Raw genomic sequence first — 56310 nt, forward strand, 5'->3', positions numbered from 1 at the left:
CTGGCGACCACGACGGCGCCGGGCGTCGGCTCGCCCACGCCGCCGCCGCCCTCGGCCTCGAAACCGCTGCCCGCCGAAACCCCGGCCCCGCTGGCCGCGGCACCGGCCGTCCCCAAGACCGAGAGCGGCAAGACCATCGCGCCCGACCTCAGCGCGGAGCAGAGCGCCCCGACCGGCAAGCTGGGATATCCGGTGCAGGGCCGCATCATCCGCGAATATGAAAAGGGCAAGAGCGACGGCATCGACCTGGCAGCTGATCCCGGCGTGCCGGTCAAGGCCGCCGGATCGGGCACCGTGGCCGCCATCATCCAGGACACCGACAACCGCAGTGTCATCGTCATCAAACACGACGACAACCTTCTGACGCTCTATTCCAACGTCGAAGGCATCACGGCGAAAAAGGGCGATACGGTGGAGCGTGGTCAGCAGATCGCCAAGATCGCCACGGACGGCACGCCCTACCTGCATTTCGAAGTGCGCAAGGGCCTCGATACCGTCGACCCGATGTCCTATCTGAAATGATCCGCCGGGGGTGCGGTCTCTGCCAAGGCAGAGCACGCCGCGCCCTCGGGGCCCAGGTTGCGGATCGTCGGGCACCGAGGCGATTTCCGGGCAGAGAGTTCGGCGCGGAGATCCTGAGGCCACGGTGACCTGACGCGGGCGTCGGTGACAATAGGGCTGAGCAGCGGTCTGGCGCTGCGTTTCCCTGTCGGCGTACCCCTGTCTGCATTTGCGTCTTTGGGCAGGAGGGCTTTGCCCTCTTGAGGCCTTTGGCCTCAATTCACCCGAGGGTATTTTCGGCCAGATGACAGGGAGCGCGTGGCGCCTGTCCAGGTGTCTGGCACCCGAATTCAGGTACCCAGATTCAGGCGACCGGATTCAGGCGACCTGGATACCGTGGCGTCCGGCGAGATCCGTGAAGAACTGCCAGGCGACGCGCCCCGAGCGGCCGCCGCGCGTGGCCTGCCATTCGATCGCCTCGGCGCGCAGCGTTTCCGCCGGTACGCGCAGGCCGTGCGCGGCGCAATAGCCGTCGATCATCGCCAGGTAATCGTCCTGGCTGCAGGGGTGGAAGCCGAGCCAGAGGCCGAAGCGGTCGGACAGGGAGACCTTTTCCTCGACCGCCTCGGAGGGGTTGATGCTGCTGGAGCGCTCGTTCTCGATCATGTCGCGGGGCATCAGGTGGCGGCGGTTCGACGTCGCATAGAAGAGCACGTTTTCCGGGCGACCCGAGATACCGCCATCCAGCACGGCCTTGAGGGATTTATAGTGCTGGTCGTCGTGGCTGAAGCTGAGATCGTCGCAGAACAGCAAGAAGCGGTGGCGGCTGCTGCCCAGGAGGTGCATCAGGCGGGACACGGTCGGCAGATCTTCGCGTTGCAGCTCGACGATCTTGAGCGGGTGCCCCTGACGCAGGACATCGGCGTGCACCGCCTTGACCAGGCTGGATTTGCCCATGCCGCGTGCGCCCCAGAGCAGCGCGTTGTTGGCGCCATACCCGCGGGCGAATTGCAGCGTGTTGGCCAGCAGCGTATCGCGTGCGCGTTCGACGCCGATCAGCAGCGACAGGTCGACGCGAGAGATCCTGGTCACCGGCTCGAGGTATTCGGGGTCGGTCTGCCAGACAAAGGCATCGGCGCCGTCGAAATCAGGTGCCTCAAGCGGCGCCGGAGACATGCGTTCCAGCGCTGCGGCGATACGCTCCATCGGGTCTGTCATGACGGCCCTCACTCCTTGCGGTCGGGATCGTCCGGCAGGTCTTCTTCGTCGTCGAAGTAGCCCTCGGCGCGCAGCCGTGCATCGCGGCGGCGTTCGACACGGCGAACCAGGAAGATCGAGATTTCGTAGAGGCCGTAGACCACGACGAACAGGATGATCTGGGTGATCACGTCCGGCGGTGTCACCACGGCGGCCAGCACCAGGATACCGACGACGGCGTATTTGCGCATGCCGCCCAGGCCGACCGCGGAAACCAGCCCCGCCTGCCCCATCAGCGTCAGAAGCACCGGCAGCTGAAAGCAGATGCCGAACGCCACGATGAACTTGATCGTGAGCTTGAGGTATTCCTGCGCCGAGCCCTGGAAGGCGATGCCGGCGACGGTCTGCCCCACCTCGGTGTCGCCCGTCAGCGTGCCGGGTTGCTGGAAACCGAGGAAGAAGTCGAAGGCCATCGGCGTGACGACGTAAAACGCAAAGGCCGCGCCGAGGAAGAACATGAACGGCGAGGCGATCAGGAACGGCAGGAAGGCGCCCTGTTCGCTCTTGTACAGGCCCGGCGCCACGAAACGCCACATCTGGTAGGAAATGTAGGGAAAGCTGAGCATCAGCCCACCCAGAAGCGAGATCGAGACCGCGACGAAGAAACCTTCCTGCAACTTGATCATGATCAGACCGCAGTCATCGCCCATGGCGTCGCGGGCCTGGCACAGCGGTTGCGTCAGAAAGTTGAAGATCGGGTTCCAGACGGTAAAGCAGATCGCCATGCCGACGATGAACGCGATCAGGGAATGAATCAGGCGCGTGCGCAGCTCGGCGAGATGTTCGATCAGCGGTGCGGAGCTGTCTTCCAGCTCATCCGTATCGCTCATGCTCAACCTTTCTTGGTGGGAGCAGGTTTCGCCTTGCGCGTTTGCGCCGGGGCGGCCTTGCGGACGGGACGGTTGATGGGTTTGGCGGTGCGGCGTGTCTGCGCGGGGGGCTGCTGTCGCGGCGCCGGCAACACGTCGGGAGGTGTCGGTTTCGGGTTGGCGATCGGGGCGACCTCGGGCACGGCCAGCGCGCTGTCGGAGGCCGCTGCGCGGGCTTGTTCATCCAGTCGTTTCTGCGCCGCATTCGCCGTCGCGGAATGGATCTTCTTGGCTGCGGCCGCACGTTCCTCGGCCAGCTTTCCGGTGTTGCTGTCCGGGGTCCACTTGGCGAAATCCGTCGCCTCCTTGACCTTGTCCAGCCCGTAGCGTTTCGGATTGGACAGCCCCTTGAGGACGTTCGAGGCGTCCTTCATGCCGGATTGATCGGCCGCATCTTCCATGGCGCGGGAAAACTCACGCGCCATGCCTCGTGCACGGCCCACGAACTGGCCGATATTGCGGAAAAGCCCCGGCAGCTCTTTCGGGCCAACCACGATCAAGGCGACGACCCCGATGAGCATAAGCTCGGTCCATCCCATTCCGAACATGGGGGATCAGACCTTGTCTTTCGACTCTTCCGGAGTCACGTCGCGCGCCGTGTCGGCATTTTCCCGTTCGATTTCCTCGGTGCCGTCGGTGACGCCGCGCTTGAAGGCGGTGATGCCTTTGCCGACTTCCCCCATCAGCGACGAAATCTTGCCACGGCCAAACAGGACCAGCACAACCACGGCGATCAGAAGAAGGCCCGGCAGGCCAATGTTATTAAGCATATCAGCTCTCCCTTGCACGGACGGATCCCCGCCGCCCGGTGTCTCAGGACACTTAATGTTTTCAAGGCGAGGATGAAAGAACCAAAGCACCGCACCCACGCTTTTTTGCGCAAACGTGCGCTTTGTGGCCGAGGAATGCCCCGATGGCGACGCCCGGCTGCGCAGCGGTGCGCGCCCTGCCCCGCCCACCACTAGGCAACCCCCGTGGCGGCGCGCGATCACGCCCGTTTCGGGCGCGAAATCGCCTTAGCGCACGGGAAACACAAAGCAGCGGTCGCGCCGGATCGTCAGCCACAGCGGCTTGCCCGGCTTGGGCAGGAACACATTCGGGACCGTCGCCTTCAGAATCGAGCCGTCGTGATCCATGCGGAATTCGACCAGGCTCTCATTGCCCATGAAACGGGCACGTTCGACCACGCCACGGGCGGGCGTTCCGTGTTCCGGGGTGGGCAGCGGGCCGGCGCCGTTCCGGTCGAAATCTATGCGCAGGTGCTGGGGCCGGATGATGATCTCGACCTCGCCGCCCTCGGGCACGCCCGGCGTCAGGAACTGACCGAACGGCGTCTGTGTCAGGGCCCCGCTGACCCGCCCCCGGATCACGTTGATATCGCTAAAGAAAGCAACCGCGTCGCGGTCTCGGGGCGCGTTGTAGATGTTGTAGGGCGCGCCCTGTTGCACGATCTTGCCGCCGCGCATCAGCGCAATCTCGTCCGCCATGCGCATGGCTTCTTCGGGTTCGTGCGTCACCAGCAGGACGGCAGCGTCCTCGGCCTTCAGCACCGCAAGGGTCTGGTCGCGAATCTCGTCGCGCAACCGGTTGTCCAGGCCCGAGAACGGCTCGTCCATCAGCATTACGCGCGGCCGTGGCGCCAGTGCACGCGCCAGGGCGACGCGCTGCTGTTCGCCCCCCGACAGGCCGTGCGGGTAGTCGTCGATATGGCGCAGCATGTCGACGCGCGCCAGCAGCTCCTCGACCCGCGCGCGCTGCTCGGCCTTGCCGGTGGACAATCCGAAGGCGACGTTCTGCGCCACGGTCAGGTGCGGGAACAGCGCGAAATCCTGAAACATCAATCCGATGTGGCGACGTTCCGGCGGGATGCGAAACACCGTGTCACAGATCAGCTGGCCATCGGTATAGATCGCCCCGGCATCCTGCATCTCGACGCCCGCGATCATCCGCAAGGTGGTGGACTTGCCGCAGCCAGACGGCCCCAGCAGGCAGGTCACCTGCCCCGGCATCACCGTCAGGCTGACATCATCGACCACGGTCAGATCGCCGTACCGGCGCGTCAGGTTGCGAATTTCCAGGCGGGGGGCGGGCTGGCTCAAGGTCTTGCTGTCCGATCGAAGGGGATAGGTCCCTGCGCATCCCCGGGCCGCACGGCGCGGCCCGGGGATGTCGGCAGGTCAAACGGTATCGGTATGATCCGCTCAGAAGGTCGAGTTGAAGGCGCCACCGTCCAGCAGAACGTTCTGCCCGATCATGAACGCCGCATGTTGAGAGCACATGAAAGCGCAGGTCTGGCCGAATCCGCTGGCCGACCCGTAGGTCTGCGCCGGAATCGTCGCCATGCGGGCCGCGCGGGCCTCCTCCAGCGTGATGCCCTTGGCCTTGACCACCCCGCCGTCCAGCGATGCCGCCCGGTCGGTGTCGTGAATGCCCGGCAGCAGGTTGTTGATATTGACACCATGCCCCGCCACCTGGCGTGCGGTGCCCGCGACATACCCGGTCAGACCGGCGCGCGCCGAATTCGACAGACCCAGCTGGCCGATGGGCGATTTCACCGATTGCGACGTGATGTTGACGATTCGGCCCCAGCCGGCCTCGATCATGCCGGGCAGCTGCGCCTTGATCAGCGCGATCGGCGTCAGCATGTTGGCATCCAGCGCCGCGATGAAATCGTCCCGGTCCCAGTCGGTCCACATGCCCGGGGGCGGTCCACCGGCGTTGGTCACCAGAATGTCGACCTGCCCCGCGGCATCCAGCACCTCTGCCCGACCGGATTCGCTGACGATATCGGCAGCAACCGCCGTCACGTTCACGCCATACAGGTCGCGAATCTCCTGCGCCGTCGCCTCCAGCGCCTCGGCGCCCCGCGCGTTCAGCACCAGGTCGACACCCGCCTCGGCCAGCGCCATGGCACATCCGCGCCCCAGCCCTTTTGAGGACGCCGTCACCAATGCGCGCTTTCCCTTGATCCCAAGATCCATGATACTCTCCTTCCGGGCGACGTTTCCGTCGCCGCCTCATCCGCAGCGATATCGCCTCAAATGCGTATATCGCGTAACTTGAACGTAACCTGCCATAGTTAGGCAACAGATCACCAGCGAGTCTTCTTGCCAGAGGTAGCCCAGGCGCTGTCATGACAACAGCCAGCCCGCAGACAATCACTGCCATTCCGGTCTATCTATCCGGCGTGATGCAGGTCGTCCATGGCGTGAACGAAGGGGATGGCCTCTCCTTCGCCGAGGAACTGGTGCCCGATGACATCTACTGGTTCGCCCCCGCAGCGACGCAGGTGCGCCTGTCCATCGAATCGCGCGACGATGGCACCACAACCGTCAGCGCACAGACAGGACATGGCACGCCCGGCGCGCGTCTCGTCCTCGACAGCTGCCTGACCTTCATGTCTCCCGATGGCGCCACCAGCGATGTTCTGGTGATCGTCGAGGTCGGGCAGGACGGCGCGGTCAACGATGTCTACGCCCTGCCCCTTGCGCCGATGATCCCGCGCACCGATTACCAGCTGGTCGGCATCGACACCCGCACCGCGCATCGCAAGCTGGCCGATGTCGCCTGCGTCTCGTTCACGCGCGGCACGCTGATCACGCTGGCCAGCGGGCGCCAGTGCCCGATCGAGGATCTTTCCGTCGGGGATCGCGTCCTGACACGCGACGACGGCGCGCAGCAGATCCGCTGGATCGGCACGTCGATCGTGCGGGCGACTGGCGCGTTTGCCCCTATCGTCATTCGCGCCGGGGCGCTGGCCAATGCCAATGACCTCGTCGTCAGCCCCGACCATCGCCTGTTCATCTACCAGCGCGTCGATGCCCTCGATGTCGGTCGAAAGGAGGTGCTGGTGCGCGCGCGCCACCTGATCAACGACGATACCGTGTTCCGACAAGAAGGCGGCTTTGTCGAATACTTCCAGCTTCTGTTCGACACGCACCAGATCATCTACGCCGAAGGGATCGCCGCCGAAACGCTGCTGCTCGATGACAACACCCGCACCGCGCTCGGCCCCCAGCTTCCCGGTGCGTTCCTCGGGCCGATGTCCGGTCACTCGGACCGCCCGCACCTCGAATACGAACTCAGCGCCGCTACCCTGCGCCGCCCCGATGCGCTCGAGATACTGCGCGGCGTCTCCCGTCGTCCGCCGCCGTCGCGCGACTGACCGCCGCATCGCGCCACCGCCCGCCCCACCTCGCACCGCCCCACCTTGCACCGCCCCACCTCGCACCGCCCGACCTCGCACCGCCGTGTCGCGCAACGCGACGCGCCGCTCCCCTTTACCGGCCAAATCGGTCGTCATTCTGCGGCGCGGGCACCCCTCTGGCCGGCCGACTGCACCTGCAACCTCTCTAGGGCGCGCCGCCACATCCACCGCTCACATACCGCTTTGATACCGACACAAATACCGACGTTGCGATTTGGGGCGCGCCGCCGCTCTCGGCCCGGCCCCGGGTGCAGCCCATGCTTGCCCTTTTTCCGATCCCTGATATATGCCGCGACATGCTGGACACCCCTTCAACCCGCCCCCAACTCCCCGCAGAAATCGCGCGCAGGCGCACTTTCGCGATCATCTCGCACCCCGATGCGGGCAAAACCACCCTGACCGAGAAGTTTCTTCTCTATGGTGGCGCCATTCAGATGGCCGGTCAGGTGCGCGCCAAGGGCGAGGCGCGGCGCACGCGCTCGGACTTCATGCAGATGGAAAAGGATCGCGGGATTTCCGTCTCCGCCTCTGCAATGTCGTTTGATTTCAAGACGTTCAGGTTCAATCTTGTCGACACGCCCGGCCACTCGGATTTCTCCGAAGACACCTATCGCACCCTGACCGCAGTCGACGCCGCCGTCATGGTGATCGACGGGGCCAAGGGGGTCGAAAGCCAGACGCAAAAGCTTTTCGAGGTTTGCCGCCTGCGGGATCTGCCGATTCTGACCTTCTGTAACAAGATGGACCGCGAGAGCCGCGAGACGTTTGATATCATTGATGAAATTCAGGAAAATCTGGCAATCGACGTGACCCCGGCCTCTTGGCCGATCGGCGTCGGGCGCGACTTTCTGGGTTGCTATGACATGCTCAATGACCGGCTTGAGCTGATGGACCGCGCCGACCGCAACAAGGTCGGTGAATCCATTGAGATCAAGGGTTTGAACGACCCCAAGCTGGATGAACTGATCCCCGCCGACCTGTTGGAAAAGCTGCGGGAGGAGGTCGAGATGGCGCGCGAATTGCTGCCGCCCTTCGATCAGCAAGCACTGCTGGACGGCACGCTGACCCCGATCTGGTTCGGCTCTGCCATCAACTCGTTCGGCGTCAAGGAACTGATGGACGGCATCGGCACCTATGGCCCAGAACCGCAGATTCAATCGGCAGAACCACGCAAGATTTTGCCAGAAGAAACAAAGGTTTCCGGCTTTGTCTTCAAGGTGCAGGCGAATATGGACCCCAAGCACCGCGACCGCGTGGCCTTCATCCGCCTTGCCTCAGGCCACTTCAAACGCGGCATGAAACTGACCCATGTGCGGTCGAAAAAACCGATGTCCATCACCAACCCTGTGCTCTTCCTTGCCTCGGATCGCGAGCTGGCCGAGGAAGCCTGGGCAGGCGATATCATCGGCATCCCCAACCACGGCCAATTGCGCATCGGGGACACGTTAACCGAAGGCGAAGCAATTCGTGTTACCGGTATCCCCTCGTTTGCACCGGAATTGCTGCAAAGCGTCCGTTCGACCGACCCGATGAAGGGCAAGCATCTTGAAAAGGCGCTGATGCAATTCGCCGAGGAAGGCGCCGCCAAGGTGTTCAAGCCGGCCATCGGGTCCGGCTTCATCGTCGGTGTCGTTGGCGCGCTTCAGTTCGAAGTGCTCGCCAGCCGGATCGAGCTGGAATATGGCATTCCCGTGCGTTTTGAACCCTCGCAGTTCACTTCGGCCCGCTGGGTCAACGGTGAGCGCCAAGCCATTGATAAGTTTGTGAATGTGAACAAGCAGCATATCTCCTACGACCATGACGGCGACACGGTTTACCTGACCCGCCTGCAATGGGACATCGATCGTGTCGTGCGGGATTATCCCGACATCACGCTGACCGCGACGAAAGAGATGATGGCCTGACGCTTGCGCGGGATCTCCCGCGCGGGCAAGCTCCCGTCATGGACAGGTCATCGACATACGGCGGTTTCGACCGGGTTCTTGCCCAGATGGAGGGCCGCCGTGACCCCTTGACCTTCGCCCCCGGCGAGGCGCTGCCCGACCTGCACATCGACCTTGCACCGCTCCGGCAGCGCAGGGTCGGCGAAGGCCCGGACACACACCAGAAATCGGCCTCAACATACTCCTATAAATACCTGGAATTGAAAGAAGAGTTCTTGGGGCAGCCCGAACTCCTCTGGCTGCATGGACTGCTTGTCGCGGCCCTGCGACGCCGCGCCCAGCCCGCCCAGGCCGCCCCGCTGTTCCTGCGCATCTGGCGGGAAGAGGCCCCGTTTTTGCTGACGCACCTCGGCCCCCGTTGGCTGGTGTCCGCGGCGACAACCTTTGCCGACCACGGCACAACCGAGGCGCAGAGGCGTGTCGGTCACAGCCTGGCGGTTCTCTTCGCCACCATGAAGCTGTACGAGACCGAGCGCCTGCATGTTCCCGCCAGCCCGAAGCAACCCTTTGACGGACCTCGCAAATCCGGGCCCCTCGCCTTGGATATGGACGCCTATGCCATCGTCAACGGCGGCCTTGACGTCAACATGCTGGGACGCCTCTGGCAAGATGCCGGGGGGGATGACACGATCCGCCCGCTGGCGCGTCATCTTCTGGGCCTCCTCGACACTGACGACCGCACTGTCTTTCGCCGTTTGCGCCTGATGAGAGAGGCGCGCGAAAACCGTCAGGAAAAGGTTGGGGAGCTGTTCTCCTTTGCTCCGCTGCACGACAAATCCAACGTGGCGCCCGCCCCTGCACAGCTGGCCAGTCTCACAGCCGGACCGCTGCGTTGGGGGGTCGTCTCCACCGTGCAGGCGCCATTGCCGCAGATCGCGCGCTTCGCCGCCTATCACCTGTCCGAAGGCGCCGCCCGCATTCAGCTTTACCTGGATACGCCAGACGCCGAAACGGCCGCATTTTTCAGCGGCGACAGTCGCGTCAGGGTCATTCAATGCACTCAGGCCTACTGGGATCGGCACCGCGCAGGGCGCCCCGAGACGCACCAGGGGCGGCAGATGCGCAACGCGACACATGCCTACCGCCGCAGCGATCTCGACTGGCTGGCGCATCTTGACGTGGACGAGGTGCTGATGCCACCGATCCCGATGTCGGATCTGCTGGTCCAGGTGCCTGCCGATACCGCCGTCGTCCATGTGCGTCCGGCCGAAATGCTGGCTGGCGGCACGCAGGACAGTGCCGCGTTCAAGTTGACCCCACGCTTTGCGGGCACGGACAAGGCTGCGCTGCAACAGATCTATCCCACCTTCGGCGCGCACCTGCGGGGCGGGTACATCAGCCATCTGGAAGGCAAGGCCGTCGTGCGCGTCGGAATCCCTGAATGTCGCCTTGGCATTCATGCACTTCTGTACAGGGGCGAACCCGCTGCCAATCGCGCCGAACTGCGAAACGGCTGGGTCGGACATGCCCATGTCCGCGACTGGCAGGATTTCCGCGATCGCCTTGATTTTCGGATGAAAAAAGGCTCCTACCAACGGCGCGGCACGACATTCGGACTGTACGACGTGCTTGAATTCCTCAAGGAAAACGAAGGTGAGGATGGCCTGAGGCAGTTCTACGACGAGGTCTGCGCCGATACGCCCGCCCTGCGTCAGGCCCTGGACGACCACCAGATGCTGCTCACCCGCCACCTCGACCTCGATGAACGGTGCCGCCAGGTTTTCGGGCGCGTGCCACCGGTCACTGGCACATGAACAGCCCGGCCTGGGGCATCGTCTCGACCATCAGGGCGCCGGCCCGGGACGTGCTGAATTTTGCCGCCTGGCACCTCGATCTGGGCGCGACCCGGCTGATGCTGCATTTCGACGACCCCGACGCCCCGGTCCCGGAGGCTTTGCGCAACCACCCCCAAATCGACGTCGTGGTCGCCGACCAGGCCTACTGGCAGCGCATTGGTCGGCGGCGTCCGACCCGTCATCAGCCCCGCCAGACCCTAAATGCCACCCGCGCCTATGCGGCCAACACAGCTTGCGACTGGCTGGCGCATATCGATGTCGATGAATTTTTGCTCTGCGACGGTCCGGTTGCGGGGCACCTGGCCCGCCTTGCACCCGAATGCCAAACCGCACGCCTTCGCCCGATCGAAGCGCTGGCCGCAGATGCTCTGCCGACCGAACCACCCGACACCCGAGTCAATTTCAAGGCATTCACCCTGCAAACGCCATTGCGACACAGGCAGACCGCGCGGATATTTCCCACCTATGGTGGATGGCTGAATGGCGGGATGCTCAGCCATGCGGCGGGAAAGCTCTTTGTCCGCAAAGGCTTGCCCGAGGCCGAATTTCGCATCCACAACGTTCTGTCGCGGGGAGAGCAAAATCCCGGCCAGGTGGAACTGAGCGATATTTCCCTGGCGCATTTTCACGCGGGACCGTGGGAGGACTGGCTGAAACACTACCGCTTTCGGCTGGAAAGCGGGGCCTATCGCGCCGGCCTACGCCCCGCCCAGGGCGCGACAGCCCCCCTGCATGATCTGCTGCGCGACCTCGAAAACCGGCGCGGCCTGGCGGGCCTGCGCCACTTTCACCAAGAGGTCTGCTGCGACACGCCCGACCTGCGCGCGCGCCTCGGGGCCGAGGGCCTGTTGCGCACTGCCGAGTTCGACTTTGCCACCCTGCGCCGCCGACACTTTGCAGATGCCACCACCTGAAAAGCGCAGTGAAAGGCCGCTGCCGTTAACACCCGGTTGCAAAGGCCCGTCGCGATTGACGTTTTGCCATTTATGCTGTATTTCGCGGGCACCATGGGGCGCGGCCGATCTGCGCTCCGGGGGCCATGAAGGCCCCCTATCTTTTCAGACGCTACGGGCCGAGATGTGTCCGTAAACACCGGATACATATGACCAAGTTTTCTGATCTGAACCTGGACCCCAAGGTCCTGAAAGCCATTGAAGAAGCCGGCTACGAGACGCCGACGCCCATCCAGGCGGGTGCGATTCCCCATGCGCTGGCTGGCAAGGACGTGCTGGGCATCGCCCAGACCGGCACCGGCAAGACGGCCAGCTTCGTGCTGCCCATGATCACGCTGCTGGCCAAGGGCCGCGCACGGGCCCGTATGCCGCGCAGCCTTGTGCTCTGCCCGACCCGCGAACTTGCCGCCCAGGTCGCCGAGAATTTCGACACCTATACCAAACACTTGAAACTGACCAAGGCGCTGCTGATCGGCGGCGTCAGCTTCAAGGAACAGGAACAGCTGATCGACCGCGGCGTCGACGTGCTGATCTGCACCCCCGGCCGTCTGCTGGACCATTTCGAGCGCGGCAAGCTGCTGCTGACCGGCGTTCAGATCATGGTCGTGGACGAGGCTGACCGGATGCTCGACATGGGCTTCATCCCCGATATCGAACGCATCTTCAGCCTGACCCCCTTCACCCGCCAGACGCTGTTCTTCTCTGCCACCATGGCCCCTGAGATCGAGCGCATCACCAATACCTTCCTCTCCGCGCCCGAGCGGATCGAGGTTGCGCGCCAGGCCACGACCGGCGCCAATATCGAACAGGGTGTGGTGATGTTCAAAGCGACGCGCAAGGATCGCGAAGCAACGGAAAAACGCCGTGTTCTGCGTGAATTGATCGACCAGGAAGGCGACAGCCTGACCAACGCCATCATCTTCTTCAACCGCAAGACCGATGTGGATACGACCGCCAAGAGCCTGCGCAAGTACGGCTATGATGCTGCGCCGATCCACGGAGATCTGGATCAGTCGACGCGCACCAAGACATTGGACGGCTTTCGCGAAGGCAGCCTCAAGATCCTGTGCGCGTCAGATGTGGCCGCGCGCGGTCTCGACGTGCCCTCCGTCAGCCACGTCTTCAACTTTGACGTGCCGAGCCATGCCGAAGATTACGTGCACCGTATTGGCCGCACCGGCCGCGCCGGTCGCAAGGGCAAGGCGGTCATGATCTGCGTGCCGAAAGACGAACGCAATCTGGCCGACATCGAAAAGCTGGTCGAAAGTGAAATTCCGCGCATCGACGTTCCGGGACGCGCCGCCCCTGCCAAGCAGGACAGCGACCAAGCCCCGGTGGCAGACGCCGCGGTGCAGACGGACGTCTCCGCCGACGCCACGCCCGAGGCAAAGCCGGCGCGTCCCACCCGTACCCGCACCCGGAGCCGCAGCAAACCAGCCGCGGACAAGGTCGTGGACAAGGGCCCCGACGATGCCGTCGCAGCCGAGGCCCAGCCGGAAACAGCTCCGGAGCAGACGGCCAAGCCCAAGCCGACGCAGCGTCGCGCCTCGCGGAAGAAACCCGCAGAAGCAAAGGCCGACGCAAACGTCCCCGAGGCCGCGCCGCAGCCCGACGCACCAGCCGAGGCAAAGCAGACAGAAGCGAAGCCCGCCGAAGCAAATGCCCAGGCCGCGAAATCCAACGATTCTCGTGGCAATGACAGCCGCTCCGCCGACAACAACAATGACCGGTCGCGGAACAACAATTCGCGTGGCAAGTCGCGCGGTGGATCGGGCGGTGACAACCGCGTTGTCGGCATGGGCGATCACATGCCCAGCTTCATCGCCCTGTCGTTCGAGGAACGTCGCGCAGGCTGATCTGCGCAGACACTCCCCCCCTCTGTCATGCCGGAAAGTCGCGCGAATTGGCGCAATTTTCCGGCCTGAACTTCAAGTCCCGGTAAGATTGCACCCCTAGCCTCCCCCGATATTGAATCATGGGGTGTCGGTATGTCGTTCGATCTGAAAATAAGCGCAGAAATCGGTCGCAGACGGTTTTCGCGCTACGCCTTCCAACACGATTGCAAATTGATCATGGACGACCTGTCGCTGACAGGCCGTCTCTTTGACATATCGCTTGGGGGGGCTGGTCTGTCGCTGCCGATGGTCGCGTCAAGCTACGGCAAGCTGAATGAGCTGAAATTCAGGATCGAGGATGTCTGCAATTTCAACGCAGTGGTGCGCTGGAAGGTCGACAAGAAGATCGGCTTGCAATTCGATCCTGTCGCGCACCGCTCGACGGCGCTGCGCGACTTGTTGGAGTCTCTGTCGATGCGGGATCAGGCGGAAAGCCGAGAGATCACCACAGTCACTTCGGGCTTCTTGCCAATCTCGTCCTGAGAGGTGTTGCGCACAACCCGGCGCAGCGCCTCTTCCAGCTTGGTATCGTTCATCAGGGTCTTGGCATCCGCCCGCCCGATGAACTGGCTCAGATCCTGTTCCAGAACATCCGTCAGCGGTGCGCTGGAGCGGCCAGTCTCGGGCAACCCCATCAGATCGCACCAAGGCTCGCCAAGGGGCTCGTCTTGTTCATCCAGCACGAAGGTAACGGTCACATGGCCATTCAGCGCCATGCGGATACGATCGCGCACGATCCCGTCCATTGCCCCGATTTGCACCGATCCATCCAGATACGTGCGGCCACTTTCGATGTATTCCGCAACCTTGGGCTGGTTGCCCGACAGGTCGAGCATCATGCCGTTGACACAAACGACTGCCGCGCGCCCCTTTGCCAGGGTCATCTTGGCGTGCTCGCGCAGGTGACGGTGTTCGCCGTGCATCGGGATAACCATCTGCGGATTAACGACGTCCTGCATCTTTTCCAGGTCGGGCCGATTGGCATGTCCTGACACGTGATACCGGCCGTTGCTGTCGTCGATCACGTCGACGCCCTGTTCGGAAAAGGCGTTCATGATCGCAATCACGCCTTTTTCGTTGCCCGGAATGGTCTTGGACGAGAACAGGAACGTGTCTCCCTCCTGCATCTGCATCCCGTGGAATTTGCCGCGCGCCAGTTGGGCCGAGGCAGCGCGGCGCTCGCCCTGGCTTCCGGTTACGATCAGCATCAGGTTTTCACGCGGGATTTCGCGCGCTTCCTCGGTGCTCACCACCTTGGGAAACCGCTCCAGCACGCCGGTTTCAAGCGATGCTTCCACCATCCGGCGCATTGCGCGCCCCATCAGGCAGATCGACCGCCCTGCGCGCTCGCCCGCTTCGGCCAGCGTGCGCACGCGTGCCACGTTGCTGGCAAAGGTCGTGGCGACCAACATGCCGCTGGCTTCGGCGATAAGGGTCTGCACCTCGGGGCCGACTTCGGATTCCGAACGGCCCGGGTTGGGCGAAAAGATGTTGGTGGAATCGCAGATCAACGCCTTGACGCCCGGCTTGGACACATCGCGCCACAGCTCTTCGTCAAACGCCTCGCCGACCAGCGGATTGAGGTCCAGCTTGAAATCACCCGTGTGGATGACACGGCCCTGCGGCGTGTCGATGACCAACGCGCTGCTTTCCGGGATGGAGTGCGAGATCGGCAGGAAACCGATGTTGAAGGGGCCTGCCTTGACCGTCGCGGGCCAGGGGCTCGCCGTTGTGACTGCGTGATCACCGATGCCATATTCCGCCAGCTTGCCGCGGGCGATATTGGCGGTAAAGGCGCGCGTATGGATCACCGGCGCGCCGAGGCGATGGTACAGGTGCCCGATGGCACCAACGTGGTCCTCGTGGGCGTGCGTGATGAACACCGCCTCCAGGCGTTTCTTGTTTTTCACCAACCAGGAAATGTCGGCAAAGATCAGATCGACGCCTGGCGTGGTCTCCATATCCGGAAAGGCGACACCGATGTCGACCAGGATCAGCCGTTCCTTGCCGGCTGGCCCATAGCCATAGACATAGGCGTTCATGCCAATTTCCCCAGCACCGCCGAGGGGGAGATAGATCAGCCGGTCGTTGCTCATGGATTGCCTAACGCTTTGTTGTAATCGTAGATGATCCGCAGACCGTGAATGGTCAGGAACTCATCGAAATGGTCGAACAGCGTATCGCCCTGTCCGAACAGCGGCGCAAGCCCCCCGGTCGAGATAATCCGCATCGGACGGTCATATTCAGCCTTGATCTGGTCGCAGACACCGCGAACCAGCCCGACATAGCCCCAGAACACCCCTGATTGCATACACGCCACGGTATTCGTGCCAATCACCTTCGCGGGCTTGGTCACGTCGACATGCGGCAAGGCGGCAGCGGCCTCGTGCAGCGCCTGAAGGCTCAGGTTGACACCCGGCGCAATGACACCGCCGACATAGGCGCCATCTTCGGCGACCACGTCAAAGGTTGTCGCGGTGCCGAAATCGACCACGATCAGATCTCCGCCATAGCGTTCAAAAGCACCGGCAGTGTTCACCAGACGGTCCGGGCCGACCTGGGTGCCCGCATCCACCCGCGGTGCCATGGGCAGCGCGCATTCAGGCTTTCCCACGACCAGCGGGCGGCAATTGAAATAGCGATCACTCAGCACCCGCAGGTTGAATACCACGCGCGGCACGGTGGTCGAGATGATGACCGCGTCGATGTCCATCGGAATCCGGTGGTGGGCCAGCAACGTCGACAGCCAGACGTAATATTGATCCGCCGTACGCTGATGTTCGGTCGACGTGCGTAACGTACACAGAAAACGCTCGCCGTCCCAGACTGAGAACACCGTATTGGTATTCCCGCAATCAATGGCCAGAAGCATGGGCTTCCTCCTCCCCTGTCCGGTCGCGCCGGTATGGTCTAGAAAAACACGTCTGCGGCAGGGATCGCATGGCGTCTCCCCTCGCAGGTCAGCACCAAGTGGCCACGCTCGTCCAGCGTTTCGAAAACGCCGGTCAGCGTCTCTGTCCCGACGCGCGCGGTGATGGTCTGGCCCAGGTGGCTGGCGCGGGCCAGCCAGGCGTCGCGGATCGGGCCAAACCCGAGGCTGCGCATCGTTGCTTCGTGCGTCGCGTAATGCACCGCCAGAACGTTCAGAAATTCCTCGGGCCGCACGAGGGCGCCGGTTTCCTGCGCCAAGGCCACCGGTCGCAGCGCCTGCGGCTCCACGTCCTGCGGTGCTGGCGCCTCGGCCAGGTTGACGCCGATCCCAATGGCCAATCCCGGCATGCCGGCATTTGGCGCCAAGCTCTCCAACAGGATACCGGCCACTTTCGACCCGTTCAGCAACACGTCATTTGGCCACTTCAGCGAAAACGGGTCGGTCCGCCCGGTCAGGGTGACAAAGGCATCATGCACCGCCAGCGCGGTCACAAAGGACCGCAGCGCGATCGTGTCAGCGCGTTCAGCCAACGGCAGGATCAGCGTCGCCGCGAAATTGCCCCGGGGATGTGCCCAAGGCCGCCCACGGCGGCCTCGTGCCTTTGTCTGGTTCAGCGCCAACAGCCAGATCGGCCCCTCCTGCAGCGTCGAATAACGCCGCCGTGCTTCGTCCAGAGTGCTGTCCACTTCGGCCAGCACCACCCGTCCGTAGCCATCGGGCCAATCGTCAGGCATCGGCACCGACAAGGTCAGTTGACCAGTGTCAGGGCCGCAGCTTCGGCCAGGCTCTCGATGCCGAACAGGTTCACGACACCCAGCACCATGATCCCGGCAGACACCATCAGCAGCGACCACAGAACCGGGCTTTTCGGTGTGACCAAGGGGTCATTGGATTCACCGAAATACATGTAGAACACGATCCGCAGATAGTAGAATGCGCCGATCACCGATGCGATCACGCCCAGCACCGCCAGCCAGCCTAGGCCCGCTTCGTAGGCCGCACGCAGAACGTACAGTTTACCGAAGAACCCGACCAGCGGCGGCACGCCCGCAAGGCTGAACATCAGAACCAGGACGGCCAAAGCGCGACCCGGATGGTTTGCCGAATACATCTTCAGCGCCATGATATCCGTCACCGGCTGCCCGTCCCGCTCCATCGACAGGATAAAAGCGAACGCGCCGATGTTCATGACGATATAGATCGACATGTAGATCAGCATTGCCTGCACGCCGAATGCCGTGCCCGCCGCCAGGCCCATCAGGGCATAGCCCATGTGTGCAATCGAGGAATAGGCCATCAGGCGTTTGATGTTGGTCTGACCGATGGCCGCGACCGATCCGAGGAACATCGACAGCAACGAAATGACGGCCAGGATCTGTTGCCAGTCCCCCACGATACCGCCGAAGGCGTCGAACACCACACGGGCAAACAGGCCCATGGCCGCGATCTTGGGGGCCGTGGCAAAGAACGCGGTGATCGGCGTAGGCGCCCCCTCGTATACGTCGGGCGTCCACATGTGGAACGGCACCGCCGATACCTTGAACGCCATGCCCGACACCATGAACACCAGCCCGAACAGCAGACCAAGCGGCGCGTGCCCCTCGCTCATCGAGGCAAGGATCCCGCTGAACAGCGTCGTGCCCGAAAAGCCATAAACGAGAGACGACCCGTACAGCACCAGACCCGAGGAAAGCGACCCGAGCACGAAGTACTTAAGTCCCGCTTCCGTCGACTTGATGCTGTCGCGGCGCAACGATGCAACGACATAGAGCGCCAGCGATTGCAGCTCCAGCCCCATGTACAGCGTGATCAGATCACCGGCAGAGACCATCACCAGCATCCCCAGCACGGCCAGAGTGACCAACACCGGGTATTCAAAGTTCAGGATCTTGCGTCGGGCCATATATTCCTGGCCCATGATCAACACGGCAGCCGCCGAGAACAGGATCACGACCTTGGCAAAGCGGGCGAACCCGTCGGCGTTGTACATGCCGTGAAACGCGGTTTCAGGTGTGGTGCGGGTGGCAATGAAAAGCCCGATAATCACATAGATGATCGCCGTGACCCAGACCAGCAGCCCCGCAGACTTGTCCTTGCTCGTGTAGACCGCCCCGACCAGCGACAGCATCGCGAAGCAGGCCAGAATGATCTCCGGCAAAATTACGTTCAGATCAGCCTGAAGCATCAGGTAGCCTCCAGATCAGTGCGACGAGGCCACGGCGACAGCCGCATCGCCAAGGCGATCGGCCGCTGCCAGGGCGGTTTCGTGGTTTGCGATCAGTGCCTCGACCGAGGGACCGATCATATCGGTAACGAGCGACGGGTAGACGCCCAGCAGGATCGTCATGACGACCAGCGGCGTAAAGATCCACTTTTCCCGGGCGCTCATGTCCTTGATGGACTTCAGGCTTTCCTTGATCAGGTCCCCCATGACGACGCGACGGTACAGGTACAGCCCATAGGCCGCCGAAAAGATCACGCCGGATGTCGCGACCAGCGCGACCCAGGTATTGACCTGGAAAATGCCCATCAACGTCAGGAATTCGCCGATGAACCCGCTGGTTCCGGGCAGACCGACGTTCGACATGGTGAAGAACATGAAGATCAGCGCATAGGCTGGCATCCGGTTGACCAGGCCGCCATAGGCCGAAATCTCGCGCGTGTGCATCCGGTCGTAGATCACCCCGACACAAAGGAACAGCGCGCCCGAGATAAAGCCGTGGCTGATCATTTGGAAGATGGCGCCGTCGACCCCCTGCTGGTTGGCGGAAAAGATGCCCATGGTGACATAGCCCATGTGCGCCACCGACGAATAGGCGATCAGCTTTTTCATGTCTTCCTGCACCAGCGCGACCAGGCTGGTGTAGACGATGGCGATCGCACTGAGCCAGAGGATCAGCGGTGTCATCACATCGGCCCCGACCGGAAACATCGGCAGGCTGAAGCGCAGGAAACCGTAGCCACCCATTTTGAGCAGGATCGCCGCCAGCACCACCGACCCTGCGGTCGGTGCCTGAACGTGCGCGTCAGGCAGCCAGGTGTGCACGGGCCACATCGGCATCTTGACCGCGAAGCTGGCAAAGAAGGCGATGAACATCAGCGTCTGCATCCCACCCACGATGTGAATGCCCAACAGCGAGAAGTCGGAGGAGCTGAAGTCATGCATCATCAGCGTCGGAATATCCGTGGTTCCCGCATCGGTGAACATCGCCACCATCGCGACCAGCATCAGAACCGAGCCGAGGAAGGTATAGAGGAAGAACTTGAAGCTGGCATAGATGCGGTTCGCCCCACCCCAGATCCCGATGATCAGGAACATCGGGATCAGACCGGCTTCGAAGAACAGATAGAACAGCACCAGGTCCAGCGCCATGAACACGCCGAGCATCAGCGTTTCCAGCAGCAGGAAGGCAATCATGTATTCCTTGACGCGCTTGTTCACGCCCCAGCTTGCCCAGATCGTCAACGGCATCATGAAGGTCGTCAGCAACACGAAGAGAACCGAAATCCCGTCGACGCCCATCTTGTACTTCATGCCGAGCAGCCAGTCGCGCTCCTCGACCATCTGAAAGCCGGTGTCGGCGGAATTGAACCCGGCCAGGATGAACAGCGACACGAGGAACGTCAGAGTGGTGGCGATCAGCGCCACCCACTTGGCATTGCGCTGCGCAGCCGCATCCTCGCCCCGAAGAAAGATCGCCAGGATCAGGGCCGCTATCGCGGGCATGAAGGTGACGATGGAGAGAAGATTGTTCATTATTCCGCCCCTCCGGTGAGCGACATCCAGGTGACGAAGACCGCGATACCGATCACCATCGCGAATGCATAGGTAAAGATGTAACCATTCTGCGCACGGCCCGCGAGCCGGGTGAAGAAGGGGATGATCCCCATCGCCAGCCCGTTGATGCCGCCGTCGACGACCTTGCCGTCACCGCTTTTCCACAGCGTCCGACCGATCCAGAAGGCCGGGCGTACGAAGATGAAATCGTACAGCTCGTCAAAGTACCACTTGTTCAGCAGGAACAGGTACAGCGGGCGGTTCGCGTCGGCCATCCGCTTGGGCAGCGTCGTGTCCTTGATGTACATCGCCCAGGCGATGATGAAACCAAGAAGCATCGCGATGAACGGGCTCAGCTTGACCCAGGCCGGGGCATGGTGTGCCTCTTCCAGGGTGTGGTTGTCCGGCGCCATGAAGATCGCGCCCTGCGGCGCAATGCCGGGCGTGACGACATCGTGGTCGCCCGCAGCGCCGTGCTCGGCCTCGGCCCCCTCGCCCTGCGCCGACGCAACGGCGTGGGTGTCACCTTCGGACGTCCCTTCAGACGCCTCGGCGTGGTGCTCGGGCATTCCGAAAAAGCTCAGCACCTTGTCATGATCCCCGAAAAAGCTGTTGTACCACAACATCCCCGAAAAGATCGCGCCAAGGCTCAGCACGCCCAGCGGGATCAACATGACCTTCGGGCTTTCATGGGCATGGTCGTGGGTGTGCTTGTCACCGCGCGGCGTGCCATAGAAGGTCAGGAAGATCAGCCGCCAGGAATAAAAGCTGGTGAACAGTGCCGCGATGACCAGCATCCAGAAGGCATAGCCCCCCTGAGTACCCGCATAAGCGGACTCGATGATCGCATCCTTTGACAGGAACCCGGCCAGGCCGATGCCCGTGAACGGAATGCCGACGCCGGTAATCGCCAGCGTGCCGATCACCATCGCGTAGAAGGTATAGGGGATCTTTTTCCGCAACCCGCCATAGTTTCGCATGTCCTGCTCGTGGTGCATCGCATGGATGACAGACCCGGCGCAAAGGAACAGCAGCGCCTTGAAGAAGGCGTGCGTCAGAAGGTGGAACATCGCCGCCGAATAGACGCCAACACCCGCTGCCACGAACATGTAACCCAGCTGCGAACAGGTCGAATAGGCGATGACGCGCTTGATGTCGGTCTGCACCAGGCCAACGGTTGCGGCAAAGAATGCCGTGGTCGCCCCCATGAAGGTGATGAACGCCAGTGTCTGCGGCGCATATTCCATCAGCGGCGACATGCGGCACACCAGGAACACACCGGCGGTAACCATGGTCGCGGCGTGGATCAGCGCCGACACGGGCGTCGGGCCTTCCATCGCGTCAGGCAACCAGGTGTGCAGAAACAACTGCGCCGACTTGCCCATGGCACCGATGAACAGCAGGAACGCCAGCAGGTTGGCGGCATTCCAGTCCTGCCAAAGGAAGCTGATCGACGTCTCTGCGATCTGCGGCGCGGCGGCAAAGACATCGTCCAGGTGAATACTGTCGGTCAGATAGAACAGGCCGAAGATCCCCAGGGCAAAGCCGAAGTCACCCACGCGGTTGACGACAAACGCCTTCATCGCCGCGGCATTGGCCGAGGGTTTCTTGTAGTAGAACCCGATCAGCAGATACGACGCGACACCGACCCCTTCCCAGCCAAAGAACATCTGCACAAGGTTGTCGCTGGTGACCAGCATCAGCATCGCAAATGTGAAAAAGCTCAGGTAGGCAAAGAACCGGGGCCGATACTCCTCGGCGTCAGTGAAGTTCTCGTCGTGCGCCATGTAGCCAAGGCTGTAAAGGTGCACCAGCGCAGAGACCGTCGTGACCACGATCAGCATCGTCGACGTCAGGCGATCCAGCCGGATACCCCACGACGTGCTCAGCGATCCGCTCTCGATCCAGCGCATCAGCTCGATGTGCTGCACAAGTTCAGGCGTGGTGAAAAAGGTGATCCAGCTCAGGAAACAGGCGAGGAACAGCAGACCGGTGGTCAGGTACTGGGCACCCTTCACCGTGATCAGCCGCCAGCCGAAGCCCGCGATCAATGCGCCGATCAGTGGCGCGAAGAGGATGATCGATACCATTGGCTCAGCCTTTCATCACGTTGACGTCTTCCACGGCAATCGTACCGCGGTTACGGAAGAAGCAGACGAGAATGGCAAGCCCGATGGCTGCCTCGGCCGCCGCGACGGTCAGCACGAACAGGGTAAAGACCTGCCCGGCAAGATCCCCGAGGAAGCTGGAGAATGCGACAAGGTTGATATTCACTGCCAGCAGGATCAGCTCGATGCTCATCAGCAGGATGATGATGTTCTTCCTGTTCAGGAAGATCCCGAAAATCCCGATGACGAACAGCGCGGCCGCCACCGTCAGGTAATGTTCGATTCCGATCATGTCCCTCGGTTCCTTTTGTCCCCTGTGCCGGCGTTTGTGCGGCACTGGTCTTGATCTTGTTTGCAGCCGTCCCGCATGGGGCGGCCCGTCCCGGTCAGCGGCCCTTAAAGGCCCTGCCCCGGTTTCACGTCCTTCATTTCCATCGCCTTGGCCGGATCGCGCCACATCTGGTGCAGCACGTTCTGACGCTTGATGTCCGTGCGATGGCGCAGCGTCAGCACGATGGCCCCGATCATCGCGACCAGCAGGATCATCCCTGCCAGCTGGAAAACCAGGAAATATCGTTCGTAGATCAGCAGACCGAGCGCAGCGGTGTTGCTGACGCCGTCCGGCGTGATCGCCGTCCGTGCCGCTTCTGCGCCTTCGGAGGTCGACCAGCTGCCGAATGCCAGACCGAATTGCATCAGCAGGATGACACCGATCAGCAGCGCCAGCGGCATGTACCTGGCCATTTCCGCCTTCAGCTCGGCAAAGTCCACGTCCAGCATCATCACAACGAAGAGGAACAGCACCATAACCGCACCGACGTAGACGATGATCAGCAACATTGCCACAAACTCAGCACCCAGCAGCACGAACAGGCCGGCGGCGCTGAGGAAGGTCAGGATCAGCCACAGCACCGAATGCACCGGGTTGCGCGAGATCACGGTGAAGAGACCCCCGACAACCGCGCTCAGCGCGAAGAGGTAGAAGGAAAGCGCGGCGATGGTCATGTCTCATCATCCTCTTGTTCGTCCATGACCTCCTTGGCGAGCTGCCCGGCCCGGGTCATGGCTGGTATACCGGCGAACATCGACATCTGTGCGATGGCCTCGGCGATTTCTTGTTTCGTGGCGCCCGCTTCCAGCAGATGCCGCACCGTGATGCGCACCTGCGTGTCGGCCTGCGCGCCCTGCATCGTCAGACCGGCCAAGGTCAGGAACAGCCGTGTCTTGCTGTCCAGCCCGTCCTTGTTGAAGCCCTTGCCAAAGGCCATCTCCATCCACTCTTTCGGGATGGTCGGCCAAAGCTGCTCGAACCCCTTGGGCGAGAAATGTTCAAGCGCCGGATTCATGGCACGTGCCATGTCCTGTGCCTGCTGCATCATCATCTCGAAGGGGTTCTTTGCATCGCTCATCTGTAGGGTGCATCCAGTTCGAGGTTCATGGCGATTTCCGCCTCCCAGCGATCCCCGTTCTCAAGCAGCTTCTGCTTGTCATAAAACAGTTCTTCGCGGGTTTCGGTGGCGAACTCGAAATTCGGCCCCTCGACGATCGCATCCACCGGGCAGGCTTCCTGGCAGAAACCACAGTAGATGCACTTGGTCATGTCGATGTCGTAGCGCGTGGTCCGGCGGCTGCCGTCTTCGCGCGGCTCGGCATCGATGGTGATCGCCTGCGCCGGGCAGATCGCTTCGCAAAGCTTGCACGCGATGCAGCGTTCCTCGCCATTGGGATAGCGGCGCAGCGCATGTTCACCCCGAAAGCGCGGGGACAACGGCCCCTTTTCGTGCGGATAGTTCAGCGTCGCCTTGGGCTTGAAGAAATACTTCAGGCCCATCTTCATGCCCTTGAACATGTCGAACAGCAGGAAATATTTGGCGGCGCGGGTATAGTCGATGGCTTGGGTTGCCATGGGTCAGCCTCCAATCATCCAGCGGGCATAGGCCCCACCGAATGCTTCAAATTTTGCCAGAAATGCCACGATCACGACCCAGCCCAACGACAGCGGCAAGAATACCTTCCAGCCGATCCGCATCAGTTGGTCATAGCGATAGCGGGGCACGACAGCCTTCACCATGGCGATGATGAAGAACACGATCAGCACCTTGCCGAAGAACCACAGGAACCCGTCGGGCAGACCAGGGATCGGCGACAGCCAGCCACCGAAGAACAGCAGCGTCATCAATGCGCACATCAGCACGATCGCGACATATTCACCGATCATGAACAGCAGGAACGGCGTCGACGAATATTCCACCTGATAGCCTGCCACCAGCTCGGATTCAGCTTCGGGAAGGTCGAACGGCGGGCGGTTGGTTTCGGCCAGCGCCGAGATCAGGAACAGGAACACCATCGGCAGATGCGGCAGCCAGTACCAGTTCAACAGCCCCAGGTTGCCATCCTGCGCATGCACGATGTCGGTAAAGTTCATCGATCCGGTCGAAATGATCACACCGATGATGATCAGCCCGATCGACACCTCATAGGAAATCATCTGCGCGGCAGAGCGCAAGGAGCCGAGGAACGGGTATTTCGAGTTCGACGCCCAGCCCCCCATGATCACGCCGTAGACCTCAAGCGACGAGATGGCAAAGACATACAGGATGGCGACGTTGATATCCGACAGCACCCATCCTTCGCTGAACGGGATGACCGCCCAGGCGATCATTGCCAGCACGAAGGACAGCATCGGCGCCAGCAGGAACACGAACTTGTCCGCCCCCGCCGGGATCACCACCTCTTTCGTGATGTATTTCAGGAAATCCGCAAAACTTTGCAGCAGGCCAAAGATGCCCACCACGTTGGGGCCCCGGCGCAACTGCACCGCCGCCCAGACCTTGCGGTCCGCGTAAAGCAGAAAGGCCAGTGCGACCAGAAGCGGCACCACGATCAGCAGAACCTGCCCAATGATCAGAAGCAGGATGCCAAGCGGGTTGGAGGTGAAAAATTCAGCCATGTGTCCTCACACCGTCGGTATACCGTTAGCCGCGCATTGCGCGGCGGCGACGTCTGCGTCGATCGTCAACGTGCCCTTGGGCAGGTCAGCCGAGACGGTATAAACCGCATCTGCTTCCCAGTGACCAGAGCGTTCGGAGACATTTGTCCGCAGATGTCTTGCAAATCCGTAGCCACGAATGAGCGTATATTGCGCAGCCGCGCAATCTGCATAATCCGTGACGTCGTCAGCGTTGCGCGCACCCTGCATGGCGACCCGGAAATTGACCAGGGTGTCATCCAGAAGGCGCGTTTCGATTCCTTCGTAGACCGGGGCAAACACCGGTTCGGCACGCTGTGTCGGCTCTGCGTCAGGCGGCGGCTTCGCCCCCGCCGAAGCACAGGCCGACAGCGCCAGCGCGCCGGCCCCGATATATGCCCCGTATCCGCTCATTCCGCGGCCATCGGCGCAGCCGCGCGTTCCGCCGCGCGCCGCGACAGATCCGCCATCACTTCCGATGCGCGTGCGATCGGGTTGGTCAGGTAGAAATCCGTCACCGGCAGGGCGAAACTGCCCTTGCTCAGCGGCTTGACCTCAAGCGGCTGCCAGTCGTTTTCCGGCACCATGTCGATCTGCGCCAGATGCGGCACCGCCTCGATCAGCGCACGGCGCAGTTGCGCCAGGCTGTCGAAGGGCAGCGTCGCCCCCAGCTCCGCCGAAAGCGCCCGCAGGATGGCCCAGTTTTCCTTGGCCTGGCCGGGGGCATAGCCTGCCCGCATGGCCAGTTGAGGGCGACCTTCCGTGTTCACGAAGACGCCGTTTTCCTCGGTCCAGGCAGCGCCCGGCAGGATCACGTCGGCACGGTGCGCACCGCGGTCCCCGTGGCTGCCCTGATAAATCACAAAGCTGCCGGGCTTGATGTCCAGCTCGTCGGCGCCCAGCGAATAGATCACCTCCGCGTCCTTGACGGCCGCGCCCATGCCACCTTCGGTCACGGCACCGATGTCCATCGCGCCGACGCGGGCCGCAGCCGTATGCAGGATCAGCAGTTTCGACTTGGAGTTCTCGGCCAGCTTCATCGCATGGGCCAGCACATCCGCGCCGCCCTCGCCACGCAACGCACCCTGCCCGACGATGACGATGGAATTCTTGTCCTTCGTCTCGCCGATCTCCTTGGACGACAGATCCGCCAGCGTGCTGCGGTCGCTGCCGACATGCACGTACTCATAGCTCAGATCGACCGCGTCCCCGATCAGCCCGACGGTTGCACCGCGCAGCCAGGCCTTGCGGATACGGGCGTTCAGGACCGGCGCTTCGATGGCAGGATTGGTCCCGATCAGCTGGATCATCTCGGCGCTGTCGATATCTTCGATCGTGGCCGTGCCGACATAGCCGGAGCGGTTGCCTGCCGGCAGCTCGGCCCCATCGGTGCGGCACTCCACGACACCGCCAAGCCCCTCGATCAGCTGTTTCAGCGCATAGGACGCCTCGACCGAGGCCAGATCACCGATAAGACCGGCAACCTTCTTGCCCTTCATCGCATTCGCGGCAGCGGCCAGCGCCTCGGGCCAGGTCGCGGGCTTCAGCTTGCCGTCGACCCGGACGTAAGGCGTATCAAGGCGTTGCCGGCGCAAGCCGTCCCAGACAAAGCGCGTCTTGTCCGAAATCCACTCTTCGTTCACGCCATCGTTGTTGCGCGGCAGGATGCGCATGACTTCGCGCCCCTTGGTGTCGACGCGGATGTTCGAACCAAGGGCATCCATCACGTCGATGGTCTCGGTCTTGGTCAACTCCCAGGGCCGCGCGGTAAAGGCATAGGGCTTGCTGACCAGCGCGCCAACCGGGCACAGGTCGATGATGTTGCCCTGCATGTTGGAATGCAGCGTCTGGTTCAGATAGCTGGTGATCTCGGCATCTTCGCCGCGCCCCGTCTGCCCCATCTGGTGGATACCGGCCACCTCGGTGGTGAAACGCACGCAACGGGTGCAGGAAATGCAGCGGGTCATGTGGGTCTCGACCAGCGGGCCCAGGTCCAGATCTTCGCTGGCGCGCTTGGGTTCACGATAGCGGCTGAAGTCGACGCCATACGCCATCGCCTGATCCTGCAGATCGCATTCACCACCCTGATCGCAGATCGGGCAATCCAGCGGATGGTTGATCAGCAGGAATTCCATGACGCCTTCGCGGGCCTTCTTGACCATGGGCGAGTTTGTCTTGACGACCGGCGGCTGGCCTTCCGGCCCGGGCCGCAGATCCTTGACCTGCATCGCGCAGGACGCGGCGGGCTTGGGCGGGCCGCCGACAACCTCGACCAGGCACATCCGGCAGTTGCCCGCGATGGACAGCCGCTCGTGATAGCAGAACCGCGGCACTTCCACCCCGACCTGTTCACAGGCCTGGATCAGCGTAAGGGCCGGATCTACCTCGATCTCCTGGTCGTCGATGATGATCTTGCGAAGGTCAGACATGCGTGCTCACTTTGCTCTCAGAAGGACACCGATGCGGCTGTTCCGCGCGATCTCGGCATCGCCGAGCCTGCACAGATCCGCCGCATTATCGGGGTCCAGACCTTGGGATTTCATGTAATTCTCGCCCAGCTTGCGAATGCGGGCCTTTTCGGCGTCGCTTCGGACATAGGACAGCACGTCCCTGTTCGAATAGCCCATATCCCGCGCCAGATTGCGCAGGTCGTTCAGCTGCATCCAGCCCTTGACAGTGCGGGCATCGATCCGGTCGCACTTGTCGCTGATCTCGATCGCCATTGCGATCCAGAGCATTTCGCCGTCGATCTCCTGCACGTCGCGCAGCGCCGGGCGCGCAGCGGCTGGGCTGACACTCAGGCCAGCCCCGGCCAGGCCAAGCCCCGCCAGCAGCAGCGCGGTCGCGCCCAGCCGGGCAAAACGATATCTCAGTTCGATTACCATCCGCGGCAGGTCCCGCTGAACAGCATTCCGGCGTCGGTGATCGGCGGGGTCGCGCTGTCGGGGCCGACGCTCCAGTCGATCATGGAATCGCCGTAGTACTTGATACAATGCTGCACCCCTTCATAACGGGCGGCCTCGCGCGCGCCGGTCAGGCTCTTTTCAGGCTTGCTGACCGCGACGGTAAAGGCCCGGGCATCTGCGGGATCGGCGCTCAGCTTGGCCCGGAAATAGGCGCCGTCAAACGCCGGGCGTCCGCCGTTGCGCAGCCCACCCTTGACCTGCTCGGTACAGCCCGACAGCGCCAGCAGCGCCGCACATCCCAACAGGGTGCCACGCGCCAGCACCTTGGCCGGATACAGGAGGAGAGCCTTCTTGGACATTACGATCAGTTTCCCTGCTTTGAACGGGCTGGCTTTGGCGCAGGCCCCTTGCCGATCATGCGACGGATGGCCAGCTTTGCCTTGTGCACCCGCTGCTCTGGCAACAGCCGCTCAACAACAAGTGCCTTGATCATCTTGGCAGTCTGACCATGGGTCTCGAAGCTCCACAGCCGATCCGCTGCATTCAGTTTCTTCAAACCGGCCTCGAAGGCCGCCCAATTGCTGACCTTGCCTGCAATCTCGGATGTCTTGTCCTGTTTGGTCAGACCGCCTTCAACCGGCGCGCAATCGCCCAGATCCACACCAAGATCGGTGTAGAACTGTTGCACAACCTCGATCGAGGGACGCCCGCTCTGATAAACCTGCTCATAGGACAATTCCGCCATGTCCAGCCCGCGACGCTCTGCCAGAAAGCGACTTACCTGAAAATATGTCTGCTGGGTCTTCTGCCATTGGCGAAAGGCCGCAGGGCTCAGCTCGGGCTTGATATCAGTGGTGTCGACCCGTCCCCAGGCCCCGACAGCCTTGGCCTTGCAGATCGAGACATACATCTCGATCGGCGCACGGTGCATCATGTAGCACACCGGCGAAAACCGCGTCATGATCTCGTCGATCTGGCGAAAGGTCAGATGGCCTGGAAAAATCTTCAGCTGAATCGCACCCAGCCCCTTGGCTTCGGCCACTTTTTGCAACTCGCCCAGCATTGCGGCCGGGTCGGAGCGCCGCAACGCGCCAAGATGCGCCGCGATCTCGGGTTTCAGACGCTCGCCGTCAACGGCATCCGTACCGTAGATCGTCGTCGGATTGGCCCGCAATTCCCATGCGTCGGTGCTGTGGAACACTTCCCCAAGGCCGATGACATTCGGGCTGCCAAGCAACATATAACGCAGTGCCGAGGACCCGGTACGTGGTCCAGAAAATTCAAGAATAATCTGTGTCATACCTCGACTCCCCTGTGCGTCAGATCAAACATGCCTGCCGCATTGGCCAATTGGCCGCCGCAGCACCGGACCCACAGCGCAACGCAATGAGGCTGGCGCGCGCTGCGCACCAGGTCCTCATTCGCGACGTTATGGGGGAAAACCGACATCCTTCTTGCTACCTCGCCGCCAGAACGGTCGCGCCACGGCCCACGCGTTTGGCCTTGATCCGCTCTTCGATCTCGTCGCGGAAGTGGCGGATCAGACCCTGAATCGGCCAGGCTGCCGCATCACCAAGGGCGCAGATCGTGTGACCTTCAACCTGTTTGGTGACGTCCAGCAGCATGTCGATTTCCTCGACCTCCGCCTCGCCCGACACCAGGCGATCCATCACGCGCATCATCCAGCCAGTGCCTTCACGGCAGGGCGTGCACTGGCCGCAGCTCTCGTGCTTGAAGAACTTTGCCAGACGCCAGACCGCTTTCACGACGTCGGTGTTCTGATCCATGATGATCATGCAGCCTGTGCCGAAGGACGACTGGTTCTGACGCATCCAGTCGAAATCCATGATGGCATCCTCAAGCTTGTCCTTGGGCAGGACCGGGCAGGACGCGCCGCCGGGGATGATCGCCTTCAGGTTATCCCAGCCACCGCGCACACCGCCGCCGTGCCGCTCGATCAGCTCGCGCACGGGCAACGACATCGCTTCTTCAAAGACGCAGGGGTTGTTGACGTGCCCGGTCAGCGCGAACAGCTTGGTGCCGACGTTGTTGGGGCGGCCAAAGCTGGAAAACCATTCGGGGCCGCGCCGCAGGATCGTCGGCACAACCGCGATGGATTCAACGTTGTTCACGGTCGTCGGGCAGCCGTACAGGCCCGCACCGGCCGGGAACGGCGGCTTCATGCGCGGCATCCCCTTCTTGCCCTCGAGGCTCTCCAGCAGGGCCGTCTCTTCACCGCAGATATAGGCCCCGGCACCGTGGTGCAGGTACAGGTCGAAATCCCAGCCGGAGCCGCAGGCGTTCTTGCCCAGCATCCCCTTGTCGTAGGCTTCGTCGATCGCCGCCTGAAGGGCTTCACGCTCGCGGATGTATTCGCCGCGGATGTAGATATAGCTGGCGTGCGCGTTCATTGCGAAGGAAGCAATCAGCGCCCCCTCGATCAGCGTATGCGGATCATGGCGCATGATCTCGCGGTCCTTGCAGGTCGCGGGCTCGGATTCATCGGCGTTGATCACCAGGTAGGACGGGCGACCATCGCTTTCCTTCGGCATGAAGGACCACTTCAGACCGGTCGGAAAGCCCGCACCGCCCCGGCCCCGCAGCCCAGATGCCTTCATCTGGTCGATGATCCAGTCGCGGCCCTTGCCGATGATATCCGCAGTCCCATCCCAATGGCCGCGGCTCTGCGCGCCTTTCAGCGAACGGTCATGCATACCATACAGGTTGGTAAAGATGCGGTCCTGGTCCTTGAGCATGTCTTACCCTTTGTCATCCCGGCGTGCGCGCCAGATTTGTGCTGTCACCACCAGCGCCCAGATCAGGGCAGCGATGGCGGCAAAATCGAAAAGAAAGGCGTACCGTTCCGGCAGCCCGAGCGTACCGCCCAGAAACTGAAGCCCCATCCAGACAACCATGGTGGCGGCAATCACGATGCCGACCATGCGGGCCTTGCGGGCCTGCGCCATTGCTGCCGAACGGTTCCCCGTCATGTTCATTCCCTTACGCCCCTCCGTCCGAGAGGAACGCTCTTGCCTGCGCGACCCAGTCATCCCGGGTGACGCGCCCCTTGAACCCTTTCAGGTTCTCCTCGACCCAGGCCACCTCGGCCACGGTCCAACTCGCGATCTGGGCGAAATGGTGAATGCCCATCTCGTTCAGCGTGGTCTCGGCCTTGGGGCCCAGACCCTTGATCTTCTTCAGGTCGTCCGCCCCGCCCGAACGCGGGGCCGTCAGACCTTGCGGCGCCACCGGATGTACCGGCTCGGGGTCACGCGCCTCGGCATCCTCGGCGTCCGGCTCCAGCAGCCGGTCCTCGGCGACCGTATCCGGCGTTGTCGCGGCCGGTGCTGCGGCCGGTGTAGCAGGCGGTGTTTCCGCCGCTGCGGCCCGTGCCGGTTGCGCCTCCTCCGGCACCGCTGGCGACGTTCCGCCTGATGCCGCAGCCCCGGTCGGGGCAGGTTCGGCGCGCGGCGCGAACATCGCCTCGGCCACCAGCGTCTCGCCTTCGCGCGAAACCTTGCCCGTGCCCCCGTGCACATCCCGGCCCGCACGCATCTCCGGGGCGCAGATCCCCTTCGACAGGCCCGCCCAGGCAAGGACGGCAATCAAGATCGACAGGAGCAGCGCCAGAAAGAACCCAAGGGATGCCGTCAACCCGATCAGCAGCGTGATGGCGATCACCACGCTCAGCCCCAGGCAGGTCGCCCTGCAGATATCTGCCGTCTTTCCCATCCGACTCCGTCTGTCTGGCCCGCGTCCGGGCCGCCCCTACTGCCCCTTGTTGCCCTAGGCGTCGCCCGTCAGGGCCCTGGCCTGCGCAACCCAGTCACCACGACTGACCGCACCGCTGAAACCCGTCAGGTTCTCGTCCACCCAGGCCACTTCGGCGTCGGTCCACGACGCGATCTGGTCCAGATGATAGATCCCCATTTCGTTCAATTGCCGCTCCGCTTTCGGCCCCAGCCCCTTGAGCTGCTTGAGATCGTCTGCACCGCCATCGCGCGGGGCATCCAGACGGCCTGGCTTGGCATGACCCTCGGCAGGTGCGCCACCGGCTGCCTCGTCGTCCGTCTCGACCTTGCCGGTCGACTCGGCGGTCGATTCCTGTTCGGTGACACCGCTGTCGTCCACCGGCTTGCCGGCTGCGGGACGTGGCTCCTTCTCCGAGATTTCTTCCTTGGTCGGGGTCCTGACCGGGCCGTCCTGCAACCACGGTGTCAGGATCGGAACCTCGGTTCCGTCGATACGCTTGACCGTGTCGCCCAGATCAACCGCCAGGCCGACGCTGGCGTTGTACTGCGTGCGCCCGCTGTCATGTTCCTTCAGCGTCACCAGCCCCGACAGCGGCTCCGAGGAAAAGCGACCGTTCTGCGGCCCCGGCACCGGCACTTCGCCCGCCGCCAGCCTGTCCAGCAGATCAGACAGTTTCTCGGCCGTCAGGTCTTCGTAGTAATCCTTGCCGATCTGCGCCATCGGAGCGTTGGAGCACGCCCCCAGGCACTCGACCTCTTCCCAGGTGAACTTGCCGTCGGCGCTCAGCGTGTGCGGCTTGGCGGCGATCTTGTCCCGGCAGACCGCGACCAGATCCTCGGCGCCACAGATCATGCAGCTTGTGGTGCCGCAAATCTGGATGTTGGCCACGCTGCCGGTCGGCAGCAGCTGGAACATGAAATAGAACGTCGCCACCTCGAGCGCCCGGATATGCGCCAGCCCCAGCATGTCCGCGACATATTCGATCGCGGGCTTGCTCAGCCAGCCTTCCTGCTCCTGGGCGCGCCACAGCAAGGGAATGATGGCCGAAGCCTGGCGACCTTCGGGGTACTTGGTAATCTGCGCCTCGGCCCAATCCAGATTGGCGGGGGTGAAAGCAAAGCTTTCGGGCTGTTCATGATGAAGGCGTCTAAGCATCGGCTCAGGTCCCGTCCTTTGTCAGTCTCGGGCGCAGGGCCCGGTTGTCAGTCTCAGGCCAAAGGCCTGGTTGTCAGTCTCAGGCGGAACGCCCGGTTGTCAGTCTCCGGCCAAAGGCCTGGCGGGGCGCGCCGCGATGCGCCCGTCTGCGGCGTGGCGACGATCAGCGTCCGCGCTTCACTGCGCGCAGCTGCCGGTCACAAGACGCACGGCACCGCCATCCAGCGGCACCGCGTCCTTGGTCGCCATCTTGTGCTGTGCCATGGCCACCGTCTGTTCGCGGCTCATGCCCGTCTGCAATTCCACGGGCAGGTAATCGCGCTCATTGCGCAACTCGCACCCGATCGAGGCCACGGCGGCGTCGAAATTCTCCGACGCGCCCGCCGGCAGATCCTGCGGCACCGGTGCGCCACAGCCCGCCAGCGCGACCAGCGCGACCAGCGCCGCGACGGCCGAAAGCTTTACGCAGCCAGGCCTCAACGGTCCACCTCCCCGAATACGATATCCATCGTACCGATGATGGCGGCGACATCGGCCAGCTGGTGCCCGCTGGCCACATGATCCATCGCCTGCAGGTGCAGATATCCCGGCGCGCGCAACTTGGCCCGATAAGGTTTGTTGCTGCCATCCGCCTTCAGGTAGACGCCGAATTCGCCCTTCGGGGCCTCGACCGCGACATAGACTTCGCCCTCGGGCACGTGAAAGCCTTCGGTATACAGTTTGAAGTGGTGGATCAGCGCTTCCATCGAGGTCTTCATCTCACCGCGTTTCGGCGGCGTGATCTTGCCACGTGCCAGAACGTCGCCGGGCGTATCGCGCAGTTTGCCGATGGCCTGGCGGATGATCTTGGTCGACTCCCGCATTTCGGCCATGCGGCACAGATAGCGATCATAGCAATCGCCGTTCTTGCCCACGGGGATCTGGAAATCGAATTCGTCATAGCATTCATAGGGCTGACTGCGCCGCAGGTCCCAGGCAAGGCCCGACCCGCGCACCATCACACCGGAAAAGCCCCACTGCTGGATCTCTTCCTCGGTCACGACACCGATGTCGACGTTACGCTGCTTGAAGATGCGGTTTTCCGTCAGCAGGTCCGACAGGTCATCGAGGAAATTGGGAAAGTCGATGGCCCATTCCTCGATGTCGTCGATCAGCTTGTCGGTGATGTCCTGATGCACGCCGCCGGGACGGAAATACGCCGCGTGCAGACGCGCACCGCTGGCGCGTTCGCAAAAGATCATCAGCGTTTCGCGATGTTCGAACCCCCACAGCGGCGGCGTCAGCGCACCGACATCCATCGCCTGCGTGCAGACGTTCATCAGGTGGTTCATCACGCGACCGATTTCGCAGAACAGCACCCGGATCAGGCTGGCGCGCTTGGGCACGACCACGCCGGTCAGCTTTTCGATGGCCAGGCACCAGGCATGTTCCTGGTTCATCGGGGCCACGTAATCCAGCCTGTCCAGATAGGGCAGGTTCTGCAGGTAGGTCCGGCTCTCCATCAGCTTTTCGGTGCCACGGTGCAGCAGGCCGATGTGCGGGTCGCAGCGTTCCACGATCTCGCCGTCCAGCTCCAGCACCAGACGCAGCACGCCGTGCGCCGCGGGGTGCTGAGGGCCAAAGTTGATGTTGAAGTTACGGATCTTCTGTTCGCCGGTCAGGGCGTCTTCGAAACCTTTGCCGCCGTCCATCATGACTGAACTCCCATTGCGCTGCGTCCCATCCTCAGTCCTCCAAAGCCGGACCGTCCGCGACGCGGAACAGTTTCGTCATCAGGCGCCACGCGCCATCGACACGCAGGAACCCGAGCTGGTCGGTATAGACGCGCGGCGGAACGCGCACGTCCAGCTTCACCTGCGCCATGTCTTCCCCCGCCAGATCGACGGACGAAATCTCGTATACCGGGGCACCGGCAAACGCGTCGCGGCCACCGATCCGGGCCACGAACGCCGCCTTGTCGATGCAGCGTGCGCCGCCGTCATTGCCGACCCATTGCATCAGGAACCGCTCATGGCACAGCGCCTCGACAGCGACGCCATCGCCATTGTGCAGGGCGTGGCAATAGTCGCGCACGGCGTCCATCAGCGCGGCATCCGCGACGGCTCTGGTACCGTCCATCACTTCGCCTCCGCTTTGTCGTCGCCGGGCAGGATATACTCGGCACCCTCCCAGGGGCTCATGAAATCGAACTGGCGGTATTCCTGCACCAGCTTGACCGGTTCGTAGACAACGCGCTTCTGCACCTCGTCATACCGCACCTCGGTATAGCCGGTGGTCGGGAAATCCTTGCGCAGCGGATAGCCACGGAACCCGTAGTCGGTCAGCAGGCGGCGCAGATCCGGGTGGCCGGAAAAGATGATGCCGAACATGTCGAAGACTTCCCGCTCGAACCAGTTGGCCGAAGGGTGCACCGACACGATCGACGGCAGCATCTCGTCTTCGCGGATGCTGACCCGCAGGCGGATGCGCTGGTTCTGGTACATGCTCAGGAAATGGTACACCACGTCGAACCGCTTGGCCCGCTCGGGGTAGTCCACGGCGGTGATATCCACCAGCGTCGAGAACTTGCAGCTGTTGTCGCTGCGCAGGAAATCGACAAAGCCGACGATATTCGCCGGGGCCACGTCGATGTTCAGCTCATCATGGCTCACGTCCCAGGCCAGCACGCAATCCGCGCGCTTCAGCTCGATATGGGTGCCAAGTTCGTTCAGGGCTTCGTTCATGGTCTTCCCCTGCCCTATCGTGCCAGCGTGCCGGTGCGGCGGATCTTGCGGGCCAGCTGCATGATACCATAAAGCAGGGCCTCTGCGGTCGGCGGGCAGCCGGGCACGTAGATGTCGACCGGAACGATCCGGTCACAGCCGCGCACGACGGAATAGCTGTAGTGGTAGTACCCGCCGCCATTGGCGCAGGACCCCATCGAAATGACATAGCGCGGCTCGGGCATCTGGTCGTAGACCTTGCGCAGCGCCGGGGCCATCTTGTTGGTCAGCGTGCCGGCCACGATCATCACGTCCGACTGACGCGGAGAGGCGCGCGGCGCAATGCCAAAGCGTTCGGCGTCATAGCGCGGCATCGAGGTGTGCATCATCTCGACCGCGCAGCAGGCCAACCCGAAGGTCATCCAGTGCAGCGACCCGGTGCGCGCCCAGGTGATCAGATCCTCGGCGGTGGTCAGCAGGAACCCCTTGTCCTGAAGCTCGCGGTTCAGTGACTGCGTGGCGACCTCGCGGTCGGCCCCGGCAGTATTCGCTCCGGCCATCACTCCCATTCCAGAGCTCCCTTTTTCCACTCGTAGGCAAAACCGATCGTCAGAACGCCCAGGAACACCATCATCGACCAGAACCCGGTCATCGACACGTCCTTGAACGCCACGGCCCAGGGGAACAGCATCGCGATTTCCAGATCGAAGATGATGAACAGGATCGAGACGAGGTAAAAGCGAATGTCGAATTTCATCCGGGCGTCATCGAATGCGTTGAACCCGCACTCGTAGGCGCTGACCTTTTCGGGGTCCGGGTTGCGGACTGCGACGATCACGGCGGCGAGGATCAGGATTGCTCCGAGTGCGATCGCAACGGCCAGAAAGATGAGGATGGGAAGGTATTCCCGCAGCATCTCTTCCACGAATGGCTCCTTTCATGGGCGGCTAAGGTCCACAGGGACCCGCTAGGCTGTGTCGGGTTTACGCCTGCGCATCGTCAGGGTCAACCGAGGCAGGGCGTTTTCAGAGGTCCAAAATGTCAGTGAACGCACTTCGTAAACAATTGAATACCATGCCTTTGGCTCTGGATAAGTCGGTTAACGCTGCGTTGCCGCATACCACGATATTCATGACGGAATCAGTCAACTATTTCCGACGGAATCACTTGGGTTTGGCCGTGCACGCGGCTGTCATCGCCGCGCCGACCGGACTGACCGCGCCCCCCGCCATCACGCGCCCTTGGAAAATCGCAACACCCCACGTCCTGCGCCCAGCGTGAAATCGCGCGCTGCGCTTCAGCAACCCGTTGACAGAAAACACTTATCCCCCATGACGCATGATCATGCCAGCGCAACTCGCCTCCTGCGTGCGGTGCTAGCTCTGCCAGCGGGGTTTGCGTTTTTCAAGGAACGCCGTGATGCCGTGTTGCGCCTCAGCGCCTTGCCAGCACCGCACCAGTTCGTCGATGGAATGGTCGATCAGTGCCTGATCATTCGCCCCGCCCAGCCTTTGCACCAACGCCTTGGCCTGCGCCACCGCCCCTGGCGCACAGTCCAGATAGGGGGCGACCTCCTCTTCGACGGCCGCGTCCAGCGCCTCTTCCGGCACCACCCGCGCCAGCAACCCGAGCGTACGGGCCTCCTCCGCGTCGAAGCGGCGGCCCGAAAAGAACACCCGACGCGCCCGCGCCTCGCCCATGCGCGCCACCACGTAGGGGCCGACGGTGGCGGGGATCAGCCCCAGCCGCGTTTCGGTCAGCGCCATCTGTACGGCGCCGGTCCCCACGGCCACGTCACAGACCGACACCATCCCCAGGCCGCCGCCAAAGCAATTGCCCTGGACCCGTCCGATCAACGGCTTGGGCAGCGCGTTCAGCCCCTGCAACATGCGCGCCAGATGGCCCGCCTCCACGGCCTGCTCTGCGGGGGGGGCCGCGAATTGTGCGCGCATCCATGCCAGGTCGCCACCGGCACAAAAGCTGCGTCCACGCGCGCCCAGCACCACCACGCGCACCGCGTCGTCCTGTGCCAGCGCCCGCGTTGCGGCGCCGATCTCGGCGATCATCTGTGCACTTAGGGCGTTGTGCTTGTCCGCGCGGTCCAGCCACAGCGTCGCGACACCACGCGCGTCCGCCTCCACCGTGATCGTCTGATAGGTCATCTGCCACGCCCTCCCGTGATCCTGCGCGCCATCATGGCGCGACTTTGCAAAGCCTGGAACGGGCATTTGCAAATCATGCGCTGCCGCGACAGCCTCAGCTCTCGACGCGCATGGCCCGCGCCATCTCCGCCGCTTCGGCCAGGACGGCCGCGTCAAGACCGGTGGCATAGCCCAGTGCCTCCAGCCGTGCGTGAACCGCCTCGCTGGCGACATTGCCCCTGGCACCCGGCGCATAGGGACAGCCCCCCAGACCGCCGACAGCCGCGTCAAAGATCCGCAGGCCCCGCGCCAGCGACACCTCGATATTGTCCAGCGCCCGGCCTGCGGTGTCATGGTAATGCCCCGCCAGCCGATCCGGGGGCACTTCCTCCAGCACCGCGTCCAGCATCGCGTCGATACGCTCGGGCGTCGCGCGGCCCAGCGTGTCGCCCAGGCTGATCTCTCCGCACCCCATGTCGCGCAAGGCCCCGGCGACATAGGCCACCGCATCCGGCGCGACCGGCCCGTCATAAGGGCAATCGGTGACGCAACTGACATAGCCACGCACCGCCAGCCCCTCGGCTCGCGCCGCCGCGACGACGGGCGCAAAACGGTGCAGGCTCTCGGTGATGCCGGCGTTGATATTGGCCCGGCTGAACCCCTCCGAGGCCGATCCGAACACCGCCACCTCGTCCGCCCCGGCCGCCAGCGCATCCTGGAACCCGCGCATGTTCGGCGTCAGCGCGGTGTAGCGCACGCGCGGTGCGCGACGGATCCCCGCCAGCACCTGTGCCGACCCGGCCATCTGCGGCACCCATTTCGGGCTGACAAAGCTCGCCACCTCGATGCGCGCGAACCCCGCCCGGCTCAGGCAGTCGACCAGCGCGACCTTTTCCGCGACCGGGATTGCCCGCGCCTCGGTCTGCAACCCATCCCGCGGGCCAACCTCGAAAATCTCGACAAACTCCGCCATCGGCCTCCCCTCCGATTGCCCTGTCCTGCGCTCAGGCCTGCACGGCCTCTTGCGGCAGCGGATAGAAATCGCGGTCGAACACACCGGTTCCGGGCTCCGGCAGGGACCGCCTGAAACCGTCGCGCGCGGTGATCCGCTCGTACCAGGCCGCGACCTCGGGGAACCCCTCCAGCGTGGTAAAGCGCAGCGCCATCCACACCGCCTGCCCCACCGCGATATCGGCGGCGGAAAAGCCGCTGGTCAGCAGGTAGTCGCGGTTTTCCACCGGCGTCGACAGCCGCGCCTCGATCGCGGCAAAGCATTTTTTCAGCCGCGCCACCTCGATCTTCATCACCGTGGGCGAGCGCATCCAATCCTCGTACAACATGACGTGCTGCTGCATCAGGGTCGCGCAATGCTGGCTGATCGTCTCGGCGAAATGCACCCACATCAGCCAGTCGGGGCGGTCCAGATCGCCCAGCAGGCGCCCCAGCCCGCGCGCCGGAAACCGTTCGCACAGGATCTCGATGATCGCGCCGCTCTCGAAATAATTTTCGCCGTCCAGTTCCAGCGACGGTACCCGCCCGGCAGGCGACCGGCTCAGATGCTCGGGTTCGCGCAGCGAGGCGTCGAAGGCATGGATGGACATCTCGAACGGCACGTCCAACTCGTTCAGCAGCCACAGCACCCGCATCGAGCGCGACCCGCCGCAATGATGCAGCACGATCATGATGCGGCGCCCGTGTCGCCGGCCTCCTGCGCGCCGGGCTCGCTCTCCAGCCGGATCAGGGCGGCACCGGCCTCGACCTGCGCCCCCTCGACGGCCAGCAATTCGGCGACGGTACCATCTCTCGGGGCGATCAACGCGTGTTCCATTTTCATGGCTTCCAGAATAGCCAACCGCTGCCCCGCAGCAACCACTTGCCCGGCAGAGGCGACAATCGCGCGCACGAGTCCCGGCATGGGTGCAAGGATCACGTCGCCACCGCCTGTGCTTTGCGCATCCGCCTGCAGCGGGTCGACCAGGTCGAACACCTGGCCATGGCCCGTGAACAGGGTGATCCGGTCGCCCGCCCGGTGCCAGCCGGGCGCGCGCATCCCGTCCAGACGCCACTCCGCGTCAAACCGCGCCTGCACCACCGTCTCGCCCACCTGCACATCATGCGCCGCCCCGTCGCTGGTCACGCTGACGCGCAGCTCCTCGTCGCCGGTCCGCAGGATCACGGTGCGGCGCAGCGGCGACCACAGGGTAAAGCCCGACTTCGCCCCCGGCACCCCGGTGAGGCCAAGCGCGACCAGCGCCGCCCAGGCGATGTCGCTCGTCCCCGGCACGGGGGCCGCACACAAGGCATCGACCTCGCGCCCGATCAGCCCGGTATCGACCTCGCCCCGGCCAAAGCCCGCGTGCTCCGCCAGCGCCCCCAGAAAACCGAGGTTCGTGACCGTTCCCGCCACCTCCGTCTCGCGCAGCGCCCGTGCCAGTTTGCGCAAGGCGATTTCGCGCGTGGCGCCATGGGTGATGATCTTGGCAATCATCGGATCGTAGTGCGGGCTGATCACGTCCCCCGCACGCACGCCCGTATCGGCCCGCGCCCCGTCGGCAAAGCGCAGATGCGCCAGCCGCCCCGTGGCGGGCAGAAACCCCTTCGCCACGTCCTCGGCATACAGGCGCGCCTCGAACGCATGACCCGTCAGCGCCAGGTCGCCCTGCTGCACCGGCAGCGGCTCACCCGCCGCCACGCGGATCTGCCACGCCACCAGGTCGACACCGGTCACCGCCTCGGTCACCGGGTGTTCGACCTGCAATCGCGTGTTCATCTCCATGAACCAGAACCGATCGGCCCGCAGCCCGTCCGACCCGTCGACGATGAATTCCACCGTGCCCGCGCCGCTATATCCGATCGCCTCGGCGGCGCGCACCGCCGCATCCCCCATGGCGCGCCGCATCGCCTGCGTCATGCCGGGCGCGGGGGCCTCCTCGATCACCTTCTGATGGCGCCGCTGCAGCGAACAATCCCGTTCGAACAGATGCACCGCGCGCGTGCCGTCGCCAAACACCTGCACCTCGATGTGGCGCGGGCTGGCGACGAACTTCTCGATCAGCACGACCGGATTGCCAAAGGCGCCCTGCGCCTCGGCCTGCGCGCTCGTCAGCGCCTCGGCGAAGGCCTCCGGCGTCTCGACCAGCCGCATTCCCTTGCCACCGCCGCCCGCGACGGCCTTTATCAGCACCGGATACCCCACCTCGTCGGCGCGCGCCGCCAGATGCTCCGCGCCCTGTTCGGCTCCCTGGTAGCCGGGCACGACAGGCACGCCCGCCTCGGCCATCAGCGCCTTGGCCGCATCCTTCAGCCCCATCGCCCGGATCGCCCGTGCCGACGGGCCGATGAACACCAGCCCCGCCGCCTCCACCGCCTCGACGAAATCGGGATTTTCCGACAGGAACCCGTATCCCGGATGGATCGCCTGCGCGCCCGTGGCCTGCGCCGCCGCAATGATGGCGTCCCCGCGCAGATAGCTCTCTGCCGGGCTGGCCCCTCCGATCGACACGGCGACATCGGCCAGTGCTACATGCCGCGCCCCGGCATCGGGGTCCGAATGCACCGCCACGGTGCGCAGCCCCATGGCGCGCGCGCTCTCGATCACCCGACAGGCGATTTCTCCGCGATTGGCAATCAGGATCGTGTCAAACATCCGTTCCACTCCTCTCAGGTCCCGACAGGGCGCGCGCCATGGCCCAGCCGCTGCGCCGCCTCTTGCGCCATCCGCGCCATGATCTGCGCCGCGCCGGGGGCGTCCCTGATCAGGCCTATGCCCTCTCCGACGATAGGTGCGGCGATCCCGGCATCGCCATTGGCAGCCGCCTCGGCCCAGGCGGCCCGGGCCGCGGGATCCGCCGCCAGCGCCTCCAGCCGCCCCTCCCACTGCGCGGAAAAGGCGTTGCGCATGCCTCGCAGGTCATAGGGCGCGGGCCAGTCCAGCCCCCGCGCCACATCCACCAGCGACGACCGAAAGGTCGCGTCGCCATCCACCGCCAGCGCCGCACGCGCCTGCCCCTCGGGCACCAGCGCCTCGGCCGCGGCCCAGAACCGCGTGCCGCAGACCACGCCGTCGGCCCCCAGCATCAACGCCGCCGCCAGGCCACGCCCGTCCGTTATGCCCCCCGCCGCCAGTACCAGCACCTCGGGGCGCTCGGCGGCCACCAGATCCACCACCTCGGGCACCAGTGTCATCGTCGCGCGCCCCCGGCCATGGCCCGCGCCATGCCCACCGGCCTCGGCCCCCTGCGCCACGATCACATCGGCACCCGCCGCCAGCGCCTGCCGCGCCCCGGTCATGTCCTGCACCTGGCAGATCAACCTGGCGCCCGCCGCGTGAATGGCATCCGCATGGGGGCGTGGATCCCCGAACGACAGGAACACCGCCTGCGGGCCCTGCGCCAGAACCTGGCCCAGAACCTCCGGCACCGCGTCCAGCGCCCAGGTGATCAGGCCAACCCCGAAGGGTGCCCGCCCCGCATGGTCGCGCAACAGGTCCATCTGTTCCGCGATCCAGGCCGCATCGCAGTAGCCGCCGCCGATCAGGCCCAGCCCCCCGGCACGCGAAACCGCCGCCGCCAGCCGCCCGCCCGCGACCCGCGCCATGGGGGCCAGCACCACGGGCACCGAAAGGCCGAATTGCCGTGTCAGACGCGTCTCAATCACCTTTACCGCCCCCTGTCACCTACCGCCCCCTGTCACCTGCACCGCCCCTGTCGCAATCCATGCCTGCCGCCGCGCCAGATGCCACCCGGAGCCACACGCGTTTCGCCCGGCAAGAGATGCCCGGGGATCGCCGCGCCCCGCGCCCTCGCGCTTTGTCCCACCCCTGGAACCCGCCGCCGGACCCCGCGCAAAGGCCGATCGCAGCGCCGCGCCCGCGGCGCGCGCGTGCACCGTTCAGATACCGTACAGATACCGTTCAAATACCGACGTTGGAATCCTGGGTTTTCAAACACTTGCGTACTCCCTGCGCGCAATCGTTACCGACACACGCCAAGTTACATCCGAAACAGCCCGAACCGCGTCTCCCGGATCGGCGCGTTCAGTGCGGCACTCAGGCTCAGCGCCAGCACCTCGCGGCTCTTTCTCGGGTCGATGATCCCGTCGTCCCACAACCGTGCAGAGGCATAGAGCGGATGGCTCTGGCGTTCGAACATCTCGACCGTGGGCCGCTTGAACTCCGCCTCTTCCTCCGCGCTCCAATGGCCGCCCCTGCGCTCGATCCCGTCGCGCTTCACGCTCGCCAGAACGCCCGCCGCCTGCTCTCCGCCCATTACGGAAATCCGGCTGGACGGCCAGGACCACATGAAGCGCGGACTGTAAGCCCTTCCAGACATACCATAATTTCCGGCACCAAAAGATCCGCCGACGACCATGGTGATCTTGGGCACCTCGGTCGTCGACACGGCTGTCACCATCTTGGCGCCATGGCGCGCAATGCCCTCGTTCTCGTATTTCCGCCCCACCATGAAGCCGGTGATGTTCTGCAAGAACACCAGGGGGATCTTGCGCTGGCTGCACAGTTCGACGAAATGCGCGCCCTTCTGCGCGGCTTCGCTGAACAGCACCCCGTTGTTGGCGATGATGCCGACGGGCCAGCCATCGACATGCGCGAACCCGGTTACCAGTGTCTCGCCAAAGCGTTGTTTGAACTCATCAAATCGCGATCCGTCGACGATGCGCGCGATCACCTCGCGGATATCATAGGGGGTGCGCAGGTCCGGCGGCACCACCCCGATCAGCTCCTCCGGATCATAGACCGGCAGCTCCGGCGCCACCCGCGCCGGCCCCTCGGGTCGAACCCGGTTCAACCCCGCGACGCAGCGCCGCGCCAGCGCCAGCGCATGGGCGTCGTCCTCGGCCAGATAATCCGCCACGCCCGACAGCCGGGTATGCACATCACCGCCCCCAAGGTCTTCTGCGGAAACGATTTCTCCCGTCGCGGCCTTGACCAGCGGCGGCCCGGCCAGAAAGATCGTGCCCTGGTCGCGCACGATGATCGTCACGTCAGACATCGCCGGAACATACGCCCCGCCGGCGGTGCATGACCCCATCACGACGGCGATCTGCGCAATCCCCTTGGCGCTCATCCGGGCCTGGTTGTAGAAGATCCGTCCAAAGTGATCACGGTCGGGAAAGACCTCGTCCTGGTTGGGCAGATTGGCACCGCCACTGTCCACCAGATACAGGCAGGGCAGATGGTTTTCCTCGGCTATCTCCTGCGCCCGCAAGTGTTTTTTCACAGTGATCGGATAATAGGTGCCGCCCTTGACGGTCGCATCATTGCACAGGATCATCACCTCCTGCCCCGACACGCGCCCCACACCGGCGATCAACCCGGCCCCCGGCGCGGCCCCGTCATACAGACCATGCCCCGCCGTCGCCCCGACCTCGAGAAAGGCGCTGCCCGGATCGAGCAGACCCGCCACCCGGTCCCGGGGCAGCATCTTTCCCCGGCTCAGATGCCGGTCGCGCGCACTCGCGCCACCGCCCGCCGCCGCCAGGGCCGCGGCCTCGCTCACCAGCGCCAGGGCGTCCAGATGCCCCCTGCGATTTGCGGCAAACTCCTCGGAGCCGGCAAGGACCTTCGATGCCAGTTTCATACGTCTTCTCCCGTCGTCTCGGCCACGGCCCGCGCCTTCAACTCCTTGCGGATGACCTTGCCGGTCACTGTCATCGGCAGCGCATCGACAAAAGCGATTTCCCTTGGGTATGAATAACTTGCAAGGCGGGTCTTCACGTGATCGCCAAGCTCTTTGGCGCTGGCCGACACACCCGGTTTCAGCACCACATAGGCCTTGACGATTTCAGTGCGCAACGCATCGGGCTTGCCCACGACACCGACGGTCGCAACGGCCGGATGGGTCATCAGGCAATCCTCGATCTCGGACGGGCCGATGCGATACCCGGCAGAGGTGATCACATCATCCTCGCGCCCCAGGAAGCGCAGGAAATCCCCCTCCATCACGCCACGGTCCCCCGTCAGCAACCAGTCACCGCGAAACTTTTCCGCCGTGGCCTCGGGTTTGTTCCAGTATTCCAGCATCATGGCCGGGGTACCCCGGCGGATCGCAACATCGCCCTCGCCCGTGCAGGGCCATCCATCCGGGCCGATCACAGTCACATCGAACCCCGGCACCGATTTGCCCGCACAGCCCGGCCGTGGCGCGAACAAGGCCGCGCAAGACGTGACGGCCATGTTGCATTCTGTCTGGCCGTAAAATTCATTGATGGTCAGCCCAAAGGCCTCGCTGCCCCAGGCCAGCATCTCGGCCCCCAGTGGCTCACCCGCGCTGGCGACGGTGCGCAACCCTTGCACCCGCGCCCCCTGCGCCTTCAGCATCCGCAGTGCGGTTGGCGGAAAAAAGACATTCTTTACGTTGCCTTGCGCGACGATCCTGAGGCATTCGGCAACGTCGAACTTTGCCATCCGCGCGGCCACGACAGGCACCCCGAGCGCGAGCCCCGGCATCAACACGTCGAACAACCCGCCGATCCAGGCCCAGTCGGCAGGCGTCCAGATGCAGTCGCCCGGCTGGCCCAGCATGTCATGGCTCAGCGCAACGCCCGGCAGGTGGCCGCTCAGCACGCGGTGTGCATGAAGCGCACCTTTCGGCTTTCCCGTCGTGCCCGACGTGTAGATCAGCACACCGGCCTCATCCGCCGCCATGTCCGCCGTCGCGCAGCGCCCCTTCGGCAGATCCGTTGCTTCGGGCACCAGGGGTGCCACATCCAGCGGCGCCAGCATCGCTGCGCCCTCCGCGTCCGTCACGACGATCCCTGCGCCGCAATCCTCGACCCGCGACCGCAGCGCCTCTTCTCGGAACAGCTTGAAAAGAGGGACGGAAATCGCGCCCAGCTTCCATGCGGCGATATGGGCCGCCGCGCACCACGCGTCTTGAGAGCGCAACACACCGACCCGGCCGCCGCGCGCCACGCCCCGGTCACGCAGCGCCAAGGCCAGATGGTCCGCCATGGCGCGCAGGTCTCCGTAGGACACATCCCGCCGCGTGCCTTCCGTCAGGTCGATGATCGCCGTGCGCTCCGGCGCGCGCTCGGCCCAGGTATCGCAAACCTGGCCCGCCATGTTCAGATGCTCCGGAATCTGCCAGCTGAAATCGCGGTAAATCTCGTCATAACCCGCGCCGTCCGGGAAAGCGGTCATTGCATCGCCGCCATCAGTTCGCGCCCCACCAGCATCCGCCGGATCTCGCTGGTGCCGGCGCCGATCTCCATCAGCTTGGCGTCGCGGAACAGGCGTGCCACCGCGGCGTCGGCCATGAAGCCCGCACCGCCCATGGCCTGCACCGCCTGATGCGCCACGCTCATCCCTTCCTCAGAGGCAAACAGGACGCAGGCCGCAGCATCCGCACGTGTCACCTGACCGCGATCACAGGCCCGCGCGACCTCATAGACATAGGCCCGCGCCGCGTTCATCTTGGTGTACATGTCGGCGATCTTGCCCTGCATCAGCTGAAAGCTCCCGATGCTCTGGCCGAACTGCTTGCGTTCCACCATGTAGGGCATGACCTCGTCCAGACAGGCCGCCATGATGCCTGTGCCGATGCCCGACAGCACCACGCGCTCGTAATCCAGCCCCGACATCAGAACGCGCACGCCCTTGCCTTCTTCGCCCAGGACATTCTCGAACGGGACGTCGACTTCGTCGAAGATCAATTCCGCCGTGTTCGATCCGCGCATTCCCAACTTGTCGAAATGCGCCGAGGTCGAGAACCCGTTCATCGTCTTTTCAATCAGAAAGGCGGTAATCCCCTTGCTGCCCGCATCCTTGTCCGTCTTGGCATAGACGATCAGCGTGTCGGCGTCGGGGCCGTTGGTGATCCAGTACTTGTTGCCGTTCAAGGTATAGCGATCATTCTTCTTTTCCGCCCGCAGGCTCATGCCCACGACGTCCGAACCGGCTCCGGCCTCGCTCATCGCAAGGGCGCCGACATGGTGGCCCGCAACCAGACCCGGCAGATATTTCTGCTTTTGCTCTTCGGTGCCGTTCAGCTGGATCTGGTTCACGCAGAGGTTGGAGTGGGCGCCGTAGGACAGGCTGACACTGGCCGAGGCGCGCGCGATCTCCTCGACCGCGATGACATGCGCAAGGTATCCCATTCCAGCGCCGCCATACTCTTCGTCCACCGTGATCCCCAGCAGGCCCATCTCGCCCATCTCGCGCCACAGGGCCGCAGGGAAACTGTTGCTGGCGTCGATTTCGGCGGCCATCGGGCGCACCCGGTCCTGCGCCCAGCGATGCACTGCCTCGCGCAGCGCATTGATGTCTTCGCCCAGGTCGAAACGCATCGAAGCGGTAAACATCGGGCTCCTCCTTCCCTTTATTGAACGCTTGTTCATACATAGGCACGGCGTCGCGCATCGGTCAAGCGACAGGAACCGTGCCCGCCGCGCTGCGTTGTTCTCTCAATCACGCCTACCTTAAGGAGGATGTCATGAAAGACTTCGCAGACAAGATGACCGAACAGTTCTGGACCCGCATGGACAAAGTGCGCGCCGGGATGCTGCACACCACCGATGATCGCATCGTTCCGATGACCGCCTACCCCGACCCTGACGAGGGCGCCCTCTGGTTCATCACCGCGGAAGGCACGGATGCGCACCAGGCCGCGAAAAGCAATCATACGACCACCTTCATCGTCTCAGATGCCTCGGCCAAGATTTACGCCCGCGTGCACGGTCAACTGTCGGCCGTCACCAACCCCGAGAAGCTGGACGAGATCTGGTCCCCCATTGCCGGCGCCTGGTTCAAGGATGGCCGCGAGGACAGCTCGGTCCGTCTGCTGCGCCTGATCCCCACCAAGGCCGAGGTCTGGCTGACCGATGGCGGTGCCGGTTTCCTGTATGAAATTGCCAAGGCCAAGCTGTCGGACGCAACGCCGGATGCAGGCGACCACGGGGTCATCACATTTTGAGACCGGCGGCAAAAACGACGTACCCCAACCCGGATGGCGCGAAATTCGGGTGGATGATACGGCTGTGCGCGGTGCCGCTGACCTGTCTGTTCGTGGGGGCCCTCTTCGTGGGGGCCTCCACCTCGTCCGCCACAGCCGAACAGGTGGGCGAGGTCGGGGTCGACTGGACAGGTAACGACATCGTCATAGAGGAGATCCCGGACCCAAAGGTCACTGGGGTTACCTGTCATATCGCGTACTTCTCGCGCAGTCTGATTGATCGCGTGTCAAAGGGGAACTGGTTCGAGGATCCCTCCAACGCCTCGATCGCCTGCCGCCAAACCGGGCCCATCAAGGTCGGTGATATCGATCGCGGCGAAGACGGAGAGGACGTGTTCCGCACGTCCCGCTCGATCATCCTGAAATCCTTGCGGGTGAAACGCATCTGGGACGAAAAGAACCAGACCCTGATCTACCTCGCCCACGCGGCCGAGCTGACGGATGGGTCTGCCAAGTTGTCGATCTCCACGGTACCGCTCTACCATGCGGGGCACTGACCCCAGGTTCAGTACCGCCCCCTTCGCCGCCGAGCGTAGGGGGTAGACGTCTATATCGCCCTATCTGACCGAGGTGCCCGAACAGCCCTGACCGTTGACCCTTCAAGCCGCGGCTGTCGCAGGGGAAACCCAACCCTTCTCAGGCGACACCGCTCTGAAAGACGGCGCTGACCTCGGCACGGATGATCCGCGCGATCAGGGCACAGTCGTCGACACTGAAGGTCAGGGGCAGCCGCATGTCCATGATTGAGCGCAGGACCCTGTCACTGCGCGGCATCGGCGCGCTCGGGGCATATCGCCAACTGTCATAGCGCGAGGTATAGCCCCGCGGCTCGGCGTCACCGAACCACTTCAATTCAACCCCACGGCCAGCACAGCGGCGCAGGACGTCACCGATCTTTCCCGCGTCCCAGTCCGGCAGCAGGAATTGGATGGAAGAGCCGACAAAGCGTTCCGCCCCGGGCCTTTCCACGATCTGCAATCCCGGCGTATCCCGCAAGCCCGCCTCGACCGCCGCATATCGGGCATTCCACGCAGCGCACTGCGCCTCAAGCGCCCTCAGTTGCGGGCGCAGGATCGCGGCCCGCAGGTTATCCATCCGACCGGAGATATTGGGCGTGACATATTTGACCTCGGCGTAGGCCTCCGCCCCCGGACCCGCGATGTGGCGGTCAAACAGCATGTAGCTGCCTGAAAGCATGGTCGCACGCGCCGCCATATCAGCATCATCTGTAACCAGCAGCCCCCCCTCGCCGGAATTGACATGCTTGTAGGTCTGGGTCGAATAACAACCGATGGCCCCGTGCCGTCCGCTGATCACACCATTCCAGCGTGCCCCCATCGTGTGGGCGCAATCCTCGACCACGATGATCCCGGCGTCGTTGCAAAGTGCCATCAGCCGGTCCATGTCGCAGATATGACCGCGCATATGGCTCAGCAGCAGGACGCGCGCGCGGTCCAGCTTGCTCTCCAGATCCGCGATATCGATCACCAGCGCCTCGGTCACACCGACATAGACCGGTTCGGCGCCAACTGCCGCGATGGCCCCCGGCACCGGTGCCAGGGTAAAGGCGTTGGACAAAACGCGATCACCCGGCCGCACGCCGACGGCACGCAGCGCCGTCGAAATCGCATGGCCTCCCGACGCGACCGCCAGCGCATAGCGCGCGCCGGTCATCTCCGCGAACTCCTGCTCCAGCAGCGCGGTTTCGCCCGCCTCACCGGCCGCGGTGTTGTAGCGGTGCAGACGGCCACTGCGCATCACCGCCACGGCAGCCTCGATCGCCTCTTCCGGGATCGGCTCCTGCTGGGTGAAATTGCCTGTGAAGGTTTCGGTCATGCTGGCATCCTTTGTCGTGTCGGCCCGGCGCGTCAATCTCTGTCACTCTCCGTGGGGCGATGGCTATAGCTGCAATTGCTCCACCACGGCGGGCAGTTCGTCGAAATGGCCGATCAGGGCCTCCGGTGCCAGCGCGGCCATGTCGGCGCCGGACGGCCCGAACGACACCAGCACCGACGGCACACCGGCGGCCCGGGCAGTGTTGCGGTCCGTATCGCTGTCCCCCACCAGACAGCAGCGCGCGGGATCGCCGCCGGACCGGCGCGCCGCCTCGCGCAGCGGCGCCGGGTCGGGCTTGCGCACCGGCAGGGTATCAGCCCCCACCAACGCATCGAACGTCCCCAGCACACCAAGCTGGCGCATCAGCAACACGGCCAGCGCTTCGGGCTTGTTGGTGCAGATCGACACGGCATAGCCGCGCGTCTTCAACGCCTCCACGGCCTCCATCGCGCCAGGATACAGCACCGTATGCACCGCGATTGCGCCGCGATAGGCCTCCAGCAGCACCGGATATTGGCGGTCGATCTCGGCCTCGTCGCCGTCGCGTCCGATCCGTGACAGGCCCAGTCGCAGCATCGCCCGTCCGCCGCGCAGGGCAACGCCGGCATCCGCCGCGTCCAGCTGATCACCGACGCCCAGCCCCTGAAAGCAATGGTTCGCCGCCGCCAGCAGGTCGCCACTGGTATCCGCCAGCGTCCCGTCCAGATCGAATACCACTGCCCGCATGTCGGTTCATCCTCTTTTCATTGGCCGCTTCCGGCAGGCTTTCGCCACGATTGTTGCGCATCGAAACCCAAGTTGATGGCGCACCGGGTCACCCGGCCTTGCGCCACCACGCTATCCGATTAAAACGGGCGCAACAAAAGGACAACCACAAGGGTGCGCGCCCGGGCCGACGATCCCGTGCCGCAGCGCCCTGACAGGCAACGGAATTGAGGGCACGATGAGCACGGCATGCATAATTCTGGCGGCGGGGATGGGCAGCCGGATGAATTCGGACCTCCCCAAGGTCCTGCATCAGATCGCGGGGGCACCGATGCTGGCCCATGCGATGCATTCGGCCCTGTCGCTGGACCCGGCCCGGCTGATCGTGGTCGCAGGCCACGGCGCCGAGGCCGTCACCGCCGCCGCCGAGGATGTGATGCCCCTGACGCAGGTCGTTCTTCAGCGCGAACAGAACGGCACGGCCCATGCCGTCGATCAGGCGCGCGACCTGCTGGACGGTTTCCAGGGTGATGTCATCGTGCTCTATGGCGACACCCCCTTCATCCGCCCCGAGACCCTCGCGGCGATGCAGACCGCCCGTGCCCGCCATGACATCGTCGTGCTGGGCTTTGAGGCGCGCGATCCGGGGCGCTACGGTCGGCTTGTGATGGATGGTCTGAGCCTGGACAGGATCGTCGAATACAAGGACGCATCCGAAGAAGAGCGCAAGATCACGCTGTGCAATTCCGGCGTGATCTGTGCCGATGCCGCGACGCTGTTCGATCTGATCGCAAAGGTCGGCAACGACAACGCCGCAGCAGAATACTACCTGACGGACGTGATCGCCCTTGCCCGCGCGGCAGGATTGTCTGCCGGCGCCGTCACCTGTGACGAAGCCGAGACGATGGGCATCAACTCGCGCGCGCAACTGGCCGATGCCGAAGCCGCCTTTCAAACCCGCAAACGTGCCGAGGCGATGGAGGATGGCGTGACCCTGGTTGCACCCGAGACGGTCTTCCTTGCCCATGACACCGTGATCGGGCGCGACAGCGTGATCGAACCGAACGTGTTTTTCGGCCCCGAGGTTACGGTCGAAAGCGGCGCGCGCATCCGCGCCTTCTCGCATCTCGAAGGGTGCCATGTCAGCCGCGGCGGGCTGATAGGGCCTTTTGCCCGCCTGCGCCCCGGCGCCGAACTGTCCGAGGATGTCCACATCGGCAACTTTGTCGAGGTCAAGCAGGCACGCGTCGATCGCGGCGCCAAGATCAATCACCTCAGCTACATCGGCGACGCCGAGGTGGGAGAAGAGACGAACATCGGCGCAGGCACCATCACCTGCAATTACGATGGCGTCATGAAGCACCGCACCCGGATCGGCGCGCGCGCCTTCATCGGGTCGTCGACCATGCTGGTGGCCCCGGTTTCGGTCGGGGATGACGCCATGACAGGCTCCGGCTCGGTCATCACGGCCGATGTCGAACCCGGCGCACTGGCCATCGGGCGCGCCCGCCAGGTGTCGAAACCCGGCATGGCCCGCAAACTGATGGAAATCCTGAAACTGAAAAAGGCCCGGCTGGCCAAAGAGGCGGAATAATGTGCGGCATCATCGGCTATCTCGGCAATCACGAGGCGTCTCCCTTTCTGGTCGAGGCCCTGAAACGGCTTGAATACCGCGGCTACGACAGCGCCGGTATCGCCACCGTCAACAATGGCAAACTGGACCGGCGCCGCGCGGTCGGCAAGCTGGTCAACCTGTCCGACGTGCTGGTGCACACGCCGCTGGCCGGCAAATCCGGCATCGGCCACACCCGCTGGGCCACCCACGGCGAGCCATCGGAACTGAACGCGCACCCGCACCGTGCCGGCAACGTCGCCGTGGTACATAACGGGATCATCGAAAACTTTCGGGCGCTGCGCCGCGAACTGGCGGAAAAGGGCGACCTGCCTCTGACCGACACCGACACCGAAACCGTGGCCATGCTGACATCGCGCTACATGGCCGATGGGCTGACCCCGGTCCAGGCGGTGCAGAAAACGCTCGGACGGCTGGAGGGGGCCTTTGCCCTGTTGTTCCTGTTCGAGGCCGAACAGGACCTGATGATCGCCGCGCGCAAGGGCTCCCCCCTCGCGATCGGGCACGGCGACGGTGAAAACTACGTCGGGTCCGATGCGCTGGCCCTGGCCCCGCTGACCGATCGGATCACCTACCTCGAGGAGGGCGACTGGGCCGTCGTCACCCGCAGGGACGTGACGATCTACGATGCCAGCGGCACGCTTGCCAACCGCGAGATGCGGCGTGTCTCGCTGGACAAGGCGCAGGTCGACAAGGCCGGACACAAGCACTTCATGGCAAAGGAAATTGCCGAGCAGCCCCAGGTGATCGGCAATGCGGTGAAACACTACTTCGGCGACTCCGGCCAGACCATCAGCCTGCCCGATGGCGGCATCGACTTTACCGGCGTGGATCGCCTGGTGATGGTCGCCTGCGGTACGGCCTACTATGCCTGCCTGACCGCGAAATACTGGTTCGAACAGATCGCCCGCCTGCCGGTCGAGGTCGATGTGGCCTCGGAATTCCGCTATCGCGAACCGCCTGTCACGGACCGCACCGTTGCGGTTTTCGTCAGCCAGTCCGGTGAAACCGCCGATACCCTGGCCGCCCTGCGCTATTGCCGCGACAAGGCCGACCGCATCGTCTCGGTCGTCAACGTCGCCGAAAGCTCGATCGCGCGCGAAAGCGACCTGGCACTGCCGATCCTGGCAGGCACCGAGATCGGTGTCGCCTCCACCAAGGCGTTTTCCTGTCAGCTGACCGTCCTGCTGACCCTCGCCCTCGAGGCCGGTCGCCAGCGCGGCACACTTGACGAAGACCGCTACGAAAGCCTCGTCGCCGCGCTGCGCGGTCTTCCGGCGGTTCTGGGACGGGCGCTCGACAACAATGCCGCCGCCGAGGAACTCTCGCTGCAAATCGCCGAAGCTCAGGATATCCTCTTTCTCGGGCGTGGCCTGATGTATCCTCTGGCGCTGGAAGGCGCCCTGAAGATGAAGGAAATCAGCTATATCCATGCCGAAGCCTATGCCTCCGGCGAACTCAAGCATGGCCCGATCGCCCTGATCGACAAACACGTGCCTGTCGTCGTGATGGCGCCGCGCGATGCCCTGTTCGACAAGACAGTATCGAACATGCAGGAGGTCATGGCCCGCGGCGGCAAGGTCCTGCTGATCAGCGACCTGGCCGGCATCGAGGCCGCGCAGGACGGCGTCTGGCGCAGCATCGAAATGCCCTCGGTCGACCCGCTGCTGACCCCGATCCTCTATGCGCTGCCGGCGCAATTGCTGGCCTATCATACCGCCGTTGCAAAAGGCACGGATGTCGATCAGCCGCGCAATCTGGCAAAGTCGGTCACGGTGGAATAATCTGCGCAGAGACGGCACAGGAGTCTCTCATGGCCAAGCAATTCGATCAGATCGAAGACGCCCATCAACGCTTCATCGAAGAACAGCACATGTTCTTTACCGGCACAGCTGCCCCCGACGGCTATGTCAACGTCTCGCCCAAGGGCATGGACAGCCTGCGCGTGCTGGGGCCGAACCGCATCATCTGGCGCAACATGACCGGCTCGGGCAACGAAACCGCCGGGCATCTTGCACAAAGCAACCGCATGACGCTGATGTGGTGTTCCTTCACGACGCGCCCGATGATCCTGCGCTGCTACGGCACGGCCCGAACCATTCACCGCCTCGACCCCGATTGGTCGGCGCTGGACGCGCACTTTGTCCCGGCCTTTCAGGCGCGCCAGATCTACGACCTGACCGTCACGCTGGTCCAGACCTCCTGCGGCTATGCCGTGCCATTCATGGATTTCGTCAGCGATCGCGACACGCTGGACAAATGGGCGCAATCGCGTGGGCAAGACCAGGTCCGCGACTATTGGCGCGACCGCAATACACTGACCATGGACGGCGCCCCCACGGGCATCGTCGCAGGCAACCTCGGACCTGACGCATGACACTGGAAGACGCGCTGACCGCGCTCAAGACCCACGAAAAACCCGGCCATGCCGAAAGCGCGGCGGCCTATCACAAGGTGCCGCGCCCCTACCTGGGTGTGCCCAACCCGGCCCTGAACGACCTGGCCACCGAATGGCGCCGTTCGCTGACCTTGCAGGACCGCCTGACGCTGGCCGACGACCTCTGGCAGACCGACATCCACGAGGCCCGCATCGTCGCCGCCAAGCTGCTGACGCAGGCGCGCATCCGCCCCTCGGATCAGCCGGTCTGGCACCTGCTGTGTTCCTGGATTGCCGATTTCGATTCCTGGGCGATTGCCGACCACGTGTCCAAGGCGGGCGAACGGCGCATCATGGCCGACCTGTCACGCCTCGATCACGTGGAATACTGGACCGAGTCCCCGCACATGTGGACGCGCCGCTCCGCCCTCGTGATGACGCTCGGCCTGACCCGCCTCAATCACCCCTCCGCTGAGGAAGCCGCGGCGCGCGAACGCGTGCTCGGCTGGGCGGCGCGCTATGTCGACGATCCGCAATGGTTCATCCAGAAGGCCGTGGCCTGGTGGCTGCGCGACCTGTCGAAACACGATCCCGACCGGGTGCGCGCCTTCCTTGATCGGCACGGCGAGGACATGCGCGGATTTGCCCGCAAGGAAGCCGGCAAATACCTCTAGCGCACGCGGGCGGCGGCGTGACGGGCGCCGCGGCAGGCAACGTCACGGCGAAACGGCCCGGGTCAAGGGCGGGGCAACCCATCCTGCTGCCCTGCCCCGGATGGCTATGGCGAGCACCGGCCAGAACCGGCCAGGGACCCGCCAGGGACCGGCCGCCCAAATGCGCTCAGCCGCCCGGGTAGACGTCGATCTCGATCAACCCGGTCAGCGGCACCCCAAGCGCCTGCATCGCCATCAGCGACAGGCGCGATCCGGCTGTTTCCGGCCCATTGATCGGGATCAGCTGGGCGGTGATGGTGGTGCCGGTCTCGATGGCCGTGATCCGGCCCTTCTGCACGCTGGTGACCATCGGCGTCTTCAGCCACAGCCCCGGCTCTCCCGCCGCGCCCAGCGTGGCGACCGTACGCCCCTTGCTCGGGCCCTCGGGGGGGCGCACGGAGACTGCGGCCTCGTTTGCCGGCAGGATCTCGGCCTCGGCCGTGGCCCCGGTATCGATGGGCGCCGCATCGGGACGGGGCGTCGCTGTTGGCTGGATCTGGGTGCACCCGGCAAGGGTGATGGCAAGGGCGGGGATCGACAGGATCAGGGAAATGGCTTTCATGCCGATCAGTTTAGGTCGATCTCCGCCCGCTTCAATCACACAAAGATGAAGGGCGGCCCTTGTCGCAGCCTGCCCGCCGCAATAGGTTCGATGCCATGACAGCCCCCCTGATCGATCCCTTTCAACGTGCGATAGATTACCTGCGTGTCTCGGTCACCGACCGATGCGATTTCCGCTGTGTCTACTGCATGTCCGAAAACATGACCTTTCTGCCCAAGAAGGACCTGCTCACGCTCGAGGAACTCGACAGGATGTGTTCCACCTTCATCGGGCTGGGCGTCAAGAAGCTGCGCATTACCGGCGGCGAACCTCTGGTGCGTCGCGACATCATGACGTTTTTCCGCGCCATGTCGCGCCATCTCGAAAGCGGCGCTCTCAGGGAACTGACGCTGACGACCAACGGCAGCCAGCTCGAACGCTATGCCGCCGATCTCGCCGCTGCCGGCGTGCGCCGCATCAACGTCTCGCTCGATACCCTGGACGAAGAGAAATTCGCCCGCGTCACCCGGTGGGGTCGGCTGCCGCAGGTGCTGCGCGGGCTGGATGCGGCCCAGGCCGCCGGCCTCAGGGTGAAACTGAACGCCGTCGCCCTCAAGGGCTTCAACGAAGACGAACTGTTCACCCTGGCCGAATTCTGCGCGGCCCGTGGCAT

General features: G+C 63.9%; 57 protein-coding genes (1 of these 57 only partly in view). 14 read left to right on the top strand and 43 right to left on the bottom strand.

Going from position 1 to position 56310, the window contains the following annotated elements:
* Positions 1-522: murein hydrolase activator EnvC family protein (locus DL237_RS07805; RefSeq protein WP_147405321.1), on the top strand; the 522-nt coding region annotated here is incomplete at its 5' end.
* A 357-nt stretch (positions 523-879) separates the two neighbouring features.
* Here the strand turns inward: DL237_RS07805 and DL237_RS07810 are convergent.
* The 6 genes from DL237_RS07810 to DL237_RS07835 form a co-directional block, all read right to left on the bottom strand.
* Complete coding sequence (locus DL237_RS07810; RefSeq protein WP_119398505.1) at positions 880-1719, bottom strand: ATP-binding protein; 840 nt, start codon at positions 1717-1719, stop codon at positions 880-882.
* 8 nt (positions 1720-1727) lie between these two features.
* Positions 1728-2588 (bottom strand): twin-arginine translocase subunit TatC, encoded by an 861-nt coding sequence (tatC, locus tag DL237_RS07815; protein ID WP_119398506.1) that lies wholly within the window; start codon positions 2586-2588, stop codon positions 1728-1730.
* Positions 2589-2590: 2 nt separating this feature from the next.
* The gene (gene tatB, locus DL237_RS07820; RefSeq protein ID WP_119398507.1) at positions 2591-3175 is read right to left on the bottom strand and encodes a Sec-independent protein translocase protein TatB; all 585 of its coding nucleotides are present in this window, start codon (positions 3173-3175) and stop codon (positions 2591-2593) included.
* Between the two features lie 6 nt (positions 3176-3181).
* Positions 3182-3397: a twin-arginine translocase TatA/TatE family subunit gene (locus DL237_RS07825; protein ID WP_119398508.1), complete on the bottom strand. Its 216-nt coding sequence runs from the start codon at positions 3395-3397 to the stop codon at positions 3182-3184.
* Between the two features lie 246 nt (positions 3398-3643).
* Positions 3644-4726, bottom strand: coding sequence for an ABC transporter ATP-binding protein (locus DL237_RS07830; protein ID WP_199672018.1), 1083 nt, complete (start codon positions 4724-4726; stop codon positions 3644-3646).
* Positions 4727-4828: 102 nt separating this feature from the next.
* The gene (locus DL237_RS07835; RefSeq protein WP_119398509.1) at positions 4829-5608 is read right to left on the bottom strand and encodes an SDR family NAD(P)-dependent oxidoreductase; all 780 of its coding nucleotides are present in this window, start codon (positions 5606-5608) and stop codon (positions 4829-4831) included.
* 152 nt (positions 5609-5760) lie between these two features.
* Between DL237_RS07835 and DL237_RS07840 the strand changes: the two genes are divergently transcribed.
* The 6 genes from DL237_RS07840 (at position 5761) to DL237_RS07865 (ending at position 13904) form a co-directional block, all read left to right on the top strand.
* Complete coding sequence (locus DL237_RS07840) at positions 5761-6792, top strand: Hint domain-containing protein (protein WP_119398510.1); 1032 nt, start codon at positions 5761-5763, stop codon at positions 6790-6792.
* A 338-nt stretch (positions 6793-7130) separates the two neighbouring features.
* The gene (locus DL237_RS07845) at positions 7131-8738 is read left to right on the top strand and encodes a peptide chain release factor 3 (RefSeq protein WP_119398707.1); all 1608 of its coding nucleotides are present in this window, start codon (positions 7131-7133) and stop codon (positions 8736-8738) included.
* A gap of 38 nt (positions 8739-8776) precedes the next feature.
* Positions 8777-10531, top strand: coding sequence for a glycosyltransferase family 2 protein (locus DL237_RS07850; RefSeq protein WP_119398511.1), 1755 nt, complete (start codon positions 8777-8779; stop codon positions 10529-10531).
* Complete coding sequence (locus tag DL237_RS07855; RefSeq protein WP_119398512.1) at positions 10528-11487, top strand: glycosyltransferase family 2 protein; 960 nt, start codon at positions 10528-10530, stop codon at positions 11485-11487. The genes DL237_RS07850 and DL237_RS07855 overlap by 4 nt, the downstream gene beginning before the upstream one ends.
* Positions 11488-11675: 188 nt before the next feature.
* Entirely contained in the window at positions 11676-13382 is a 1707-nt protein-coding gene (locus DL237_RS07860) for a DEAD/DEAH box helicase (protein ID WP_119398513.1), read from the top strand.
* A 132-nt stretch (positions 13383-13514) separates the two neighbouring features.
* Positions 13515-13904 (top strand): PilZ domain-containing protein, encoded by a 390-nt coding sequence (locus DL237_RS07865; RefSeq protein ID WP_119398514.1) that lies wholly within the window; start codon positions 13515-13517, stop codon positions 13902-13904.
* On the opposite strand, the gene DL237_RS07870 is transcribed toward DL237_RS07865, so the two are convergent.
* The 34 genes from DL237_RS07870 to DL237_RS08035 form a co-directional block, all read right to left on the bottom strand.
* Positions 13844-15517 (bottom strand): ribonuclease J, encoded by a 1674-nt coding sequence (locus DL237_RS07870; protein WP_119398515.1) that lies wholly within the window; start codon positions 15515-15517, stop codon positions 13844-13846. The genes DL237_RS07865 and DL237_RS07870 overlap by 61 nt on opposite strands.
* Positions 15514-16293, bottom strand: a complete 780-nt coding sequence (locus DL237_RS07875) for a type III pantothenate kinase (protein ID WP_119398516.1) — start codon at positions 16291-16293, stop codon at positions 15514-15516. The genes DL237_RS07870 and DL237_RS07875 overlap by 4 nt, the downstream gene beginning before the upstream one ends.
* 38 nt (positions 16294-16331) lie before the next feature.
* On the bottom strand, positions 16332-17087 hold the full coding sequence (locus DL237_RS07880) for a biotin--[acetyl-CoA-carboxylase] ligase (RefSeq protein WP_119398708.1): 756 nt from the start codon (positions 17085-17087) through the stop codon (positions 16332-16334).
* 14 nt (positions 17088-17101) lie between these two features.
* Positions 17102-18538 carry an NADH-quinone oxidoreductase subunit NuoN gene (nuoN, locus tag DL237_RS07885; protein ID WP_119398517.1) on the bottom strand — a complete coding sequence of 479 codons (1437 nt, stop codon included), beginning with the start codon at positions 18536-18538 and terminating at the stop codon, positions 17102-17104.
* Between the two features lie 15 nt (positions 18539-18553).
* On the bottom strand, positions 18554-20110 hold the full coding sequence (locus tag DL237_RS07890; protein WP_119398518.1) for an NADH-quinone oxidoreductase subunit M: 1557 nt from the start codon (positions 20108-20110) through the stop codon (positions 18554-18556).
* A complete protein-coding gene (nuoL, locus tag DL237_RS07895; RefSeq protein ID WP_119398519.1) occupies positions 20110-22221 on the bottom strand; it encodes an NADH-quinone oxidoreductase subunit L in 2112 nt (703 codons plus the stop codon). The genes DL237_RS07890 and nuoL overlap by 1 nt, the downstream gene beginning before the upstream one ends.
* Before the next feature lie 4 nt (positions 22222-22225).
* On the bottom strand, positions 22226-22531 hold the full coding sequence (gene nuoK / locus DL237_RS07900; RefSeq protein WP_119398520.1) for an NADH-quinone oxidoreductase subunit NuoK: 306 nt from the start codon (positions 22529-22531) through the stop codon (positions 22226-22228).
* A 104-nt stretch (positions 22532-22635) separates the two neighbouring features.
* Positions 22636-23244 (bottom strand): NADH-quinone oxidoreductase subunit J, encoded by a 609-nt coding sequence (locus tag DL237_RS07905; protein WP_119398521.1) that lies wholly within the window; start codon positions 23242-23244, stop codon positions 22636-22638.
* The gene (locus DL237_RS07910; protein ID WP_119398522.1) at positions 23241-23648 is read right to left on the bottom strand and encodes a carboxymuconolactone decarboxylase family protein; all 408 of its coding nucleotides are present in this window, start codon (positions 23646-23648) and stop codon (positions 23241-23243) included. Before DL237_RS07910 ends, DL237_RS07905 begins: the two co-directional genes overlap by 4 nt.
* Complete coding sequence (nuoI, locus tag DL237_RS07915) at positions 23645-24145, bottom strand: NADH-quinone oxidoreductase subunit NuoI (RefSeq protein WP_119398523.1); 501 nt, start codon at positions 24143-24145, stop codon at positions 23645-23647. The genes DL237_RS07910 and nuoI overlap by 4 nt, the downstream gene beginning before the upstream one ends.
* A 3-nt stretch (positions 24146-24148) precedes the next feature.
* Positions 24149-25189 (bottom strand): NADH-quinone oxidoreductase subunit NuoH, encoded by a 1041-nt coding sequence (gene nuoH, locus DL237_RS07920; protein ID WP_119398524.1) that lies wholly within the window; start codon positions 25187-25189, stop codon positions 24149-24151.
* Between the two features lie 6 nt (positions 25190-25195).
* Positions 25196-25621 carry a hypothetical protein gene (locus DL237_RS07925; RefSeq protein ID WP_119398525.1) on the bottom strand — a complete coding sequence of 142 codons (426 nt, stop codon included), beginning with the start codon at positions 25619-25621 and terminating at the stop codon, positions 25196-25198.
* Positions 25618-27636: an NADH-quinone oxidoreductase subunit NuoG gene (gene nuoG, locus DL237_RS07930; RefSeq protein WP_119398526.1), complete on the bottom strand. Its 2019-nt coding sequence runs from the start codon at positions 27634-27636 to the stop codon at positions 25618-25620. The genes DL237_RS07925 and nuoG overlap by 4 nt, the downstream gene beginning before the upstream one ends.
* A 6-nt stretch (positions 27637-27642) precedes the next feature.
* On the bottom strand, positions 27643-28092 hold the full coding sequence (locus DL237_RS07935; protein WP_158585602.1) for a DUF5333 domain-containing protein: 450 nt from the start codon (positions 28090-28092) through the stop codon (positions 27643-27645).
* A complete protein-coding gene (locus DL237_RS07940; protein WP_233544906.1) occupies positions 28086-28472 on the bottom strand; it encodes a hypothetical protein in 387 nt (128 codons plus the stop codon). The genes DL237_RS07935 and DL237_RS07940 overlap by 7 nt, the downstream gene beginning before the upstream one ends.
* Before the next feature lie 5 nt (positions 28473-28477).
* A complete protein-coding gene (locus DL237_RS07945) occupies positions 28478-29413 on the bottom strand; it encodes a hypothetical protein (protein WP_119398527.1) in 936 nt (311 codons plus the stop codon).
* A 157-nt stretch (positions 29414-29570) separates the two neighbouring features.
* Positions 29571-30869: an NADH-quinone oxidoreductase subunit NuoF gene (gene nuoF / locus DL237_RS07950; protein WP_119398528.1), complete on the bottom strand. Its 1299-nt coding sequence runs from the start codon at positions 30867-30869 to the stop codon at positions 29571-29573.
* A 3-nt stretch (positions 30870-30872) separates the two neighbouring features.
* Positions 30873-31103 carry a DUF5337 domain-containing protein gene (locus DL237_RS07955; RefSeq protein ID WP_407691902.1) on the bottom strand — a complete coding sequence of 77 codons (231 nt, stop codon included), beginning with the start codon at positions 31101-31103 and terminating at the stop codon, positions 30873-30875.
* Between the two features lie 10 nt (positions 31104-31113).
* Positions 31114-31845: a hypothetical protein gene (locus DL237_RS07960; protein ID WP_119398530.1), complete on the bottom strand. Its 732-nt coding sequence runs from the start codon at positions 31843-31845 to the stop codon at positions 31114-31116.
* Positions 31846-31899: 54 nt separating this feature from the next.
* Entirely contained in the window at positions 31900-33021 is a 1122-nt protein-coding gene (locus tag DL237_RS07965; protein ID WP_119398531.1) for an NADH-quinone oxidoreductase subunit E, read from the bottom strand.
* A gap of 177 nt (positions 33022-33198) precedes the next feature.
* Positions 33199-33501: a hypothetical protein gene (locus tag DL237_RS07970; RefSeq protein WP_233544907.1), complete on the bottom strand. Its 303-nt coding sequence runs from the start codon at positions 33499-33501 to the stop codon at positions 33199-33201.
* On the bottom strand, positions 33498-34712 hold the full coding sequence (locus DL237_RS07975) for an NADH-quinone oxidoreductase subunit D (RefSeq protein ID WP_119398712.1): 1215 nt from the start codon (positions 34710-34712) through the stop codon (positions 33498-33500). The genes DL237_RS07970 and DL237_RS07975 overlap by 4 nt, the downstream gene beginning before the upstream one ends.
* A gap of 34 nt (positions 34713-34746) precedes the next feature.
* Positions 34747-35139, bottom strand: a complete 393-nt coding sequence (locus DL237_RS07980) for a nuclear transport factor 2 family protein (protein WP_119398532.1) — start codon at positions 35137-35139, stop codon at positions 34747-34749.
* The gene (locus tag DL237_RS07985) at positions 35139-35744 is read right to left on the bottom strand and encodes an NADH-quinone oxidoreductase subunit C (protein WP_119398533.1); all 606 of its coding nucleotides are present in this window, start codon (positions 35742-35744) and stop codon (positions 35139-35141) included. Before DL237_RS07985 ends, DL237_RS07980 begins: the two co-directional genes overlap by 1 nt.
* Before the next feature lie 14 nt (positions 35745-35758).
* Positions 35759-36283: a NuoB/complex I 20 kDa subunit family protein gene (locus tag DL237_RS07990; RefSeq protein WP_119398713.1), complete on the bottom strand. Its 525-nt coding sequence runs from the start codon at positions 36281-36283 to the stop codon at positions 35759-35761.
* Positions 36283-36648 (bottom strand): NADH-quinone oxidoreductase subunit A, encoded by a 366-nt coding sequence (locus DL237_RS07995; RefSeq protein ID WP_119398534.1) that lies wholly within the window; start codon positions 36646-36648, stop codon positions 36283-36285. The genes DL237_RS07990 and DL237_RS07995 overlap by 1 nt, the downstream gene beginning before the upstream one ends.
* A 451-nt stretch (positions 36649-37099) precedes the next feature.
* On the bottom strand, positions 37100-37885 hold the full coding sequence (locus DL237_RS08000; RefSeq protein WP_119398714.1) for a crotonase/enoyl-CoA hydratase family protein: 786 nt from the start codon (positions 37883-37885) through the stop codon (positions 37100-37102).
* 94 nt (positions 37886-37979) lie between these two features.
* The gene (locus tag DL237_RS08005) at positions 37980-38837 is read right to left on the bottom strand and encodes a hydroxymethylglutaryl-CoA lyase (RefSeq protein ID WP_119398535.1); all 858 of its coding nucleotides are present in this window, start codon (positions 38835-38837) and stop codon (positions 37980-37982) included.
* A 31-nt stretch (positions 38838-38868) separates the two neighbouring features.
* Positions 38869-39546 carry a glutathione S-transferase family protein gene (locus DL237_RS08010; RefSeq protein ID WP_119398536.1) on the bottom strand — a complete coding sequence of 226 codons (678 nt, stop codon included), beginning with the start codon at positions 39544-39546 and terminating at the stop codon, positions 38869-38871.
* The gene (locus DL237_RS08015) at positions 39543-41510 is read right to left on the bottom strand and encodes an acetyl/propionyl/methylcrotonyl-CoA carboxylase subunit alpha (RefSeq protein WP_119398537.1); all 1968 of its coding nucleotides are present in this window, start codon (positions 41508-41510) and stop codon (positions 39543-39545) included. Before DL237_RS08015 ends, DL237_RS08010 begins: the two co-directional genes overlap by 4 nt.
* Positions 41511-41524: 14 nt before the next feature.
* Positions 41525-42520, bottom strand: a complete 996-nt coding sequence (locus DL237_RS08020) for an NAD(P)H-dependent flavin oxidoreductase (RefSeq protein ID WP_119398538.1) — start codon at positions 42518-42520, stop codon at positions 41525-41527.
* Positions 42521-42855: 335 nt separating this feature from the next.
* Positions 42856-44460: a carboxyl transferase domain-containing protein gene (locus tag DL237_RS08025; protein WP_119398539.1), complete on the bottom strand. Its 1605-nt coding sequence runs from the start codon at positions 44458-44460 to the stop codon at positions 42856-42858.
* Entirely contained in the window at positions 44457-46022 is a 1566-nt protein-coding gene (locus DL237_RS08030; RefSeq protein ID WP_119398540.1) for an AMP-binding protein, read from the bottom strand. The genes DL237_RS08025 and DL237_RS08030 overlap by 4 nt, the downstream gene beginning before the upstream one ends.
* Entirely contained in the window at positions 46019-47182 is a 1164-nt protein-coding gene (locus DL237_RS08035; protein WP_119398541.1) for an acyl-CoA dehydrogenase family protein, read from the bottom strand. Before DL237_RS08035 ends, DL237_RS08030 begins: the two co-directional genes overlap by 4 nt.
* A 131-nt stretch (positions 47183-47313) precedes the next feature.
* Here DL237_RS08035 and DL237_RS08040 point away from each other — a divergent pair, with 131 nt between their 5' ends.
* Together DL237_RS08040 and DL237_RS08045 are read left to right on the top strand one after the other, a co-directional pair.
* The gene (locus DL237_RS08040) at positions 47314-47793 is read left to right on the top strand and encodes a pyridoxamine 5'-phosphate oxidase family protein (protein WP_199672020.1); all 480 of its coding nucleotides are present in this window, start codon (positions 47314-47316) and stop codon (positions 47791-47793) included.
* A 53-nt stretch (positions 47794-47846) separates the two neighbouring features.
* Complete coding sequence (locus tag DL237_RS08045) at positions 47847-48329, top strand: CreA family protein (protein ID WP_119398542.1); 483 nt, start codon at positions 47847-47849, stop codon at positions 48327-48329.
* 139 nt (positions 48330-48468) lie between these two features.
* Here the strand turns inward: DL237_RS08045 and DL237_RS08050 are convergent, their stop codons facing one another.
* Both DL237_RS08050 and DL237_RS08055 read right to left on the bottom strand, forming a co-directional pair.
* Positions 48469-49668: a DegT/DnrJ/EryC1/StrS family aminotransferase gene (locus DL237_RS08050; protein ID WP_119398543.1), complete on the bottom strand. Its 1200-nt coding sequence runs from the start codon at positions 49666-49668 to the stop codon at positions 48469-48471.
* Positions 49669-49731: 63 nt separating this feature from the next.
* Positions 49732-50394, bottom strand: a complete 663-nt coding sequence (locus DL237_RS08055) for an HAD-IA family hydrolase (protein ID WP_119398544.1) — start codon at positions 50392-50394, stop codon at positions 49732-49734.
* 217 nt (positions 50395-50611) lie between these two features.
* Between DL237_RS08055 and glmU the strand changes: the two genes are divergently transcribed.
* From glmU to DL237_RS08075, 4 genes are read left to right on the top strand one after another with little or no spacing between them, the layout of a single operon-like run.
* Positions 50612-51967, top strand: coding sequence for a bifunctional UDP-N-acetylglucosamine diphosphorylase/glucosamine-1-phosphate N-acetyltransferase GlmU (gene glmU, locus DL237_RS08060; RefSeq protein ID WP_119398545.1), 1356 nt, complete (start codon positions 50612-50614; stop codon positions 51965-51967).
* A complete protein-coding gene (gene glmS / locus DL237_RS08065) occupies positions 51967-53790 on the top strand; it encodes a glutamine--fructose-6-phosphate transaminase (isomerizing) (RefSeq protein WP_119398546.1) in 1824 nt (607 codons plus the stop codon). The genes glmU and glmS overlap by 1 nt, the downstream gene beginning before the upstream one ends.
* A 29-nt stretch (positions 53791-53819) precedes the next feature.
* On the top strand, positions 53820-54383 hold the full coding sequence (locus tag DL237_RS08070; RefSeq protein ID WP_119398547.1) for a pyridoxamine 5'-phosphate oxidase family protein: 564 nt from the start codon (positions 53820-53822) through the stop codon (positions 54381-54383).
* Positions 54380-55057: a DNA alkylation repair protein gene (locus tag DL237_RS08075; RefSeq protein ID WP_119398548.1), complete on the top strand. Its 678-nt coding sequence runs from the start codon at positions 54380-54382 to the stop codon at positions 55055-55057. Before DL237_RS08070 ends, DL237_RS08075 begins: the two co-directional genes overlap by 4 nt.
* 166 nt (positions 55058-55223) lie before the next feature.
* On the opposite strand, the gene DL237_RS08080 is transcribed toward DL237_RS08075, so the two are convergent.
* Positions 55224-55658 (bottom strand): hypothetical protein, encoded by a 435-nt coding sequence (locus DL237_RS08080; RefSeq protein ID WP_119398549.1) that lies wholly within the window; start codon positions 55656-55658, stop codon positions 55224-55226.
* A 95-nt stretch (positions 55659-55753) separates the two neighbouring features.
* Here DL237_RS08080 and moaA point away from each other — a divergent pair, with 95 nt between their 5' ends.
* Positions 55754-56310, top strand: partial view of a GTP 3',8-cyclase MoaA gene (gene moaA / locus DL237_RS08085; RefSeq protein ID WP_119398716.1) — the 5' portion only. Its footprint extends 451 nt past the window's final position; 557 of the gene's 1008 nt are visible here — the first part of the coding sequence; it begins with the start codon at positions 55754-55756; its stop codon lies beyond the right edge, outside the window.

It is taken from the genome of Pseudooceanicola sediminis (genome assembly GCF_003575965.1).
GTDB classification, from domain to species: Bacteria; Pseudomonadota; Alphaproteobacteria; order Rhodobacterales; family Rhodobacteraceae; genus Pseudooceanicola; species Pseudooceanicola sediminis.

What these genes read in the sequence shown, in the direction of transcription:
- DL237_RS07810 (WP_119398505.1), bottom strand. Translation starts at nt 1,719, where the DNA reads ATGACAGACCCGATGGAGCGTATCGCCGCAGCGCTGGAACGCATGTCT.
- tatC (WP_119398506.1), bottom strand. Translation starts at nt 2,588, where the DNA reads ATGAGCGATACGGATGAGCTGGAAGACAGCTCCGCACCGCTGATCGAA.
- tatB (WP_119398507.1), bottom strand. Translation starts at nt 3,175, where the DNA reads ATGTTCGGAATGGGATGGACCGAGCTTATGCTCATCGGGGTCGTCGCC.
- DL237_RS07825 (WP_119398508.1), bottom strand. Translation starts at nt 3,397, where the DNA reads ATGCTTAATAACATTGGCCTGCCGGGCCTTCTTCTGATCGCCGTGGTT.
- DL237_RS07835 (WP_119398509.1), bottom strand. Translation starts at nt 5,608, where the DNA reads ATGGATCTTGGGATCAAGGGAAAGCGCGCATTGGTGACGGCGTCCTCA.
- DL237_RS07840 (WP_119398510.1), top strand. Translation starts at nt 5,761, where the DNA reads ATGACAACAGCCAGCCCGCAGACAATCACTGCCATTCCGGTCTATCTA.
- DL237_RS07845 (WP_119398707.1), top strand. Translation starts at nt 7,131, where the DNA reads ATGCTGGACACCCCTTCAACCCGCCCCCAACTCCCCGCAGAAATCGCG.
- DL237_RS07850 (WP_119398511.1), top strand. Translation starts at nt 8,777, where the DNA reads ATGGACAGGTCATCGACATACGGCGGTTTCGACCGGGTTCTTGCCCAG.
- DL237_RS07855 (WP_119398512.1), top strand. Translation starts at nt 10,528, where the DNA reads ATGAACAGCCCGGCCTGGGGCATCGTCTCGACCATCAGGGCGCCGGCC.
- DL237_RS07860 (WP_119398513.1), top strand. Translation starts at nt 11,676, where the DNA reads ATGACCAAGTTTTCTGATCTGAACCTGGACCCCAAGGTCCTGAAAGCC.
- DL237_RS07865 (WP_119398514.1), top strand. Translation starts at nt 13,515, where the DNA reads ATGTCGTTCGATCTGAAAATAAGCGCAGAAATCGGTCGCAGACGGTTT.
- DL237_RS07870 (WP_119398515.1), bottom strand. Translation starts at nt 15,517, where the DNA reads ATGAGCAACGACCGGCTGATCTATCTCCCCCTCGGCGGTGCTGGGGAA.
- DL237_RS07875 (WP_119398516.1), bottom strand. Translation starts at nt 16,293, where the DNA reads ATGCTTCTGGCCATTGATTGCGGGAATACCAATACGGTGTTCTCAGTC.
- DL237_RS07880 (WP_119398708.1), bottom strand. Translation starts at nt 17,087, where the DNA reads ATGCCTGACGATTGGCCCGATGGCTACGGACGGGTGGTGCTGGCCGAA.
- nuoN (WP_119398517.1), bottom strand. Translation starts at nt 18,538, where the DNA reads ATGCTTCAGGCTGATCTGAACGTAATTTTGCCGGAGATCATTCTGGCC.
- DL237_RS07890 (WP_119398518.1), bottom strand. Translation starts at nt 20,110, where the DNA reads ATGAACAATCTTCTCTCCATCGTCACCTTCATGCCCGCGATAGCGGCC.
- nuoL (WP_119398519.1), bottom strand. Translation starts at nt 22,221, where the DNA reads ATGGTATCGATCATCCTCTTCGCGCCACTGATCGGCGCATTGATCGCG.
- nuoK (WP_119398520.1), bottom strand. Translation starts at nt 22,531, where the DNA reads ATGATCGGAATCGAACATTACCTGACGGTGGCGGCCGCGCTGTTCGTC.
- DL237_RS07905 (WP_119398521.1), bottom strand. Translation starts at nt 23,244, where the DNA reads ATGACCATCGCCGCGCTTTCCTTCTACCTCTTCGCGCTGAGCGCGGTT.
- DL237_RS07910 (WP_119398522.1), bottom strand. Translation starts at nt 23,648, where the DNA reads ATGAGCGATGCAAAGAACCCCTTCGAGATGATGATGCAGCAGGCACAG.
- nuoI (WP_119398523.1), bottom strand. Translation starts at nt 24,145, where the DNA reads ATGGCAACCCAAGCCATCGACTATACCCGCGCCGCCAAATATTTCCTG.
- nuoH (WP_119398524.1), bottom strand. Translation starts at nt 25,189, where the DNA reads ATGGCTGAATTTTTCACCTCCAACCCGCTTGGCATCCTGCTTCTGATC.
- DL237_RS07925 (WP_119398525.1), bottom strand. Translation starts at nt 25,621, where the DNA reads ATGAGCGGATACGGGGCATATATCGGGGCCGGCGCGCTGGCGCTGTCG.
- nuoG (WP_119398526.1), bottom strand. Translation starts at nt 27,636, where the DNA reads ATGTCTGACCTTCGCAAGATCATCATCGACGACCAGGAGATCGAGGTA.
- DL237_RS07935 (WP_158585602.1), bottom strand. Translation starts at nt 28,092, where the DNA reads ATGGTAATCGAACTGAGATATCGTTTTGCCCGGCTGGGCGCGACCGCG.
- DL237_RS07940 (WP_233544906.1), bottom strand. Translation starts at nt 28,472, where the DNA reads ATGTCCAAGAAGGCTCTCCTCCTGTATCCGGCCAAGGTGCTGGCGCGT.
- DL237_RS07945 (WP_119398527.1), bottom strand. Translation starts at nt 29,413, where the DNA reads ATGACACAGATTATTCTTGAATTTTCTGGACCACGTACCGGGTCCTCG.
- nuoF (WP_119398528.1), bottom strand. Translation starts at nt 30,869, where the DNA reads ATGCTCAAGGACCAGGACCGCATCTTTACCAACCTGTATGGTATGCAT.
- DL237_RS07955 (WP_407691902.1), bottom strand. Translation starts at nt 31,103, where the DNA reads ATGACGGGGAACCGTTCGGCAGCAATGGCGCAGGCCCGCAAGGCCCGC.
- DL237_RS07960 (WP_119398530.1), bottom strand. Translation starts at nt 31,845, where the DNA reads ATGGGAAAGACGGCAGATATCTGCAGGGCGACCTGCCTGGGGCTGAGC.
- DL237_RS07965 (WP_119398531.1), bottom strand. Translation starts at nt 33,021, where the DNA reads ATGCTTAGACGCCTTCATCATGAACAGCCCGAAAGCTTTGCTTTCACC.
- DL237_RS07975 (WP_119398712.1), bottom strand. Translation starts at nt 34,712, where the DNA reads ATGGACGGCGGCAAAGGTTTCGAAGACGCCCTGACCGGCGAACAGAAG.
- DL237_RS07980 (WP_119398532.1), bottom strand. Translation starts at nt 35,139, where the DNA reads ATGGACGGTACCAGAGCCGTCGCGGATGCCGCGCTGATGGACGCCGTG.
- DL237_RS07985 (WP_119398533.1), bottom strand. Translation starts at nt 35,744, where the DNA reads ATGAACGAAGCCCTGAACGAACTTGGCACCCATATCGAGCTGAAGCGC.
- DL237_RS07990 (WP_119398713.1), bottom strand. Translation starts at nt 36,283, where the DNA reads ATGGCCGGAGCGAATACTGCCGGGGCCGACCGCGAGGTCGCCACGCAG.
- DL237_RS08000 (WP_119398714.1), bottom strand. Translation starts at nt 37,885, where the DNA reads ATGACCTATCAGACGATCACGGTGGAGGCGGACGCGCGTGGTGTCGCG.
- DL237_RS08005 (WP_119398535.1), bottom strand. Translation starts at nt 38,837, where the DNA reads ATGGCGGAGTTTGTCGAGATTTTCGAGGTTGGCCCGCGGGATGGGTTG.
- DL237_RS08010 (WP_119398536.1), bottom strand. Translation starts at nt 39,546, where the DNA reads ATGATCGTGCTGCATCATTGCGGCGGGTCGCGCTCGATGCGGGTGCTG.
- DL237_RS08015 (WP_119398537.1), bottom strand. Translation starts at nt 41,510, where the DNA reads ATGTTTGACACGATCCTGATTGCCAATCGCGGAGAAATCGCCTGTCGG.
- DL237_RS08025 (WP_119398539.1), bottom strand. Translation starts at nt 44,460, where the DNA reads ATGAAACTGGCATCGAAGGTCCTTGCCGGCTCCGAGGAGTTTGCCGCA.
- DL237_RS08030 (WP_119398540.1), bottom strand. Translation starts at nt 46,022, where the DNA reads ATGACCGCTTTCCCGGACGGCGCGGGTTATGACGAGATTTACCGCGAT.
- DL237_RS08035 (WP_119398541.1), bottom strand. Translation starts at nt 47,182, where the DNA reads ATGTTTACCGCTTCGATGCGTTTCGACCTGGGCGAAGACATCAATGCG.
- DL237_RS08040 (WP_199672020.1), top strand. Translation starts at nt 47,314, where the DNA reads ATGAAAGACTTCGCAGACAAGATGACCGAACAGTTCTGGACCCGCATG.
- DL237_RS08045 (WP_119398542.1), top strand. Translation starts at nt 47,847, where the DNA reads ATGATACGGCTGTGCGCGGTGCCGCTGACCTGTCTGTTCGTGGGGGCC.
- DL237_RS08050 (WP_119398543.1), bottom strand. Translation starts at nt 49,668, where the DNA reads ATGACCGAAACCTTCACAGGCAATTTCACCCAGCAGGAGCCGATCCCG.
- DL237_RS08055 (WP_119398544.1), bottom strand. Translation starts at nt 50,394, where the DNA reads ATGCGGGCAGTGGTATTCGATCTGGACGGGACGCTGGCGGATACCAGT.
- glmU (WP_119398545.1), top strand. Translation starts at nt 50,612, where the DNA reads ATGAGCACGGCATGCATAATTCTGGCGGCGGGGATGGGCAGCCGGATG.
- glmS (WP_119398546.1), top strand. Translation starts at nt 51,967, where the DNA reads ATGTGCGGCATCATCGGCTATCTCGGCAATCACGAGGCGTCTCCCTTT.
- DL237_RS08070 (WP_119398547.1), top strand. Translation starts at nt 53,820, where the DNA reads ATGGCCAAGCAATTCGATCAGATCGAAGACGCCCATCAACGCTTCATC.
- DL237_RS08075 (WP_119398548.1), top strand. Translation starts at nt 54,380, where the DNA reads ATGACACTGGAAGACGCGCTGACCGCGCTCAAGACCCACGAAAAACCC.
- DL237_RS08080 (WP_119398549.1), bottom strand. Translation starts at nt 55,658, where the DNA reads ATGAAAGCCATTTCCCTGATCCTGTCGATCCCCGCCCTTGCCATCACC.